Origin of the sequence: Pandoraea thiooxydans, from assembly GCF_001931675.1 — a bacterium.
GTDB classification, from domain to species: domain Bacteria; phylum Pseudomonadota; class Gammaproteobacteria; order Burkholderiales; family Burkholderiaceae; genus Pandoraea; species Pandoraea thiooxydans.
On record NZ_CP014839.1, the window covers coordinates 3,481,724 to 3,539,394 of the forward strand.

Here is a 57,671-nt window from a genome sequence, read left to right on the forward strand (position 1 = left end):
CGTCGAGCATGCGGTTCAGTTCGCCGCGGGACAGCGCCGCGAATCCCGCGAAGCGCCGCTGATCTTTCGCAGCGACGCCAATGCCGCGCGGCTACACCCTTCGCTCGCCCCGGACTAACGCACCGATCCGCTGCGCGCGGTTTCCCGCTTTGTCGAACCGATCCCGCGCGCGGCTGCCGCATTGCCTCGGGCAGCGGCGCGCGGTTGGCTCGCGTCACGCCACAACGGTCCTGGCGAAGCGCTTACATCGCCGCATGGGACTCAAGCAACGCCTGGCTCTTCAGCGCCTTGGCCGCGGTCAGTTTCGAAGTGCCGGACTGATAGCCATTGCGCATCAGCAAAAACGCCATCACGTCGGCGTAATCCTGCGCCTTCAACTTTCCCGGCTGATCGGCCGGCATGTTCGACTGCATGTAATTGAAGATCCCGCTAAGCGTCAGACTGGAGCCCGTGGCAGGCGCGAACGCCGGTCCCTGAAGCGCTGGCCCGACATTGCCCTGTAATTGAGCACCGTGGCATTTGGCGCAGTTCGCAGCATAGACGTCATGCCCGTGCAATGCCTGCGCCTGGGTAAACGACGGCCCCATGATATCCGCCTGCCCCGCGGCCGCGGCCACGCGCAGCAGCGACGGTTTTCGATTGCCAACGAAATGCGCAGAGCGGTCGAGCGCGGCAAAAGCATGCGAGGCAATCACGCGATCAGGGCCGGCATCGCGAGCGTCCGACGCGGTCGATGTTTTGGCGTTGCCGGCGGCGATGCGCCATGTTTCGGTCAACCTGGCGAGCGCGCCAGTGGCCGCCATTTGCTCGAGTCCCGCATCGAAGCGCTTGCGCAGCGCCGCATTGCGCTGGCCGAACATCATCACCAAATCCCAGTGGCCATAATCGGAAGCCACCGCACGCACCTTGAACCGCACCTGCGGATGTTCGTGCTGATAAGCCACGATCGCCGGATACCACGCGATGCCGCGTTGTGCCTTGCCCGATGCGACGGCCGCCACGGTATCTTCCGTGGTGACTTCGAAGTCCAGCAAAGCGCCTTTTTCGCGTACCGCAATGAGTTGTGCCGGGCTGCCGTAGGTCACCGCAAGCCGGCCCACCTTATCGCGCTTGGCCCCGGCATTCTCTCGCCGGAACGCTGCGTAGCCAGTACGCAAATAGGGGCGCGACAACAACACACCATCGTGCACGGCATCGGCAACGTTCGAGCGCGGGAAGCCGGCAACGATATCGCATTTGTTTTTGAGGATCCCGCCCAGCGCACCGAGCGAGATACCGTCGTCATCGCCTTCGCGTATGGCATGGGGCATGGCGACAGCCCGCATGCCGATATGTTGGAGCACCGCGGACACCACCTGCGTATCCAGCGCCACGGACGGACTGCCGGGAAACATGCAAACCCTGACGTCGGCGGCCCGCGCCAGGCTCATGCCGCAGGTAGCCAGTCCCAATGCGAGCGCGCAAGTCATCCGTTTCAATGGAGTTTTCTTCATGACGACACCTTCAGTTATCAACGACATGGCGATGCGCACGCCGCGGGCCGCCGCATGCCGAACGACACAGCGGCCCCGGCGATCAAAGCATCAGCCTTTCTTCAAAGCGAACACATACAGGGTGCCGCCGCGCGGAACATGCTCGGCGATCTTGGCCATCGGTCCGCCCCAGATCGGGTTGGCGCCGCCATAGCCCGCCAATACCGCCACATACTCGGTGCCATCGACTTCGAACACCGACGGTTGCGCGATCACGCCACTGGCCAGTTGCGGGCTCTCCCACAGCACCTTGCCGTTCTTCTGATCAAAGGCATAGAGATGGCCGTTGAGCGAGCCGCTGAACACCAGGCCGCCGGCCGTGCTGGCCACCCCGCCGTTCCACGGCAGCTTGCTCCAATGGCTCCACACTTTCTTGCCGGTATTGACGTCGATGGCCTGCAGTTCGCCATACCCCTTGCTGCCCGGCTCCGGCCGAATTTCGAACCCTTCACCCAGGTATGGCAACCCCTGCATGTATGTCACTGCCTTGCCCGACATCGTCATGCACGCATGCAGCGACGGCACGAATGCCAGGTGCGTGGTGGGATCGTAAGACACCGACCACCAGTTCTTGCCGCCCAGGAAGCTGGGGCACGTCTCGATGGTCGTGCCGACTTTCGGATAATGCTTCTGATTCTGGATCGGCACGCCGGCGGCGGTATATCCGGTCACGGAGGTCGCCTTGACGAACGGCTTCGCGTAAATCAGCTTGCCGTTGGTCCGGTCGATGGCATGGATATAGCCGTTGCGGTCGGCATGAATGATGGCCTCGTAATGCTTGCCCTTATACGTGATGTTCGCCAGCACCGGCGTGTTGACGCCGTCATAATCCCAGGTGTCGTGCGACGTATATTGAAAGTGCCACTTGAGATCGCCATTCGCCGGATCGAGCGCCAGCAGCGAATCCGAATACAGGTTCTTGCCGGGCCGCATATCGGCCAGCCACGGACCGGGATTGCCGACGCCCCAGAACAACGTATTGGTTTTGACGTCGTAGGTGCCGGTCAGCCACGCCGGCGAACCCGCGTGCTGGTACATGCCGTTCGGCCAGGTGTTGCCGCCCTTCTCATTCGGCGCCGGCACGGTCCAGCGCTTCCATTGGATCTCGCCGTTGGCTGGATTCAGGGCCGCGATAAATCCGCGTGCGCCGTACTCGCCGCCGGAGCTGCCCACGATGATCGAGTCTTTCAGGGCCAGCGGCGCGAGCGTAAACGCATAGCCGATTCCCGGTTCGAACAATTGCTTTTCCCACACGACTTTCCCGCTCTGCGCATCGAGCGCCACCACCTGTCCGCTGAGCATCGCCACATAGACGTTCTTGCCGTACAGCGCGACACCGCGGTTCACCACGTCGCAGCAGGCGGTCTTGAATGACAGGCTGGTCAGCTTGGGATCGTAGGTCCACAGCTCCTTGCCCGTTTTGGCGTCGAACGCATAGACGTGATCTTTCGGCGTGGTCACGAACATGTAGTTGCCGTTGACGATCGGCGTTGCCTCGAAGCCTTGTTGCAACTCGGCAGGAAATTTATAACTCCAGACTTGCTGAAGATCCTTGGCCGTGGCCGTATTGATTTGCTTGAGCGGCGAATTGCTCTGGCCCGTGTACGAGCGGTAGTAAGTCAGCCACCCCGGATCGGCCTGGGCCGACGTCAGCCGGTCATAGGTCACGGCGGGATAGTCGGCCGTCTGGGCCGACGCCGCTCCGATCGCCAGGCCGCTGGCCAGCAACACGCCGGCCAACGCCCACTTTGGGTTAATGATTGAAATAAATCGATTCATTGAAGTCTCCTGATTCTGATTTGAATGCAGTACACAGGCTGCGGTGCCGCATCCTATGAAGGCAAATCCCATGCCACCGCGCAATTCGCCGGATGAGCTTGCATTCGCGCACGCGGCGGTCGGTGCCGTGTTCTTTTGTGGAACAAGTCCCTGGGTTCATCTGTTGCAAAACGGATCAAATGGCCAGCTCGAGCGACGCTTAGAAGAACATGATGCCGCCGACCGAAACGCCGTTCAGGCGCGCTGTCTTGCCGCTCGTGTCCTCGGATCGGGTCTGGCCGACTTCGCCCACGAGGGTGATGCTTTTTGTGATCGCGTAATAGGCGCCGAGCGTGAGATTGCTGTTGTAGCGAATCGCATCGGCAGCGCTGGCCAGGCTCCGGCTCACGCCATAGTTCACGCCGAGCTTGAGCTTGTCGGTGGGCTGATAGGATGCTTGCACGAGATAGTTGAACCCGCGCACGTCGCCCTGATCGCCGTCGGACAAGATGCCGAGCCCACGCCCCGTTTGCACGTTGCCGAGCAGGCCGAAGCGTCCGAGCGTGGCCGAGGCCCCGGTTTCGAAAGCGGCTTCAGTAAAATCGCTGGAGGTGGCGTCGGCATAGAATTTCTGCGCTTTGGCTCCCAGCCAGGTTTTCCAGTTGGCCCGCGAATACGACAGTTGGGCCTGAAATTGCGGCATGCTTCCCGCCTTCGAGCCGGTACCGCTGTCGACCGGGCTGACGAGCGCGAACTGCCCCTGCAAGCCATGGACCGTCGGCGACGTGTAGGCGAACTGGCCATAGGTCCCCAAATAGGTATATCCGGAGCCGATATGGCCAAGCGCGACGCGGCCGTTTTGCGTGGCCTGCACCGGTGCGCCCGCCCCCAGCAGCGTCATATCCCCGAGAATGGCGTTCGAGCCGAAGATGCCGTAGTCGCGCCCGAGCTTGAAGGTGCCGATATCCGCATTGCCGATCGTCAAAAAGCCCTGGCGCACGTCGACCGCGCTGTTGGCTGCGATGGCGCTGCCGGTTGCTACCGCCGCCGAGATGCCGATGGTGCCTTGCACGTCGTAGTCGCCCTGATGCGACTTGACCGTCGTGATGAGCGAGTTCGGCAGCAGGCCGTTGCCGATGACCGTGGCGCTGCCGCGCCCGTTGCACCCCAGCGCCCGGCCCGCGAGCGCGGTGCCGGCGACGTTGTCGCCCGAGCATCCGACCGACGTGTAGTAGGCATTGATATTGCCGCCGATGGAAACCGTCCAGTCGCCGGCCTGAATATCGACCGCTTGCGCGTTTTGCACCGCCTGGGCCGCGCAAACCAGGATGGCTGCCTTAACAATCCGTTTCATTATTGTCCCCTCCGTCAAATAATTGATATGCCGAAATTTCGGCCAGAGGGTGTCAGCAATATCCATGCCGCCGGTACACGCCGCGATTGGTCAACAGCGCATGGCAAAGTGTCGCGAGCGGGCAGGGGCCGAGGCCAGAGCACGCACTGAAGCGCCGTCACAAGGCTTCGGCACGCGGATCGGCGATGGCGCGAGAGGTCGCGCCGCAAGTGCCCTGTCTCTCATTTTTATACGCTCGCCCCGCTTTGGCCTGCATGACAACGCACGGTCTGTTTTCTCGCGGCCTGTGCCGCTTCGTTGCGTTTCGTCACACGTTGCGTGTCATTTCAACACACCCATGTTGCCGCCGCGCCTCGACGTGGCATCGTTTTTGCTCTCCCTCGGGTGATCTGAACCTGGACCACGACACGAGAGGAAGACAGGATGAGGCGCTGCATCACTCCACCGAACTGGACACCTATGGCCCTGGCGCTGGGCAGTCTGCTCAGTGCGCTGCCGGTGCCAGCCGCTCGCGCACACAGCGCCGCGCTGACCGATGTGCCGTCGCTGGCTACCACCGTGGTGATCGACACGACGCCGCTGGCCGGCCTGGGGGTCCCGCTGGATCGGATACCGGCGAACGTCCAAGTCATGAGCGGCGCGAAGTTGAGGACTCAGCACCACGCCAGTCTCACCGATTATTTCAGTGACAATCTGACCAGCGTCGAGATCCATTCGAGCCAGGGGAATCCCTATCAACCGGACGTCGATTACCGGGGTTTCACCGCATCGCCGCTGCTCGGCACGCCGCAGGGCTTGTCGGTATTCCAGGATGGCGTGCGCATCAACGAGCCGTTCGGCGACGTGGTCAATTGGGATCTGTTGCCGCAATCGGCCATCAAAAGCGTGCAGCTTATTCCCGGCTCGAACCCGCTGTTCGGGCTCAATACGCTAGGCGGGGCGTTGGCCATTGCCACCCGAAGCGGACGCGACAGTCCAGGCGGCGCGGCCGAGGTCACCGGCGGGTCGTTCGGACGCCGAGGCGTCGAATTCGAGCAAGGCGGACGGCACGGCAAGCTCGATTACTTTCTCACCCTCAACGACGAGCGCGATGGCGGCTGGTCCGATCACAACGCCAGCCGCATCAGGCAGTTATTCGGCAAGCTTGGCTACGCCGATGAAAACAGCTCGATCGCCCTGAGCCTGAGCGCGGCAGATAACGATTTGCAGGGCGCGCAAACCATCCCGCGCTCCTTTCTCGACAATTTTCGGCAAGCCTACACCTACCCCGACCTGAATCTGAATCGCGCGACGTTGTTCAATCTGAGCGGCACGCATTTTTTCAACGACCAGGTTCAGCTGAACGCCAATGCCTATTACCGCTCATATCGCAATCAAAACCTCAGCAGCAACGTCAACGGCGACTATGGCGCCATCGGCCCTCTCAGCGGTCGGCCCGATACCGTCGAAGCCAACAATGCGATTTCGGCCATCGACCAGCAAAGCTATGGCTTCGGCCTGCAATTGACTTTACTCGGCCAACTGGCCGGCATGCCGAATCAGTTCGTGGCGGGCACCAGCGGCGACTTCGCCAACAGCCGCTTCTCGCAATCGAGCCAGGATGCGCAATTCACGCCGGACCGCAACACCGTCGGGATTGGCGACTATGCGTTGCGCACCGACGCAAAAACACATAACGGCGACATTGGCCTATTCATGACCGATACGCTGTCGCTGAGCGACAGGGTGACGCTGACCGCGTCGGCCCGCTACGACCATGCGCAAATCGATATCGCCGATCAGACCGGCCGGCAGCCGCTGCTCGACGGCAACCATTCGTTCTCCCGCCTGAACCCCGCGTTAGGCGTGACTTTCAATCCGACACCCCGCTTGTCGGCGTACGCGGCCTATAACGAGGGCATGCGCTCACCTACCGCCATCGAACTCGCGTGCGCCGACCCGGCCGCGCCCTGCTCGTTGCCGAACGATTTCATCGCGGATCCGGCCCTGCGGCCGGTCATTGCCAAAACCGTGGAACTGGGCTTGCGCGGCAAGCTCGGCGCGGCGTCATCCTGGCACGTCTCGGTCTACCGCACCGCGCTGCTCGACGATATCGCATTCGTCAGCAGCAGCGCCGCCGCCTCATCGGGCTATTTCCAGAATGTCGGGCAAACCCGTCGACAGGGCGTGGAGGCGCAGTTGAGCACGCGCTCCGGATCGGTGGGTGTGACAGCGAGCTATAGCTATATCGCCGCGACCTATCGGACCGCATTTACCGAGCGCAGCCCGAGCAATTCGAGCGCCGACGCAAACGGCAATATCGTTGTTCGACCTGGCGACCGAATGCCCGGCATCCCGGACAGCATATTCAAGCTGCGGCTTGATTACGCCGTAACGCCAAGCTGGCACGCCGGCGCCAACCTGAGCTATCGCAGCGCGATCTTCGCGCGCGGCGACGAAAACAACCGGGACATCAACGGCAAGATTGCGGGTTACGCGGTCGTCGATCTGGACACGACTTTTCGCGCAACCCGCAGCCTGACGCTGTTCGCACGCGTCAACAACTTATTCGACAAGCGCTATGCGAATTTCGGCAGCCTGGGACAAAACTTCTTCAGCGGCCCCGGCCATACCTTCAGCGGCAACGACGTCACGAACGAACAATTCGTCAGTCCGGGCGCGCCGCGCGGCATTTGGGTCGGTCTGCGCTACGCGTGGCGCTAAGCCGGTCGCAGCGCTCACTCGCGGTGGGCCTGCGCAACCTCTCGAAAGCGTTGCTCGAGCGCGCCGAGCGCCTCGTTGAGCAGCTGCAACTGTTCGCTCGACAGCACGGCCAGCGAATCCCGGTAAAACGCCGTGCGGCGCGGCAGCGCCTCGTCGACCACGGCGCGGCCTTGCGGGGTCAGCGTGACATTGGTCAGTCGATTGTCCTGCGCATCGGTGGCGCGGCTGACCCAGCCCTGTGCTTCCATCGCCTTGAGCTGGCGCGTCAGCGACGCCGGGTCGATACGGACTTGCTCGACGAGCAGCTTCTGCGAGCATTGGCCTTGTTCGTACAACGTCAGCAGAATGCGCCAGCGTGGCAACGCGTGACCGACCTGCGCGTCGAAGGCCGCCATCATCGCGCGATAGGTACGCCCCAGTTGCTGCACGGCGTTGAGCTTCTCGTGTTCGGTGGGCATCCTCACTCCCCCATCTGCGGCGACACTTTCGCGCCGCGCGACAAACGAATGGCCGGCACCCTGCGCACCCACCAGAGTGAAATGATCGTCACGACCAGCCCCAGCATCAGGCCGGAGTGAACCGCGGCGACCAGCGACAGCCGGGCTGCCTCGATCAGCGGCTCGCCATTCTTGCCGGCGTGCTGCAGCAGCTCGATGAAACTTTTCTGGGCCTGCGGGTTGACCAGGATCTGCGGGTCGTCGAGCTTGGGCAGCCACTGCATGGCGCCGCTGGCCGCGAGCGACGCGCGCACGCCGCTGAGGTAGCTATGCGTCACCAGCGTGCCCACCAGCGCCGTGCCGAGCATGCCGCCGATCATGCGCAGCGACTGCAGCAGCGCGGTGGCGATCCCGAGATTGGCGCGCCCGGACACCTCCTGCGCGAAGACGGTCAGATTCGGCATCACGAAACCCAGGCCCAGGCCGCCGACCAGCATATAGGCGGCGACCAGGCCGTGCGACGTCCAGCGATGCGTGAGCACAATGCCCACGCACGACAGCGTGAGCAGTGCGTTGCCGATGTAGAGCATCGCATTCGGGTTGGGAAGGCGCGTGACGATACGGCCGTTGATGATACTGCCCACGGTGATGCATACCACCATCGGCGTAATCAGCAGCCCGGCGTCCTTGGGCGACAAGCCGAAGCCGCCCTGCATCAGCAGCGGCGCGTAAAACAGGATCGCGAACAGCGTAAAGCCGGAAAACAGCGACAGCGTGAACAACGCCGATAGACTGGGGTTGCGAAACATCTCGAACGGCAACAGCGGCTGCGCGCAGCGCTGCTCCCAGTGATACAGCGCAACGAATGCAACGATGCTGGCCACCGCCAACAGGGCGACTGTGACACTCAGGCCGTCCTTGGGCAGGAATTCGACCAGCAATTGCAGCCCGCCCAACGCGACGGTAATGAGTATCACGCCGGGCCAATCGAGCCGGATGCCTTCATGCGCAGTCTGGCGCAGGTGAGGCAGGTGCCGCACGACGAACCACAGGCCCAGGATGCCCACAGGCAAGTTGACGTAAAACACCGAACGCCAGCCGTAGTACTCGGTAAGGAACCCGCCCAGCGACGGTCCCACCGCGTTGGCGATGCCGAACGCCGAACTCAGCATGACCTGCCACTGCAGGCGCACGTGAGCATCGGGAAACAAGTCGGGGATGCAGGCGAACGCCGTGCCGACCAGCATGCCGCCGCCGATGCCCTGCAGCGCGCGCGCGAGCACCAGAAACAGCATGCTGTTGGCCATGCCGCACAGCACCGAAGCCAGCGTAAACACCAGAATGGCGGCGACCACGAAAGGCTTGCGCCCGTAATAGTCGCCCAGCCGGCCGAACACCGGCACGGTAATCACGGAAGTCAGCAGGTACGAGGTCGCGACCCACGCATACAGGTCGAAACCCTTGAGCTCGGCAACGACCGTCGGCAAAGCCGTGCCGACCACGGTCTGGTCGAGCGCCACCATCATGGTGACGAAACACACGCCCAGCATGGCCATGACGGACTGGCGAAACGGCAGTACCTGGCCGCTCGAATGCGGGGTAAGAGGGGGGGTGGGGGCCATTCTATAGATCAATCAACAATTGATAAGTCAATCATTCTACGCCTCGCCGGCGAACTTTGCAGCAAACGCTTAAAAGTGCTGTGCGATATGAACAACAACGGCGGCAGCGCTGCCGCGGCGGCGGCTTGCACTACACTGGAGGCAACGCCGCGCCATACCGGCGCGGCATAGTCGCCAATTGAGGAGCCGCCCGATGACATCCTTGATCCTGAATATCGTCGGTCCCGACAAACCGGGGCTGGTCAGCGCCGTTTCCGAACAGGCCGCGGCGTTCGGCGCCAACTGGATGGAAAGCCGCATGATCAACCTGGCCGGGCAATTTGCCGGCATCGTGCATCTGCAAATCGAGCCGACGCAGGCCGATGCGCTGATCGCCGCCCTGCTGGCGCTGGACTCGCCCGAATTGCGCGTGTTCGTCACGCTCGGCGAGACCGCCCCGGCAGCGCCGGCGCGCCTGCTGGCGCTCGATCTGGTAGGCCAGGACCGGCCGGGCATCGTCAAGGAAATTTCGCGCCTGCTGGCCGAGCGCGGTGTCAGCATCGAGGAATTGAATACCGAGTGCGTCAGCGGCCCGCAAGCAGGCGGCACATTGTTTCGCGCCACCGCGCGCCTGCTGGTGCCGGCCGCGCTGGAAACCGATACGCTGCAGCGCGCGCTGGAGAGCCTGGCCGACGACCTGATGGTCGACGTGACGTTCGATCACGCCGCCCCGGACGTTCTCACGGCGAGTTGAGCGGCGGCTCGAAAGTCTCGATTTCGCCCAGCGCCTTCAGGGTCACCGACAGCATCGCCAGATCGGCGGGACCCGCCGCATGCTGGTCGGCCGCCAGGCGTCGGTAGCGCGCCAGCGGCTCTTCGCGCTGGCTGCGCCAGGCCTCGATCAGCACCAGCGCATCGTCGCCCTGCGGCGACAATCGCAACACCGAGCGCGTCAACCCTCGCTTGACCTGCGCCAGCGTCTCGAACAGCGCGGCGCGTGCCAGCATCTGCCAATGCGTGCGGGCCGGCAGCGAGGCAATGCCGTCGTGCAGCCACGCATAACCGAGCAACTGGTCGAGCGCGAAATAAACGCTCGCACTTACCCGCAAACTGCGCCCGCACGCCGCGGCGACCTCGGCGATGTCGAGCGTCGCGACCAGCGCCTCGGTACTGGCCAGCTGCAAAGCCAATGCATCCGGCACGCCCCCCTCGACCAGGGCCGACTGGCGCTGTGCCAGTGCCTGGGCCTCGTCCTCGACCAGCAGGCCGTCGAGCGCCGGTGCCAGGTCGGCGACCGCCGCGCCAAAGTCCTCGATCGCACGCGACGCCTGCGCGCCTCCCGCTTGATGATGCAGGAACCACAGGGTAGCGCGCTCGAGCAACAGGCTGGTATCGGCGAACATTGCCGCCTGCGCCTCGTGACCGACGCGGTCGTCCAGCGCGTCGATCGCCTGCCATACATCGTCCAGGCGAAACACCGCGCGGGCGATCAGGCTCGCGCGCACCACCTGGGCCGGCTCGGCGCCGGTCTCTTCGGTCATACGGTGCACGAAGGTCACGCCGGCGCGATTGACCAGTGCATTGGCCAGCATGGTCGCCAGTATTTCGCGCTGCAGCGGATGACGCGTCATCGCCTGGGCAAAGCGGCTGCGCAGCGGCTGCGGAAAGTACAGCGGCAAGTCCCGGGCCACGAACGGCGCTTCGAGCAAGTCCGATGCAAGCAACAGATCGGACAGCCACATCTTGCTGTAGGCCATCAGCACCGCGCGTTCGGGCGAAGTCAGTCCCTGTCCGCCTGCGCGGCGCCGCTCGATCTCTGCGTCGTCCGGCAGGAACTCGATGGCGCGGTTCAGGCGGCCCTCGCGCTCGAGCATCGCCATCAGGCGCGCCTCGGCGTCGAGCCAGGCGGGGGCGCGATCGCGCGCCAGCGACAGCGCGCGAGTCTGATAGTAGTTGTCACGCAGCACCAGCTCGCCCACTTCGTCGGCCATGCTCGCCAGCAACGCATTGCGCTGCTTGAGCGTCATTTCACCGTCGGCCACCACCAGCCCGAGAAGAATCTTGATGTTGACTTCGTGATCCGAACAATCGACACCGGCCGAATTGTCGATCGCATCGGTATTGATACGGCCGCCGCGCTGCGCGAACTCGATGCGGCCGAATTGCGTGCAGCCCAGATTGCCACCCTCGGCCACCACCTTGCAGCGCAAGTCCGCGCCGTCGACGCGCACCGCGTCGTTGGCGCGATCGCCGACCTGGGCGTGACTCTCGTACGATGCCTTGACGTAAGTGCCGATGCCGCCGTTATAGAACAGATCGACCGGCGCCCTGAGTATCGCGCGCATCAGATCGGCCGGTGCCAGTTCGGCCTCGCTCACCCCCAGCGCCGCACGCACCTGCGGCGACAGCACGATCGATTTGACGGTACGCGCGAACACGCCGCCGCCTGGCGAAATCGCCGCGCGATCGTAATCGTCCCAGCTCGAGCGCGGCAGCTTGAACAGGCGCTCGCGCTCGGCGAAGCTCACCTGCGGGTCGGGCGCGGGGTCGAGGAAGATATGCCGATGGTCGAACGCCGCCACCAGCCGAATATGACGCGAGAGCAGCATCGCATTGCCGAATACGTCGCCGGACATGTCGCCGATGCCCGCCACCGTGAAATCGGTTTGCTGGGTGTCCACGCCCATTTCTCGGAAATGCCGTTTGACGGATTCCCAGGCGCCGCGCGCGGTGATCCCCATTTTCTTGTGGTCGTAGCCGACCGAGCCGCCGGAGGCGAAGGCGTCGTCGAGCCAGAAACCGTATTCGGCGGAAATCGCGTTGGCATAGTCCGAGAAGGTGGCCGTGCCTTTGTCGGCAGCCACCACCAGATACGGGTCATCGGGATCGAAGCGCACCACGTCGGGCGGCGGCACCAGCCGGCCCTCGACCAGATTGTCGGTCAGATCGAGCAGGCCGCGCAGGAACGTCTGGTAGCACGCCACGCCCTCCTTCAGATACGCTTCGCGCTCGGCGGGTGCCTGCTTGACGACGAAGCCCCCCTTCGAGCCGACCGGCACGATCACGGTGTTCTTCACCATCTGCGCCTTGACCAGCCCGAGCACCTCGGTGCGGAAATCCTCGCGCCGGTCGGACCAGCGCAGGCCGCCGCGCGCGACCTTGCCGCCGCGCAGATGCACCCCTTCGACGCGCGGCGAGTACACCCAGATCTCGAACATGGGCTTCGGCTCGGGCAAGCCGGGGACGCGCGCCGGATCGAATTTGAGCGACAAGTACGGTTTGGGAGCATGCTGCGCCGCGCGCTGGAAATCGTTGGTGCGCAACGTCGCTTCGAGCACGCCCAGGAACTGCCGCAGGATACGGTCTTCATCGAGATTGGGCACGTCGTCCAGCGCCGCGGCAATCTGCTGCTGCAGGTCCTGCACGCGGGCCTCCCGCGCGGCGGCGTGGGTCTCGCCCATGGCCGGGTCAAAGCGCGCCTGGAACAGCGAAACCAGCAGCCTGGCAATCGCCGGATTACCGGTCAGGGCCCGCTCCATGTAAGCGTCGCTGAAGGTCGAGCCGATCTGCCGCATGTACCTCGCATAGGCACGCAGGATACGCACTTCCGGCCACTTCAGACCGGCCCGCAGCACCAGGCGGTTCAGGCCGTCGTTCTCTGCGTCGCCCGCCCAGATCCGCGCGAACGCCTCCTCGAACAGCGGCTTGATATGCGTCAGGTCGACCTCGGCGCCGTCCGCGCTTTGCATGCCGAAGTCGTGGATCCAGATTGGCTCGGCGTCGTGAGGCTCGATCCGGTAAGGGCGCTCCTCGTTGACCAGCACCCCCAGGTGCTCGAGCATCGGCAAGCTGCGCGACAGCGCGATCGGGCGCCCGACCTGGTAAATCTTGAAGCGCAACGTGCCGGGCGGCGCCTCGATCGGGCGGTACAAATGCATCGCCAATGCGCCGTCGCGCGCGCCCGCCTGGGACACGATCTGCTCCATCAGCTGGATGTCGTGCACCGCGCCGCGCGCGGCGTAATCCTCCCGAAAGCCCGCCGGGAAGGAGCCGCCATAGCGATGCAGCAGCCGATTGCCCTGCTCCTCGCCACAGCGCTCGAGCAGCGCATCGGCCAATTCGTCCTGCCAGCGCCGCGCGGCCTGCACGATGCGCGCCTCCAAGTCGCGCACGTCGACCTCCGGCACCTGGCCCGGCTCGGTACGCACGGTAATGTGAATGCGGGCGAGCATCGACTCCGAGAGCAGCGGCGTGAATTCGACGCCGCTGCCCTGATACGCCGTTTGCAGCAATTGCTGAATGCGCAGCCGCAGGTCGGTATTGAATTTCTCGCGCGGCACGAACACCAGGCACGAGACGAAGCGGTCGAAGCGGTCGCGCCGCACGAACAGGCGCGTGCGCTGCCGCTCCTGCAAGCGCAGGATGCCCATCGCAATCTCGAACAGCGTGTCGCTATCGATCTGAAACAGCTCGTCGCGCGGATACTGCTCCAGAATCGTCTGCAGCGACTTGGCCAGATGCCCCTTGGGCAAAAAGCCGGCGCGCTGAACGACGGCCGCCACCTTGCGCCTGACCAGCGGAATCTCGCCGGTCGGCTCCATATACGCGCTCGACGTGTAAAGGCCGAGAAAACGCCGCTCGCCGCACACCTTGCCGGCGGCATCGAACAGCTTCACCCCGACGTAATCGAGGTACCCGGGCCGGTGCACGGTCGCTCTGGAATTGGCCTTGGTCAGAAAAATCGGCGAGGCATCTTCGATCACCCTGACTGCTTCGGGCGCCAGCGCGGTGCGCTCGGCCGCGCCGGGCGCGCGCAACGCTTCGCGCAGAATGCCCAGGCCCGGCGACTGATCGGGCTGCAGATAATACGTGCCCTGCTCCGACACCAGTTGATAGTCCCGCTGACCAAGAAAGGTGAAATGATCGTCGATCATCCACGCCAGGAATGCCCGCGCCTCGGCGATTTCCTCGCCCTCGTCCGGTGCGCGGCCCGCCGCGCGCTCGCGTGCGCTCAGCGCCGCGACGGCCTGCTGCGCGGCGCTGCGCATCTGCGGCCAGTCCTCGACCGCCGCACGCACGTCGCCCAGGACCTTGGCGATACCGGCATGCAGCGCCTGCAGGCGCGCAGCCTCGGTACAGCGATCGACCTCGAGGTGAATGTAGGACTCCAGCCGGCCGGCGTCAGCCGGCGCGCCGCCCGAAGCCTCCTCCCGATTGGGCGTGCTGCTTGGCGCCGCGCGCCGGCGCTGGCCGTCGACATCGCGCCAGACACGAAACACCGGGTGGAACGCGGAATGCAGCGCCAGGCCCAGCCGATTGATTTCGGTGGTTACGGAATCCACCAGGAACGGCATATCGTCGTTGACGATCTCGACCACGGTATGTTCGCAATACCAGCCGGATTGCTCGACGTCCGGGTTATAGACGCGGATACGCGCGTTGCCGGACGGAAAGGTCTGCGCCAGTTGCCAGTGCGCCATCGCGGCGCCATAGAGATCCGGCACGGCGCGGCTCATCACGTCGTCCGCGTCGGCCTGGCTGAAATAATGGCGCAAAAAGGCTTCAAACGCGGCCGGCGCCGCGCCGTCGCGCTCACGGGCAAAAGCCGCCGCCTCCTCGAGCCGCTGCGCTACTTTGTCTTCTGATCGTGCTGGTTTCATGCCGGCTCCCGATCTCACGCGTGCCGGACAGTGCGGTGCCATCCGGATCGAATCATGAGCCCCCTGCCCCGTCGATCCTACTCCCCGCATCGTGACGGCGCAATGCGCGCCGCACGCGCCATGCCCATTCGCCGCCGCCGGTTTTCGGATTTGCCTTATGGTCAGGCGACGAACAGCGCCCGACAATGACCCGTCAATTCGCGAAACCTCCTTGGTGGTGCATTGCACAGGATCACCGCCAACTTCGCCCGCAACCGACTTCCCCTCGGTTGCGGGCTTTTTTTTATTCCGGCACTCGGCGCTATACTCCCACGCAGTCACGCGCGCCGATCCGACTGAGCGTCACCACCGTTCCTTGCCTGCGGTCCTTCGGATGCGGCGCGGCGAATCCGCGCCCGCGACGCCCGGATTCAATTCGCCTGGAGTCTGCATGCAAACTATTCGAATCGGCGGCGGCGCCGGTTACTCAGGAGACCGCATTGAACCTGCGATCGAGCTGGCCGAACATGGCCGGCTCGATTACCTGATGTTCGAATGCCTGGCCGAACGCACCATCGCGCTGGCCCAGCAAGCCAAATTGAAAGACCCGGGCCAGGGTTACGATCCGCTGCTGGCCGAGCGCATGCGTGCCGTGCTGCGCCCATGCCATGCCAATCGCGTCAAGATCGTCACCAACATGGGCGCGGCCAATCCGCTGGCAGCCGCCGCGCTGGTGCGGGATATTGCGCGCGAACTCGGTTTGCCGCGCCTGAAGATCGCCGCCATCACCGGCGACGACGTACTGGCCGCACTGCGCGCCGGCAGCTTCGTGCTGCACGACAGCGGCGCGCCCGTGAGTTCGCTGGGCGAGCGCATCGTCTCGGCCAACGCCTACCTCGGCGCCCAGCCGATCGCCGAGGCGCTCCGCGCCGGCGCCGACGTGGTCATCACCGGGCGTGTGGCCGACCCCGCGCTGGCACTGGGCCCGCTGATCCACGCCTTCGGCTGGCCGATGGACGACTGGCGCCTGATGGGGGCCGGCACGCTGGCCGGGCATTTGCTCGAGTGCGCCGGCCAGGTCACCGGCGGATACTTCGCCGATCCCGGCAAGAAGGACGTCGCCGGCCTCGCGCGGCTGGGTTTTCCGATTGCCGAGATCGCGCGCGACGGCACCTTCGAGCTCACCAAGGTCGCGGGCTCGGGCGGCATGGTCACCGAGGCAACCTGCAAGGAGCAACTGCTCTACGAAATTCACGACCCCACCCGCTACCTGACACCGGACGTGGTGGCTGACTTTTCTCGCGTCACCGTGCGTCAGGCCGGCCCCGACCGCGTGGCAATCGCAGGCGGCGGCGGCAGCCCCCGGCCGGACACGCTCAAGGTATCGGTCGGCTACCTCGACAGCTACATCGGCGAAGGCCAGATTTCCTACGCGGGGCCGAACGCCGTCGCACGCGGCAGGCTGGCGCTGGAAATCGTCGCCGAACGTCTCGCGCTGATCGGCGTGCGTCATACGGAAATGCGCGCCGAGCTGATCGGCGTCGATGCGCTGCATGGCGCGGCGCTCTCGCGCAGCGGGGGCGAGCCCTACGAGGTACGCGCCCGCGTGGCCGCTCGCACCGACTCGCTGCGCGATGCGGTACGCATCGGCAATGAGGTCGAGGCCCTGTTGACCTGCGGGCCGGCGGGCGGCGGCGGCGCATTCAAGGCCGCGCGCGAGGTCATCGCGGTACAGTCGACCCTGATTCCGCGCGAGCTCGCCAAGCCTGCGATCGACTTTCTGGAGATGTAATGGATGCCTCCCTCCCTACGGGGATTGAAACTGGGACTGGAGTACGGAGATGAAGAACGTGGCTGTTCTGTGGAGTTGTCTTGCGGCGATCGCAAGGTGGACCCTCGAATGGATACGGCATCAAGGTGCCCAGGGTGTGATAGACCGAGGTCTTCACAAACACCATCGAGGGTCCGACATGAATCGTAAAGCAAGCATGGGAGCTGGGCAAATCATCGGCTTGATCGACGGCCAGCAGGTCTTTGGGGTGGACATTGCCAAGAGCGTTTTCCAGCTACACACGGTGGACATGGACACTGGCGAAATCATTAACCAGCAGATCAAGCGTGCGAAGGTGCTGGAGTATTTCGCAAACCGTCAGTCCTGCTTGATCGGCATTGAGGCGTGCGGTGGTGCGCACTACTGGGCACGCAAGTTCAAGGCGCTGGGTCACAGCGTACGACTCATCCACGCCAAGGCAGTAAGGCCGTTTGTCTGCGGCAACAAGACCGACGCGACGGACGCACGTGCGATCTGGCTGGCTATTCAGCAACCTGGAACGAAGTTCGTGGGCATGAAGACGTTGGAGCAGCAGGCGACGCTGACGCTGCACCGCCAGAGAGAGCTGCTCATGAAGATGAAAATCATGCAGATGAACTCACTGCGAGGCCTGCTCTATGAGTTCGGCACGATCTTCGCCAAGGGAGCGAGGGCCCTGCTCAGTGAGATGGAGACGGCGCTTGAATCGTTGGCCAAGGACATCCCGCAGTACGTAGCTGACAGCCTGCGAGAGCAAACTCAACGGATCAAGCAAACCGAAGCCGACATTAGGGCGATCGAACAGCGGCTGGCGCAGCGCCTGCGTGAGAACGTTGACATGAAGCGCGTGGCCGAGATTCCGGGCGTGGGTCTGCTCACCGCGACGGCAGCGATCGCCACGATGGGCGAGGCTCGCGCCTTTAAGTCCGCCCGCGAATTCTGCGCGTGGCTGGGCTTGGTGCCAAAGCAACGCGGCACAGGGGGCAAGGTCAATCTGCTGGGCATCTCCAAGCGAGGAGACACCTATTTGCGCACGTTGCTGATTCACGGGGCGCGGTCGGTACTCACGAACGCCAAGGAGCCGGGACCATGGCTTGAACAGATCAAGGTGCGGCGCCCAGCGAACGTGGTCATCGTGGCACAAGCCGCGAAGATGGCACGCACGATCTGGGCCATCACCGCCAAGCAGCAAGAGTACCAACGGGGTTACCAGAGCACCAAGCCGCTTGCGGCCTAACTCGGTAACCAATCATCCATCACCTTTAGAAGGATATGGTGAGCCTTTGAAGGCGCACAGGCAGCACGAAGCGAAGTGATGTGAAACAGGTCAGACCGGGACGAGCTAAACCTGAATGTCATTCCGGACTTCAACAGTCCGTTTTGGAGATGAGGTGTTCGTCAGCGGATTACATCGGGGCCAGTGGCCGAGCGGGGCAACCCATCGATCCACACACTAGGCCGGATACAAGGCAGCAGCCGACTTCTTCACAACACGATGCGGGTTACTACCTATCGCCGGGAGGCATCCATACAAGTTATGACATGCGACTGCACGATATCGCTCATGCGCGGGCCGGCGACAAAGGCGACATTTCCTGCATCTCGGTAATCGCCTACCGCGCCGAAGACTACCCGTGGCTGGAGCAGCATCTGAGCGCCGAGCGGGTACGCACCCACCTGGCCGGCCTGGTGGCGGGCAAGGTGGTGCGCTACGCGCTGCCCGGCATCGGCGCCCTGAACTTCGTGCTCGAGCGCGCGCTGGCCGGCGGCGTCACGCGCTCGCTGGCGCTCGATGCGCACGGCAAGTCGTACAGTTTTGCCTTGCTGTCGATCGAACTGCCCGAGCGTGAGAGTGCGTGATGCGTTGCGCGCCGAGCCAAACCCATCGCTGGAGATTGCCATGAAACCATCTATTGTGTTGCCGGACGGCACTGCCGTGCCGGCACTCGGCCAGGGCACCTGGACGCTCGGCGAGCGCTCCGCGCGCCGCGCCACCGAGATCGACGCATTGCGCCTGGGCGTGTCGCTCGGCATGACGCTGATCGACACCGCCGAGATGTACGGCGAGGGCAAGACCGAGGAGCTCGTCGGCGAGGCACTCGACGGACTGCGCGACGAAGTCTTCCTGGTCAGCAAGGTGTATCCGTTCAACGCCAGTCGCAAAGGGGTGATCCAGGCCTGCGAGCGCAGCCTCGAGCGCCTGCGCACCGACCGCATCGACCTGTACTTGCTGCACTGGCGCGGCGAAGAACCGTTGGCGCAAACCGTCGCCGGCTTCGAGGCGTTGCAGCAGGCCGGCAAGATCCGCTACTGGGGCGTGAGCAACTTCGATACCGACGACATGCAAGAACTGTTCGCGACGCCGGGCGGCGCGCGGTGCGCCACCAACCAGGTGCTCTACAACCTGAGCCGGCGCGGGCCGGAATTCGATCTGCTGCCGTGGCAACGCGAACATCGCATGCCCATCATGGCCTATAGCCCGCTCGAACAGTCCCGCCTGCCGGCGCGCGGCGCGCTCGCATCGATTGCCGACGCGCACGGTTGCACGGCCATGCAAGTCGCGCTGGCCTGGGTGCTGTCGCGCCCGGGTGTCATCGCGATCCCCAAGGCGGGCCGACCCGAGCATGTGCGCGAGAACGCGGGCGCAGGCGACATCGTTCTGAGCGCCGAAGAACTGCAGGCGCTCGACCAGGCGTTCGCACCGCCCAAGCGCAAGCGCCCGCTCGAGATGCTGTAGCCAAGGACGCACGGCAATCCAGACGCCTGACTGAACATCGTATTTCGCGGTTGATTTCAGGGCGCTGCGGTACATCACGAAATCGTATTGTGCGATGGATGATGAGCGTCTGGTGCCGAGTGCCGGGTGGTTGTGTCCGTTCTTCCGAGGAAACGAGGCGTCACGCGGGTTACGCTGGACAGGAGCGCCAAGCGCTTTTTCTCTCGCACGTGAAGGCCGTTGAAGCGTTTGATCGCTATGTCGAGTGGCGATACCGCCATGGGCATGGCGTGTCGCTGGATCGCCGCGAGTACCATGGTCTGATGCCGCGCTCAAGGCTCCTCTTGACCCAGACGGGTGGACCGTTCGAGCTGAGTCTGACGCGTCGTGCCAGCCTTGCTGGCGAGCCTAGGGATATTGGGCCGCCGATAGTCTGCAAAGCTACGTCACCGGTCTGTATCGGGCCGCAGGGCCAGGCAGGAGTACAGCAGTCATTCCGGGCGGAGGACGTTCGCAACCCGGTTGGTCGCCAACGGGCATTCGCTCGAAACCGTACAGATTCTATTGGGGCATGCCCACCTCGATCACGTGGCCGCGTATCTGGACGTGTCGGAGCAGGAGCAGCCGATGCGATCGCCGGGATCGGCCTCGGGGAATGAGGTAGGACCGAGCGATGATTTAGGGGTGACACTACGAATGCTCGCAGCCAATAACTGTGGCAAGGATAACCTTGCATCTCGCTGCAATGCGATATACGATATATATATCATGAAATTGGGGTGTGACAATGAGCCGAATCTTGGTTGATCTGCCTGATTCGCAGATCGAGGAGTTGGCGGTGATTGTGGAGTCGGAGCAACGCCCTCGAGCGGCCGTTATCCGTGACGCCATCGAGGCATACATCGCGCAACGCAAACGCACGCTTGGTACCGATGTATTCGGATTGTGGAAGAGCAAAAAGGTCGATGGCCTGACATACCAGCAGGAGCTTCGCTCGGAATGGTAAAAGCGCTGTTTGACACGAATGTTCTCATCGACTACCTCGGCGGTATAAGCGCTGCAAAGAAGGAGTTGGGGCGCTACGAATATCGTGCCATCAGCACGATTACGTGGATGGAAGTTCTTGTTGGTGCTTCCACCGAGGAAGAGAAAGCCATTCGATCGTGGCTCGGCTCATTCGACGTTATTGCAGTTGACAGTGCCATAGCAAATCGCGCGGTTGAAATCCGCAAGGCAAGGCGAGTTCGTCTTCCTGACGCCATCATTTGGGCAACGGCGCAAGTGCATTCGCTGTTGCTCGTTTCGCGCAATACAAAGGATTTTCCGGCTGACGAACCAGGCGTTCGAGTCCCATACAAAGTGTAGGAAACAAGGGAAACATGAAACGGCGAGATCTCTTTGACAGCGCAGGGAATGTGCTCTTGCCGAAAGTGCCCGTTAATATGGACGATGTCGATCCTGATGATCGGGACGAGCTTGCAGGCATGCGTCGCGGTCTGATGTGCGCAACCGAAGCGCTGGAGCTGCGTCGCGGGCCTCGCGCACGGCCTGTTTGACCAAGACGGTTCGGTCATCGTGCATTTCAGCAACCTCGAAAGCGCTACGCGGTTCAAAAACTGCCTGGGCTACTACTTCGATGACGCGGTCCTGACCGGGATGAAGGTGAAGCGCTTGGACCGGGCAGCAAGTTAAGCAACGGAAAACGCGGCGCTGCCGATCATGGAGGTCAGTGCGAGGCCCTTGAAGTCAAAGTAGAAGGGCATCTGGCGCAAGTGCGCCCCGAACGCTAGCCGGTAGCTGGCCGGAGCATGCATCATGACCGACGAGGAAGCGCTTACAACGCTGATCGATAGCGCGCTCAAAACAATCGAAGGCAATCAAGGAATCAAGCGAGCCGCCGAATCCCTGCACCAGCAGTGTGCGTCCGGTCGCTTCAACACCGAGCGCGCAACCGAGGTGTTCAAGATCGCCGTCGACAATGCTGTCTGGGAGATGATCAAGGATCGCCCAGTGCGCTCGTCGATGTACCGCGATTACCGGAAAAGCGGTCTCGGGGTCGTGTATGCGCGGCAGTTGACGGAAGAGTTCAAGGACCACAGCGGTGCGCGGGATCAGCGGCCACCCCGAAGGTTTCTCAGATTTCTTCTCGGTGCCTGAGTGCAGGCTTAACAGGAAAACAGGGTTGCAACCAGGTGCAGTACGTGGCGATGGACATTTGGCGGCCCTACCGCGGCGCCACGCGCGCCGTACTACCGCAGGCGGCCATCGTCATCGACAAGTTCCACGTCGTGCGAATGGCGAATGAAACCGTTGAATCGGCCCGCAAGGCGATCCGCGCCGACCTGACGACCAACCAGCGTCGCGGGCTGATGCACAACCGCTTTGTCCTGCTCAAACGCGAACGCGATAACAACACTGGCACGGCTGATAGAGGAAGACGAAATCCGACTCGTTTCAACCACGAAATACGGATGCTCAAATCGGCATAGGGGGTAGCCAATAGGCTACACCCCTGCCACACCACCCGGCATGCGGGTCCGCACCGGGCGGTTCGAGAAGTTGAGGTCAAGAGAGTCGGGGCACACCCAGGCTGTCGAAATAGGCAATGGTGAGCACACGATTCAGAGCCAGTCCGCTGTTTCGCCACCAGCAACGGCTGTTCGCCGCGACTCGTCGCGCAATTTCGGTGCTGGCCCCTAGCGCGCTCAATTCCCGGTAGATGGTCGGGCCGCGTTTCCACTGTTTGAGCTGAATGGCCCGTAACCGGTGACGAAGCCATTCGTCCAGCGTTAGCCAGACCCTCGGCGTTTGCGCCAACCGGTAATAAGCCCTCCAACCCAATAGGTAGGAGCGCAGTCTTTGCGCTACTTCCAACATGCTGCGCCCGCCACCGCGGCGGGTCAGCTCCCGAATGCGTTGCTTGAACGTTGCAAGTGCTTTGGTGGCCACTTTACGCTTGATCGCGCCACCCGCTGCCACCCAGAAGCTGTAGCCCAGGAATTTGCGACCGAACACACTCGCCACCGCGCTCTTGGTCTCGTTGACCCTCAAACGCAGCCGCCCGTACAGCTTTCGCAGCAGCGCCATCACCCGTTCGCCCGCCCGGCGTGAGCGAACGTACACGTTCGCATCATCCGCGTAGCGAACGAAGCAATGGCCTCGCCGTTCCAATTCCTTATCCACCTCGTCCAGCAGCACGTTTGCCAGCAGCGGCGAGAGCGGTCCGCCTTGCGGCGTACCCTCATAGCGCTCCTGCACCACGCCATGGCTCATCATTCCCGCGTTCAAGTAGGCTCGGATCAGCCCGATTACGCCAGCATCGCCGATACGCTTCTGTAGGCGGTCGATAAGAATGTCGTGATTGACCCGGTCGAAGAACTTTTCCAAGTCCACGTCCACGACCACCCGGCGGCCCGACTGCACGTACGATTGTGCGGCTAACACCGCGTCGTGCGCGCGCCGGCCCGGTCGGAAACCGTAGCTGTGCTCGCTGAATGTGGGATCGAGAATCGGTTGCAGTACTTGCAGCAACGCCTGTTGGATCAGCCGATCCGTCACCGTCGGGATGCCTAGCTCGCGCTCGCCTCCGTCCGGCTTCGGGATCGTCACCCGTCGTACCGGTTTTGGCCGGTACGTCCCCCGCAACAGTTCTTCTCGTATCGCAGGCCACGCCGTCACCAGATGTCGCGCAGTCCGGTCAATGTCCAGACCGTCAACTCCCGGCGCACCCTTATTGGCCCGCACCCGTTTGAACGCCTGCCGCAGGTTCTCTCTTGTCAAGGCCGCATCTAGCAGCGCTGACCCTGTGTTCTTCGCTTCACGCCGCGAGCCGCAGGCTTCGTCACTCACGGCTTCTCGCGCAGCTTCACCGCGCGCCGCCACCGCTCGCCCCGCTTGCGCCGGCATCTGACGCCTGGCCTGTTGCGTCGGCATGTCGTCGAACACTCCTTCTCGTTCGGCCCTTCGCCACTAGCTTCAGTCTCGCCGACCTATCCCGTGACTACTACGGCCTCTGCTGACGCCTCGCTCCGATTCGACACCGTTGCCCTTTCAGGCATGAGGCGAGGACTCCCCAGGTAAGAGCGCACTCCTTCATCGCACAACCGCTGCATTTACGCTGCTTCGCCTTGGTCACGAGAGCTTCGCGGTTTCATGCCCGCTCGCCCTGCTAGGCAGCGCCTTCTATGCAGTTCTTGTTCATCGGCTCGCGATTTACGATCCACGCTTCCTCCCCACACTCGGTCGCCCTCATGCAGTTGCGCTTCGCTTCATTCGCTGTGACCAGCTTGTGGCGGGACTTACACCCGCAGGAGTGCGCCCATGCTGGGCGCACATAAAAAAGACCTTCGCATCACGAAGGTCTAGCGGTGCCGGCAATCGCGCGGGCGGCAAGCGGCACCGGAGGAGCCGTTTTTCAGAACGAGTGGTGAATACCGCTGAGCACGACCGTCTGGTTCGCCCCGGAGGCAGGGCCGATGCCGGTGATGTCGGCAACCGCATTGGCCGAGGCGCGTTCATAGAGAACGCTCGCATAGAACTGCGTGCGTTTGGAAAACGCGTAGACGTCCTGCACGCTGAGTTGGGTCCAGCGCTTGCCTGCGAAATGCGTCGACGACACGCCGGCGCCGAGCGTATCGGCCGGCGTGAGCTGATAGTTGGCGCCGCCGTCGAGCGCGACATAGCTGCTGCGCTGGTGGTTGGCCGAAATCCGCACGTCGGTCGCCAGCGCGTGAAAAGTCCAGCGGCCCCACAGGTACGCGGCGCCGGCGCCGGCGATTTTGACGTTGTCCGCCACGAACAGACTGCCCGGCGCGAGTGCCTGGCCGGCGAACTCGGTCAAGCCCAATCCGCCCGCCAGATTCAGCGGCCGGTCGTTGTAATTTGAGTAGGTCGCCGCCGCCCTGAGCGGGCCGCTCGCATACTTCGCCGCAAGGCTGTAGCCGGCTGTGGTGTTGGCGCCTGCCCGGTTGCTGAAGCTATACATTGCGCCAAGCGTCAAGCCGCCAAGATTCGGACTGCGATATTTGACGGCGTTCGATACCTCGACCGGTACCGTGTTGGCCAGGCCATCGATATTGCCCGGGTGGAACACCGAAAAATTGCCGATGATCTGCGCCGAGGAAAGCCGCCCCAGCCACTCGAAATTCCAGTCGGTCTGACGCCCGAGCGTGAGGGTGCCGAGCCGCGCATCGGCCAGACCGACAAACGCTTCCCGGTTGAACAGCACACCGGCGCTGGCCAGATTGCCGGTGATCGTCGAAAAGCCCGATTCCAGCCTGAACAGCGCCCGACGCCCGCCGCCAAGATCCTCCGAGCCGCGCAGGCCCCAGTGATCGGCCCGATAAGTGCCCTGCTCGGCGATGAACGCCGAGTTGCCGCGCAGGTTGCTGACATACCCGACGCCCGCATCCAGACTGCCATACAGCGTGACATTGCTTTGCGCCAGCGCCAGTGCCGGCAAGGCCAGCCCCGACAACACCAGTGACGACACCATCGTTCGCTTCATTACATGCTCCCCGAAAACAAGGTTTGGATAAGAATCAGAACGCCCGAGATCAATGCGAAACCCAGCACGCACGAGCGCATCACGCGGTCGTCGAGCCGGTGCCGCGCAAAGCGGCTTGCCATCACGCCCACGACCATCGCCGGTATCAACGTGATGGCCTGCAGCGCAAGGTGGGCGGTGACCCGGCCGGAGGCAGACAGCAACCCCAGCGAGATGACTTCTCCCACCGCGAAACACAGCGCAATGGTCGAGCGCAGCGCGGGTCCCGGGTGATACTGGTAGACCAGCGCGAGCGGCGGCCCGCCGATGCCGGTCGCGGTCTCCGTCACCCCGGTGATCAGGCCCGCAGTCATGAAAGCCTTGCGCCCCGGCGTGAAGGCCGGTGCATAAATCGTCGCCAGCGCGGCGAGAATGGTCGCCACGCCGATCAGCAAACTGAGGTCGTGCGCCGAGATGCGCGTGATGATCCAGACGCCGCCGAACGCACCGATGACCCGGCCGGCCGTCACCCAGGTTGCTCCGCCTCGATCGAGTTCGGGATGCTCTCGCCAGCAGACGTAGGCGTTGAGCGGCAGCATCAGAATGAGGACCGTCACCGGCAGCCACTGCGGTGCCAGCAAGCCGATCACCGGTGCCACGATCAACCCGAAACCGACCCCGACCGAGCCTTGTACGAAGGCGGCCACGAGCACCACCAGCGACATCGGCAACAGCAATATCCAGTTCACGGCCGCACCTCCTGCGCCGCCGGCAGCAGCGTCGCCCAATCCGCTGCCGGCGATGCACCGTGGATTTTCTGGATCGGCGCTTGCGCGACCACCGCGCGCGCCGCCTCGGCGGCCTCGGCCATCAGCGCCGCGCCGTCCCAGTCGAGCGGCCATCCCTGCCACAGGCGCAGGTCGCCCGCGACGAACACCGCTTCGATCTGCGAGCGATTGGCCAGCCGCACCAGTTCCCACGACAGATCCCACGACGGCAGCATCTCGGGCACGTCCAGATCGACCAACAGGAAATCGGCGTAGTGCCCCGGCGCGATCCTGCCGACCCTCTCGCCCAGCCCGGCCGCTTGCGCGCTACCGGCCGTGGCCAGCGCCAGCCACAGCGCGCCGCCACCGCACGACGAATCACCCGCCGCTAGACCGTAGCTCAGACGCTGTGCGGCTTCGGCCGCGTCCATCAGGCGAAACGCGTCACTGCGCGTGCCGTCGGTGCCCAGGCCAAGACGGATGCCCAGCGCGCTCATCTGCAGCGCCGGGGCCACCGCATTGCCCTTCCACTGGCTGGCCACCGGGTTGTAGCTGACCGCCGCGCCACTGTCGCGCAGCAAATTCAGCTCGCCTGGCGTCACCAGGCTAGCGTGCGCCAGCAGCGTTTGCGGGCCGAGCGCACCGACCTGCGCGAGCAGCTCGAGCGGGCGCAGGCGGCGCTGCACCAGCGAACGCTCGACCGAAGCCAGGTGCTCGTTGATATGCGTCTGGAACATCGCGCCCGCTTCGCGGCACAGTGCCGCCACCGCATGCAGCGTGCCGTCGGCAGCAGCCTCCGGCACCGAGATCGCCAGCGACGGCCGCACCAGCGCGTCGCTCGCCCAGCGCGCCAGATGCGCATCCGCGGCGGCCATCACGGCATCGCGCGGCCGCTGCGGCTGTCCGTCGGCGAGATCATTGCAAATCAGGCCGAGCACGCAACGCAGGCCCACCTCGTGGCATGCGGCGGCAATCGCGCTCACGCTGCCCGGCGATCGCGTGCCGGCGTCGCAAACCGTCGTGAAGCCGCCCCGCAGTGCTTCCCATGCCGCCAGCTTGCTCGACAGTGCCAGCATCCTTTCATCCAGGCAGTGCTCCATCGGGACCCAGATGCGGCGGTAGATCTCCGAAGGCTCGCCAAATGCCAGCGCCTTGCCGAACGATTGCGTCAGATGGTGGTGCGCATCGACGAAGCCCGGCATCATCAGCCGCCCGGGCAGGCGCCGGGCATGCAGCCCCGGATGCGCGGCGGCGACCTCGGCGGCCGGACCGACGGCATGGAATTTGCCGCCGCTGACGACCACCGCGTGCTCGCGCACGGGCCCGTCGGGCAATAGCAGCCATTCGGGCAACAGCAGCATTTCAGGCGCGCGCAAACTGTCCGGTGCGCCATTCTTGGTTGGTATCGATAAGTGCATGAAAGCGTTCCCGCGTGTGTCGAACTCATTGCGCCGGCCGAGCGCTTGCGCCGGCGGCATCGTGAGGCGTATTGCGATGGATTACGAAGCTTTTTTCGCCTCGCTCGCCAAGGAAGGACTCGCGGCGCGATAACGCCGCAAGTGATGAAACAGGATATTCACCAGAACCGCGGTCATCGCGCCCATGGCCAGGCCGTTGCCCAGCACGACCTGCAGGCTCGAGGGGAATTTCGAATAAAGCCCGGGCACCAGGATCGGCAGCAGCCCCATCGTCAGCGCCGCGGCGAGGATGTACATATTGGCGTGCTCGCGCAGCTCGACGCCGCGCAACAGATTGACCCCCATCACGCCGATGATCGCGAACACGATCAGGGCGGTACCGCCAACCACCGGCGCCGGGATCGCGCTGGCCAGGCGCGCCAGCGGCGCGCACAGGGCGATGATGACGAGGAACACGCCGGCGGCCGCCGTGACGTAGCGCGAGCGCACGCCGGTGGCTTGCACGATGCCGATGTTCTCGCTGCTGGTGATGATCAGCGAGGTGCCGAAGATCCCGCCCAGCAACGACATCAGGGCGTCGCCGCGAATCGTGCGCGGCACCTGGTCGCGTATGTCGATTTCCTTACCGACGACTTCGGCAATCGCCACCGTCTGGCCGGTGGCCTCGGCCATCGAGATCACGCTGAAGATCAGCAGCGGCACGGTCGCGGCCAGATTGAAATGCGGCCAGCCGAACGGCAGCGGCCTGGGCAGGCTGAGCAATGCCCCGTGCGCCACGCCACCCAGCGGCATGACGCCGAGCACCGCACTGAGCACGGCGCCCGCGAGCAAGCCGAGCAACACCGCCAATTGCCCGCCGATGCCGCGCAGAATCTTCGCAAAGCCCACGGTAAAGGCAATCGTCGCGACCGCCAGGCCGATATTCAACGGCTCGGCGAAGCCGGGCGTGCCGACCCGCCCGACGATGATCGAGCCATAGATCTTGATCAGATTGACCGCCACCAGGATCAGCATGGTGCCGATCACCACGCGCGGGAAAAACTTCAGGCAACGGGCAAACACCGGCAGCACCGCGAAATAGAACAGGCTGGTCAGAATGACCGCGCCCGCCGCGGTCGGCAGATCGGTCTGCCGCGCAATCAGCACGAACATGATGACCGGCGCGCCGCCCGGCACCATCACGAACGGCAGGCGCGCGCCGAACTTCCCGACGCCGAACGACTGCAGCAGCGTTCCGAGACCACACACCAGGAAAGTCGCGCCGATCAGGTTGACGATCAGCGTCTCGGGCAAGCCCAGCGCCTTGGCCACCAGGAATACCGATGTGATCGGCGAGGCCGCCACTACCAGCACGTGCTGCAATCCGAGCAGCGCCAGCCGGGTCCAGGGCAGCCGTTCATCGACCGGATCGGCCGTCGTTTTTTCATTTGTCATGCTTGTGTCTCCATGGCGCTCCGGCGCCGGTCTGCATTGCCGCGCCTGGCCGCCCTCAGCGGGTTCGGTGCGTTGCGCTGCCCTCCTGGTCGCGCAACCCCAAAACGATTTGGGATGAAATTAAAAAAATAATCGCCGATCCCAAAACGATTTGGTATGTATACTTGTTCATCAAAACAGCACTGTCAAGATACTTTTGCGATGGTCTATCGAAACCCGGACGCGCATGCGTCGGCATAATTGCCTCCAGCGCCCCGCAAAGGTAAGCTTTGCGCGGTGTGCGGCGAACCGAGACGGCGCGGCTCAGGATTTTCCCTAGCCGCTGGCCTCGGGCCCCTGTCAGAGGTCTGCTCGCCGCCCTCTTTGTCCAACCCTTGCCGATCGATGCCATCCTCCGCCCCCCGCCGCCCGACCATTCTCGACGTTGCCCGCCACGCCGGCGTCTCACCCACGACGGTCTCGCATGCGCTCAATGAGCGCGGCTACGTCGATCCGCAAACCCGCGAGCGGGTCAAGGCTTCGGCGCAGGCGCTCGGCTATCGGCCCAACATGCGCGCGCAGCGCCTGCGCACCGGCGAGGCGCAAACCATCGCGTTGCTCTCGTCGATGCCGTTCGAGGTGGCGGGCGGCGCCTCGCGCCTGGGCTTTCTGATGGAGATCGCGGCGGTGGCCGCTGCCTCCGCACTCACGCGCGGCCTCGCGCTGATCCTGGTGCCGCCGATGCAGGGCAATCAGCTGCCGCTGGAGCGACTCGACATCGACGGGGCGATCGTGATCGAACCCACCGACGATGACCTTAACGTGGCGCACCTGCAAAGCCGACGGCTGCCGGTGGTTTCGATCGGGCGCCAGCCTGCCGACGACCCGGTGCCGTACGTCGACCTGCAATCGGCCGCCACCACGCAGTTGCTGCTCTCCCATCTGTGGGCGCAGGGCGCGCGGCGCATCGCGCTGCTCATCGGCGCGCAGCGACGCAATTCCTATGTCGAGGCCGATCTTGCGTATCGCGCTTTTTGCGAAGCCCATGGCATGAGCCCGCGCATCTCCATGGCCGACGAAGCCGGCGGCGAGCAGGCCGGGCACGATCGTTGCGCGGAATTGCTGCGGCAATACCCGGACATCGACGGGCTGTACGTCACCGTCGATGCGTTCGCCGTGGGCGCGCTCCAGGCGATCGCCGAACACGGCTTGCGGGTGCCCGACGACATCAAGCTCGTCACCCGTTACGACGGCCTGCGCGCGCGCACCAGTACGCCGGCGCTCACGGCGGTCAACCTGCATCTGGACGCGGTCGCCTCGCTCGGCGTGCAGTTGCTGTTCGAACATTTGGGCGGCGACACCCATCTCCGGCACATGACGCCGCCCGCCCCGGAACTGGTCGCGCGCGCTTCGTCGGCCAAAACGCGCAAGCGCTCGCCCGCGCGGTAAACGGAGCGCCCCATGAGTCGAGTCTCGAGCGCGCTCGCGCCCCGTTGCGTCGCCGTGATCGGCGGCGGCCCGGCCGGCCTGATGGCTGCCGAAACGCTTGCCGCGGGCGGCGCGCGCGTCGACCTGTACGACGCGATGCCGTCGGTCGGGCGCAAGTTTCTGATGGCCGGCCGCGGCGGCCTGAACCTCACCCATAGCGAGCCGATGGCGCCGTTTCTGGCGCGCTATGGCACACGGCGCGATGACCTCGCGCCGTGGCTCGCGCGCTTCGACCCGCAGGCGCTGCGCGCCTGGGCGCACGAGCTCGGCGTAGCGACCTTCGTCGGCACCTCCGGGCGGGTTTTTCCGACCGACATGAAAGCCGCGCCGCTGCTGCGCGCGTGGCTGCACCGGCTGCGCGGCGCGCAAGTGCAATTTCACATGCGGCATCGCTGGATCGGCTGGGACACTGACGACAACCCCGGGAGCGCCGCGGACGGCAACGAAGGCGCGATCGCGCTGCGTTTTGCCGTGCCCGAAGGCGAATACACGCGGCATGCCGACGCCGTGGTGCTGGCCGTGGGCGGCGCCAGCTGGCCGCGCCTGGGCTCGGACGGCGCGTGGGTGCCGCGCCTGGCGCAACGCGGCGTGCCCGTGGCACCGCTGCGGCCGGCCAACTGCGGTTTCGACGCCGACTGGAGCGACCACTTCCAGGCCCGCTTCGCCGGCGCCCCGCTCAAGACGGTGGCACTCAGCGTCACCGCGCTCGACGGCAGCGTCGTTGCGCGGCGCGGCGAATGCGTGGCGAGCTCCACCGGTCTCGAAGGCAGCCTGATCTACGCGCTCTCGGCCCCGATCCGCGACCTTATTGCCGCCAATGGCTCGGCCGAGGTCCTGATGGATTTGCTCCCGGATGTCCCGCAGGAGCGCGTCATGCGCGAAGTCTCGCATCCGCGCGGCGCGCGTTCGTGGTCCAGCCATTTGCAAAGCCGGCTCGGCATCGCCGGCGTCAAGGCCGGGCTGCTGCGCGAGTGTCTATCCAGGGATGCATTCGCCGACCCGGCTCGCCTGGCGCGAGGCATCAAGGCATTGCCGATCCGCTTGCTGCGCCCGCGCCCGATCGCCGAGGCCATCAGCAGCGCGGGCGGCGTCGCGCTCGAGGCGCTCGATGCGCACCTGATGATCAAGCACATGCCGGGCGTGTTTTGCGCCGGCGAAATGCTCGACTGGGAAGCGCCGACCGGCGGTTACCTGCTGAGCGCCTGCTTTGCCAGCGGTGTGGTCGCCGGTGAGGGGGTCCTGGCCTATTTGGCCGGCCGCTGACCTTCTATTGCGCCGCCAGGCGCCACAGCGAGGTTATCTCCGCAGCCCGCGCGGCGTGCAGCGGGTCGCTCGCGTCGGCGGCACGCGGGTGGTGCGGCCGGGTGTCGATCTTGCCGAGCACCTTCAGGCCGGCCGCCTCAATGGCCGCCAGCAATTCGTCACGAGTGCGCAGGCCAAGATGCTCGGCCAGATCCGAGAGAATCAGCCAGCCTTCGCCTCCCGGGCTCAGGTGCGCCGCCAGGCCCGCCAGGAAGCCGCGCAGCATGCGGCCGTCAGGGTCGTACACGGCGGACTCCAGCGCTGAACTGGGCCGGGCCGGAAGCCAGGGCGGATTGCAGACGATCAGCGGTGCGCGGCCGGGCGGAAACAGATCGGCCTCGAGCACCGAGACCTGTTGGGTCAAGCCCAACCGCTCGATGTTCTCGCGCGCGCAGGCAAGCGCCCGCGGCTGCTGGTCGGTCGCGATCACGCTGGCCACGCCACGGCGCGCCAGCACGGCGGCCAGCACTCCCGTGCCGGTGCCGATGTCGAACGCCAGCGTGCGCGCCGGCAAAGGTGCCGAGGCGACCAGCTCGACGTACTCGCCGCGAACCGGCGAAAACACCCCGTAATGCGGATGAATTCGCGCATTCAGCGCCGGTATTTCGACCCCCTTCTTGCGCCACTCGTGCGCGCCGATGATGCCTTGCAACTCGCGCAGCGAGGTCACATACGGTTCGGCCGCCGGCCCGTACGCTTGCTCGCAGGCCAGCGCGACGTCGGGCGCGCGGCGCAATGGAATGCGGTGGCCGCTCTCGAACGGGATCAACAGCATGCCCAGGGTACGGGCGCGCTGCGACTGCGCCTGACGCTGCCAGTGAAACGCTTCGGTCAGCGACGACGGCACCTTGGCCGCCTTGCGAGGCTTGTGATCGACCCGACGCGCCAACGCCTGCAAGAGTTGGCGCGCGTTCTGGAAGTCGCCGCGCCACAACAGCGCCGTGCCTTCGCTGGCCAGCCGGAAAGCGGCGTCCGCTGTCATGCGGTCGTCGGCGACCACCACCCGCTTGGGCGGCGGCATGCCGCCCTCGGCGCGCCAGCGGGCCGAACGCGCCTGACCGTCCTCGGTCCAGGCGATCGTCGCGGTGTCAGTCGTGGTCATGATGCACCTCGCGTGCGCCGGGTCAGCGGGTGCCAGCCATGCTGGCGGGAAATCGGGGCAACGAATGGAGTGATGATCGACATCGGGAATTCCAGAAAAGGGGCTGCGGCAGCGAGCGACCGGGAGGAAGCCGGGTACTCCCGCGGCGCACGCGCACAACGGCGCCCACTGTAGAGGCTTTTGCCGCGGCTGTGTATACCTTTGCGCCCGACCCGCCGTGCAGGCATCGTCGCCATGCGCTGCGGCATTCGTGAAAAACGCCCAAGCATGAATGCTTGGGCGCCTGTTGCCGCGATCGGTCGGACTCGGGCTCAGTAGCCCATCGCCGCGCCCGCCGGGTGGCGCTGGTCGGTGCCGCCGGTCAGCATGCCAGTGGCCGGATCGACCACGATCGCTTCGGCCGCGCCCCATGGCCTGTAGGCCTTGAAGTGATATCCCATGGCCTTGAGCTTGTCGATGGTGTCCTGCGAGAACGCATAAGGCTCATACTGAATCACGTCGGGCTGCCATTGGTGATGGAAGCGCGGCGCATCGACCGCCTCCTGCACGTTCATGCCGTAGTCGACCACGTCCGAGAAAACTTCCAGCGCGATCGTGATGATGCGCGACCCGCCCGGGCTGCCGAATACCATGAACAGCTTGCCATCCTTGGTGGCGATGCTCGGCGTCATCGAGCTCAGCGGCCGCTTGCCCGGCGCGATTGCGTTGTTCTCGCCCTGGATCAGGCCATAAAGGTTCGGCACGCCAACCTTCGAGGTGAAGTCGTCCATTTCGTCGTTGAGGAAAAAGCCCGTATTGCCGGCCATCACGTTCGCGCCAAAGTAATTGTTGATGGTGTACGTGGTGGACACCGCATTGCCCTTGTCGTCGACGATTGAGAAGTGGGTGGTATTGGTGCCTTCGTGCGGCGCCACGCCCTGCTTGACCTCGCTCGACGGCGTGGCCTGGTCAGGCTTGATGGCCGCGCGAATCCGCGCCGCATAGTCCTTCGAAATCAGGCGCGCGATCGGCGCTTTCACATAATCGGGATCGCCCAGCAAGGTGTTGCGGTCGACATAGGCGTGACGCATCGCCTCGACCATCACATGGGTGGCGGCGGCCGAGTGAAAGCCCATTTTGGCCAGCGGATACGGCTCGATGATATTCAGGATCTCGCATAGCGTAGTGCCGCCCGAGCTTGGCGGCGGCGCCGAGATCACGTGGTAGCCGTGATAATCACATTCGATGGGCTTGGTTTCTTCGACGAAATAGTTTTCGAAGTCGGCCTTGCTCAGGATGCCGCCGTGCTCGTTGCTCGCCTTGACGATCGCGTCGGCGATCGGCCCCTTATAAAACGCCTTGGCGCCGTCCTTTTCGATCAGGCGCAAGGTGTGCGCCAGATGGGTCTGCACCAGACGATCGCCGACCTGATAAGGCTTGCCGTGCTTGAGGAAGATCGCCGCGATATTCGGCTCTTGCGCAAACAGCTTGCTCGGCCCGCGCAGCGCATCGAGATCGCCCTGTTTGCCGCTGCCGGTCATGATGTCGACGTCGCCGCGCTGCAGAACGAAACCATGTTCGGCCAGCCTGATCGCCGGCGCCATGACCTGTTGGCGGGTCATCGTGCCGTATTCGCGCAGCACCGTATCGAGCCCCATCACCGTACCCGGCACGCCCACCGCGAGGTAGCCGCGCGTGCTGCGCCCCGGCACCACGTTGCCCTTGGCGTCCAGGTACATGTCGCGGGTAGCCTTGAGCGGCGCACGCTCGCGGAAATTGACGAAGATATTACGGCCATCGGCCAGATGCAGGGTCATGAAACCGCCGCCGCCGATATTGCCGCAGCACGGATCGACCACCGCCAGCGTGTATCCCACCGCAACCGCGGCATCGATGGCATTGCCGCCCTCCTTCAGAATTTTCAGGCCGACTTCCGTGGCCAGATGTTGAGTCGTCACCACCATGCCATGCCTGCCATAGGCCGGCGGCGGCGAAACCGCGTGGGCGGCCTGCGCCAGCACCAATGCGGCAAAGACGGCCAAAACCCGGGGCGACAGCTTTACCCGGCAGGACAGACGAATGAGGGATCGCAGGTGTTGCATGAATGACATGGCCTTCTCCTGTTCTTCTTGCGGTAACGTCCAGATGGGTCCCCGATTTCCCCACGACTTGTTTATTGTTGTCGGCGCAGGAAAATCATACACGACCATCCGCAAGTCTTACCGCGGGAAGAAAAGGATCGTTCTGCCAAGTCACCGGGGCGGCGGCCTAACCGATGCCGCCCGCGTCATGGCGCGCACGCCCTCAGGCGTGAGGCAGCAGCACCAGTTTGCTGGAGGCGGCGCGCCCCTGGTCGAGATCGGCGAAGGCGGCGGGCCCTGCCTCCAGCTGGCGCGACTCGACCCAGCTCAGGTCGCCGAAAGCGCCTTCGTAGATCGCCTGTACGGTGGCGCGCATGTCGGCGGTCGAGTAAGTGTACGTCCCCATCAGGGTGATTTCGGCGAGCGTCAATTTGCGCATGTCGATCTCGCTGGCCCAGTCCTGCAAGCCGATGTGCATCACCACGCCACCCGGCTTGACCGCCTGCAGCGCGGCGGCCCGCGTGGGCTTGGCGCCGACCGCATCGATCACATAGTCGTAAGCGCTCTCCTCGGCCGGGGTGTCGAGCGGATTGAAAGCGAGGCAGCCCGCATGCTGCTGCGCCGAGGCGCGGCGCAGCGGATTGACTTCGGCCATCGTGACATGGCGGCAGCCGTACGAGCGCAGCAGCAGCGCCGCCAGCAGCCCGATCGCGCCGCCGCCGATGACCAGCGTACGGGTCTCGGGCAGCGGACGTGCGAACGCGCGCATCGACAGGTTGATCGCATGCAGCGCGGTGGCCGCGGGCTCGGTCACGGCCGCCTTGAGCGCCGGCATGTCCTGCGGAATGTCGATCAGGCTCGCCGCCGGAATCGCCATATATTCGGCAAACGCGCCAGGCCGCGTCATGCCGACCATGGTGCGGTTCGCGCAGAGGTTGTCGCGTCCCTGCACGCAGTACGCGCATACGCCGCACGTGATCAGCGGGTTGGCGCTCACGCGCCGCCCCACCGGCCATGCCGGCACGGCGCTCTCGACGATCGTGCCGGCCAGCTCGTGCCCCAGCACCAGGCCGGGCTGGCGGCGCGGGTCGTGACCGTGATAGGCATGCATGTCGGAGCCGCAAATGCCGACCGCGTCGATTTTCAGGATCACCTCGCCGGCGGCCAACGCCGGATAGGGCCGCTCTTGCACCGCGACTTCGTTCGGCTGCGTGTAGACCAAAGCTTTCATGGGTGTGTTCTCTTTTGCGTCAATCCGATGCAAACAAAGGCTTCATGCGAGGACATCCGCTGCACGTCGGTCATCTCGCCGTGTAGCCGCCGTCGACCATGATCGTCTGACCGGTGATATAGGCCGAAGCGTCGCTGGCCAGGAACAGCGTCACGCCGTACAGGTCTTCGAGCGCACCGTTTCTGCCGATGCAGGTCTGGGCCGCGTGCCGCTGCGACAGCTGCGGGTCGTTGAATACCGGCGCGGTCAGCGCCGTGGGGAAAAAACCCGGGCCGATCGCATTGCAGGTGATGCCATGAGGGGACCACGCCTGAGCGATCGCGCGCGTCAACTGCAGCACGCCTCCCTTGCCGGCGCCATAGGGCGCACTGTCGGCAAAGGCCCGATACGACTGCAGCGAGGCAAGATTGATGATGCGCCCCCAGCCGCGCTCGCGCATCGCCGGCGCCAGCGCCTGCGTCAGGAAAAACGGCGCGCCCAGATGCAGCGCCAGTTGCTGCTGCCAGGCTTGCGGCGTGACTTCGGCAAACGGCTGGCGCAAATTGATGCCGGCCGCGTTGACCAGAATGTCGATGTGCCCGGCGCGTGCCTGCGCGCGCTCGGCTCCTTCCCGGGCGCCGTCGGCCGAAGCCAGATCGGCGCATAGGTAGTCGGCCTTGATGCGCGATTGCCCCAGGCGGTCAGCCGCCGCCGCCAATTCGGTCTCGCGGCGCGCGAGCAGCACCACGCTTGCGCCCGCCAGGCCGAGCGCGGTAGCCATCGCCTCGCCGATGCCGGCGTTGCCGCCGGTGACCAGCGCGGTGCGCCCGCTCAGATCAAACAGTGTCGGTAGGTTCATGTCGTCGGCCTGTGGTTCGGTGGCATCGCCAGGTTACTGCGTCACGGCGTCGCCGAGCGCAAAGCGTTCATCGGGAAAATACTTGGCGAGACGATCGTCGGCGGTGCGCGCATGCGCCTCCATGCCTTCGAGACGGGAAATGCGCGCGGTCACCTGGCCGATCTGGTGGGCAGCCTGCCGGGACATTTTTTGCCAGGTCAGGGTCTTCATGAATTTATGGACCGACAGCCCGCCCGAATAGCGCGCCGCGCCTTTGGTTGGCAGAACATGGTTCGGGCCGCTGGTTTTGTCGCCGAACGCCACGGTGGTCTCCTCGCCGAGGAACAGCGAGCCGTAACAGGTCAGGTTGGCCAGCCACCAGTCGAGATCGGCCGCATGCACTTCGAGATGCTCCGACGCGTAGCGGTCCGACACCTCGGCGACCTCCTCGCGCGTATCGCACAACACCACTTCGCCATAGTCGCGCCAGGCGCTGCCGGCCGCGTCGCGCGCGATCGGCGGCAACGCCGCGATCAGCTCTGGCACGCGACGCATGACGTCTTCGGCCAGGGCGCGCGAGGTCGTGAAGAGCCACGCGGGCGACTCGTGACCATGCTCGGCCTGCCCGACCAGATCGCTCGCGACGATCGCGGCATCGGCCGTATCGTCGGCGATCACCGCGACTTCGGACGGACCGGCGAAGACGTCGATACCCACCTTGCCGAACAATGTGCGCTTGGCCTCGGCAACGAACTTGTTGCCCGGCCCCACCACCACGTCGGCCGGCTTGCCGGTGACAAGTCCATAAGCCATGGTCGCGATGGCCTGCACACCGCCCAGCGTCATGACGATGTCGGCACCAGCCGACTTGAACGCATACAGCACGTACGGGTGAATGCCCTCGCCGCGAAACGGGCTGGAACACGCGATGATGGTCTTGACGCCGGCAGCCTTGGCGGTGGCCACGCTCATGTAGGCCGAAGCAATGTGCGCGTAGCGGCCGGCCGGCGCGTAGCAGCCCACCACGTTGACCGGAACCACACGCTGGCCGGCGGTGACGCCCGGATACAGCTCGACCGAAAATTCCCGCAGCGACTCGCGCTGCGCGACGGCGAAATCGAACACCTGTTTCGCGGCGAAATCGATGTCGGCCCGCACGCTCGCCGGCACCTCCTTGGCGCGGCGCTCGATCTCGGCCGGCGAGACGATCAGATCGCCCGTCCATTTGTCGAGCTTGCTGGCGTATTCGCGAACCGCCGCCTCGCCGCGCGTCTCGATCTCGTGCAGCATTTCGGTCACGACCTTCTGGGCGGTTGCCGTCTCGGTCTCCGGGGTTTTCGTCGCCTTTTTCAGATAGGTCACTGCCATGACAATCTCCTTGCACAAAATGAAAGCGGTTACATCATGAAGTTTTTAGAAGGCCGGCAGGCCGGCCCCCTTTACAGCTCACGGCAGCAGCCTTAATCAGACAATGCTGCGACGGCTCTGTCGCGCTACTGCATCAATTCGTCTGCGAAGCGAACGCAGCCAGCTTCGGGTCGGCCTCGACACGTTTCATGTAGGTATTGGTGATATAGCTGTGCGCGGCCGGCACCGTGCTCAGCGAGCCGGCGGCGTGCATGAACTTGGCAATATCGGTAAACCAGCGATCCATTTCAGACGGCCCTTTGGCGCGGTCCATCGCCTGCAGTTGCTGCTTCAGGTCGAAGGTCGGCCGCGTGTTGAACTCCTGTTCCATCGAGGCTTCCGAGATCGACACGCCGCCCTGCGCGTAGAACTTCTTCATCATCTCCAGCGCCTGCGGCCGATGCGCATTCATCCACGCCCATGCGCGCAGATAGATCGCCAGGAATTTCGCCACGTTCTCCGGATGCTCCTTCGCGTAGTCGCCGCGCACGATCAACGCGCCCGGAACCACCGCGCCGCCGTCCTTGCCGGTGCACAGCACTTTGGCGCCCGCCTTCTCTTCCAGCGTGTAATCGTTGGGCGCCCATACGCCGCCGTAATCCGCATTGCCGGATGACATCGCCGAGATGATCTCGGCCTGCCCCATGTTCTTCAGGGTGACGTCGTCCTTGGACAGGCCGAACTTTTTCAGGCACGCCTGCACGGCATAGTCGCCGGTCGAGTTAGAGGTCAATACGATGGTCTGCCCCTTAAGCAGCTTCGGATCGGCCTTGACCTGCGCGTAGCGCGATTTGCTCACCATCAGCACGTTGGCCTGCGATTCGTCGTTGGTCAGACCGATCGTTTTGATGCCGAAGCGTTGCGAGCCGAGCACGGCCGGCACTGAGCCGGTGCCGCCGACATCCCACGACTTCGAGGCCGACGCTGCCATTTGCGGCACGCCCGCCGGGAAAATCGAGAATTCAGGTTTCAGGCCGAGTTCGGCCCACCAGCCCTTTTCGGTGGCGACATAGAACGGCAAAGCCCAGTAAAGCGCCGGTTGGTAGCTGACCTTGATCGGTGTGAGCTCCGCCGCGAACGCGGATGCGCCGATCGTGCCGATGGCCGCCCATAGTGCTGCTCCCCTGACGAGACTGCGGAAAATGCGTTTCATTGTGTCATCCTCGTATTGTGTGTTGTGGCAAACAAACGATTGATACCCAGCAAGCCATGGACTGGCGGCTCAATGCTCCCGTCCGGCATGCTCCTCGCGCAACGACTTCCAGATGTGCGTTCGCAAATGCACGAACGACTCGAGATCCATCACGTCCTCGATCTTGTTGTATTGGTCCCAGTGGTGGGCCTCGCGTACCGGTTTGATGTCGATGATTTCCTTGACCCGCCCCGGACGGCTGGTCATGATGACCACGCGGTCGGCCAGGTACACCGATTCTTCCACCGCATGGGTGATGAACATGACGGTACGCGGGCTGAGCCGCGCCAGGCGCACCAGCTCCTCCTGCATCACCACGCGGGTCTGCGCATCGAGCGCGCCGAACGGCTCGTCCATCAGCAGCACCCCGGGGTTCAGCGCGTAGGCCCGCGCGATCGCCACACGTTGCTGCATGCCGCCCGAGAGTTGATGCGGATAGGCTGTTTCGCAGCCCGTCAGATTCATCAGGCGCAGATATTTTTCGATGATGTCGCGCCGCTCGCCTTGCGCCAGCCCTTTGCTGCGCAGGCCGAAGTCGATGTTTTCCCACACGGTTTTCCACGGAAACAGCGCGAACTGCTGGAACACCACGGCGCGCTCGGGGCCGGGCCGCTTGACCTCCTTGCCGGCTACCGAGACCGCGCCCGACGAGGGGAATTCGAGTCCGGCGGCCATGCGCAGGCAAGTCGTTTTGCCGCAGCCCGACGGGCCGACCACCGCAACGAATTCCTTATCGTGGATGTCCAGCGAAATGCCATCGAGCGTCAGGAGGTCCTCGCCGTTACGCTGAAACACGCGCGATACATTTTCAAAGACGATGCTGCTCATGTTTTCGTATCCTTGATTTGTATGGGTTTAGCGGTGAGCGCGAGGGCGATTGCGCATCGCCAGCGTCTCGATCTTGCGCAGCACCAGATCGATCGCGCCGCCCACCATGCCGATGGCGATCATGCCGCTCATCACAATGGCGGTATTGATGCTGCTCTGCCCTTTGACCAGCATGTAGCCGATGCCGCTCGAGGCGACGATCAGCTCGGCCCCGACCAGCGACATCCAGCCGAGCCCGGCCGACACTCTCAAGCCCGCGATGATCGACGGCGTGGCCGCCGGCAGCAGCACCTCGAACAGGATCATCCGCGTCGGCACGCCAAGCATGCGGGCGGCCTCGAGCAGGGTGTTGTCGACATATTTGGCGCCGCGATAGGCGTTGACCACGCACGGTGGAAACGCGCCGGTGAAAATGATCAGAATCGGCCCGCCGATGCCCGTGCCGAACCACAGCGCCGCGAACGGCACCCAGGCGATCGGCGCGATGAAACGAATCACCTCGAACAGCGGCGCGACGATGTAGTCGAGCCAGCGGAACCAGCCCATCAGCAAGCCCAGCGGCAAACCAATCACCGCGGCCAGGCCAAAGCCCATCAAATACCGCAACAAGCTCGACCACAGATGCTGCTGCAGTGTGTAGCCGGCGAACGGCTCGTGCAGCAGCTGGATGAATTTTTCCGCCACGGCAAGCGGAGTGGGCAGGAATTGCGGCGGCGCCAGGCCGGTGGCCGCGGCTATCCACCAGGCACCGAAGAAGGTAAGCAGCCCGGCCAGCGACAGGCCCCAATAGCGAGAGTTTGAAGGCCGGCGGGCCCGGCCTGCCGGGTTGGCCGGTCGGGCGCGCGAGGCGCCGGCCGGATTGGCGGCATTCGAGGCCGCAGGATTCTTGTCGTTGCTCAGATCGGCGCTCCTCATGATTTGGCCCTCCACGGCATGGCTCGCCGCTCCAGCCAGCCCAGCGCCCAGGTCATCAGCCAGCCGCACAGCGCGACGGCCAGCATCGCCACCAGAATCATCGAAGGATAGATGTCGAGCGAGCCCTGCGTGAGCACGTGGCCCAGCCCGCGCACCGCGCCGATCAATTCGCCGGCTACCAGCGTGGTCCAGGCGGCCTGCAGCGACAGCCGCAGCCCAGTGAAGATCATCGGCAGCGCGCCGGGAATCATCACTTCCCAGGCAAACCGGCTGCCCCGCACCCCAAGCATCTCGGCGGCTTCGAGCAGTTGCGGCTCGATACTTCGCACACCGGCATAACTGTTGATGACCACCGGCACGAAGGCCGCCATCCAGATCACCATCACCTTGGCCGCGGCGCCCAGGCCAAGCCAGACAATCGCCAACGGGATCCAGGCCAGCGGAGGAATCGGCCGGATCAGCGTGAACACCGGATTGAAATAGGCCTCGGCACGGCGCGAGCAACCCATCCACAGGCCGAGCGGCGCACCGATGATCGTGGCGCTGAAAAATCCCAGCAAAACCAGCTTGACGCTTTGTTCGATATGCTGGTCGAGCCGTCCGCCCGCGTAGCCGGTGGTGCAGATCTGCACGAACGAGTCCCAGGTTTGGGCCGGGGTCGGGAAAGTGATCGGCGTCACCCAGCCGGCCGGGCCGGTGGCGACAAACCAGAGAAGCAACGCGGCGATCAATGTCATAAGGCTGACCCAAGCGCGCTGCGTATTGCCGAATCCTCGCACTGCCTGTCTCCTTGCAACTCGACTGCCGTTGCTATTGATGCGTTAATGTAACCGCTTTCATTCAAGATATTTCATTTGCCGGTGATCTTCAAGTTAGCGTTTACGCTATAAACGGTATTTTGCGCATCCCTCATAATGAAAGCAGTTACATTGCCACTGCCGATCACCCTCAGAGCCAACGCATGATTTCACGTCCCCGTATCCGCGACGTTGCGTCCCGGGCTGGCGTCTCCACCGCGACCGTCTCGCGCGCGCTGTCCAATCCTGCGCTGGTCAAGCCCGACACGCAGATACGCATCCGCGAGGCGATCGCCGCGCTCGGTTACGTGCTCGACGGCTCGGCGCGCGCGCTTGCCTCGGGCCGCGCGCACACCATCGGCGCGATCGTGCCGACCCTCGACAACGCGATCTTCGCGCGCGCCGTGCAGGGACTGCAGACCACGCTATCGAACTCGGGCTATCAATTGCTGATCGCCGCGCACGAATACAATCCGGACACCGAGCAGGCCCTGGTGCGGGCGCTGCTCGAGCGCTCGATCGACGCGCTGCTGCTGGTCGGCACCGATCATTCGCCACAGACGTGGGATTTGATTCGCGGCAGCCGGGTGCCGCTGCTGGTCACCTGGTCGAAGACCGATCTGCAGCCGTCGATCGGCTTCGACAATCATCAGATCGGCCGGCTGGCGGCGCAGCATCTGCTCGCGCTGGGACATCGTCATCTGGGCGTGATATCGGGACATTGCCTGCACAACGATCGTGCCCGCAGCCGCGTCGAAGGTTTTCGCGAAGCGCTCGAGCAGCGCGGCCGGCAACTGCCCGAGAGCCACGTGATTCAACAGCCGTTCGGCTTCGAGGGCGGTCGGGCCGGGCTCAGGGCGCTGCTCGAGCTGCGTCCGCGCCCGACCGGTATCTTCTGCGGCAACGACGTGCTGGCCATGGGGTGCCTGTTCGAAGCCCAGGCGCTGGGCATCGACGTGCCGGGGGAATTGTCGATCGTCGGTTGCGATAACCTGCCGATCTCGTCGCAGCTCACGCCGAGCCTGACCACCATCCACCTGCCGACCCACGAATTGGGCCAGCACGCCGCCGGGCTGCTGCTGCAGTGGCTCGCCAGCGGCCAGATGCCGCCCAACGAGTGCCTGCCGATCGAACTCGTCGCGCGCGGTACCAGCGGCCCGCCGCGCAAGGCGGCGCGCTGACGCGCCTCCAAAAAACAAGGGCCGGAGAAATGCGCTGCCCGAGTGGGGTATGCATTTCTCCGGCCCTCGCTGCACCGGACGATTGGAGTAGCGTTTAGAACGGAATATCGTCGTCCATGTCGTCGAATCCGCCGCCGGCCGGCTTGGATGCGGCCGGTGCCGAGCGCGACGGGGCCGAACGGGCCGGCGCGCCGCCGCCCGACGATTCGCGCGAGTAGCCTCCACCACCACCGCCGCCGCCACCGCCTTCACCGCGGCCGCCCAGCATTTGCATTTGCTCGGCGACGATTTCGGTGGTGTATTGCTTTTGGCCGTCCTTTTCCCACTGGCGGGTGCGGATACGGCCTTCGATATAGACCGGCGAGCCCTTCTTCAGGTATTCGCCGGCGATTTCCGCCAGGCGCCCGAAGAACGCCACGCGGTGCCATTCGGTCGCTTCCTTCATTTCACCGCTACTTTTGTCCTTGTAGCGATCGGTGGTGGCCAGGCGAATGTTGGTGACCGCGTCGCCGCTTGGCATGTAGCGGGTTTCCGGGTCAGCCCCGAGGTTGCCGACCAGAATGACTTTGTTGACTGATGCCATGGACGTTCTCCAGATTTAATGCGGGGGCCGATTCACGCTTTACGCGGCGCCGGCGCTGTCATTGAGCCGGCGATTATAAGCCACAGCAGGGCCATGCCGGCGCAAACGAAGAAGATCGAATGCTGGCCGTGATGCTTGAGCAGCCAGCCGCCCAGCACGCCGCCGCTGGCCAGGCCCAGCGCCTGCGTGGTGTTGTAGATGCCGGTGGCGGCGCCCTTGCGCGCGCCGGGCGCGAGCTTCGAGACGAGCGAGGGTTGCGACGCCTCGAGCACGTTGAAGCCGGCAAAGTAGAAGAACAGCAGCACGGTGAGCACGAACAGGGTCGGCGGCAATTCGGCCATCGCGAACTGCGCGATCAGCACGAGGCCGATGGCGCTGAGCAGAACCGCTTTCATCTTGCCGCGTTTTTCGGCAGCGATCACCGCTGGGATCATGACGATGAACGACGCGAACATCACCGGCAGATAGATCTTCCAGTGCGAGGTGACCGGCATGCCGGCAGCCTCGAGCATGCGGGGCATCACCACGAACAGCGCGGTTTGCGTCGCATGCAGCACGAATACGCCGAAGTTCAGGCGCAGCAGTTCGGGGTTGCGCAGCACCTCGCGAAACGGCGCATGGGTGATTTTCGGGGCGGCCGGCGGATTCGGCACGACCCAGATCACCACGAAGATCGCCACGATCGCGAGGATGCCGATGGCACCGAACAAGCCGCCCATGCCGAGCCAGTGATAGACGGTGGGCGCGGCCACGATGGCCACCGCGAACGACATGCCGATGCTGCCGCCGATCATTGCCATGGCCTTGGTGCGATGCGCCTCCGAGGTCAGGTCGGCCACCAGCGCGATGACCGCCGAGGAAATCGCCCCAGCACCCTGGACCGCACGGCCGACGATGATCCACAGGATGTCGTGCGAGAACGCCGCGATGAAACTGCCGAGTGCGAACACCACCAGTCCGAACACGATGACCGGCTTGCGGCCCAGGCGGTCGGAGAGCCAGCCGTACGGGATGTAGAGCAACGCCTGTGTAAGGCCGTAGATACCGATGGCCAGACCGATCAGGATCGTGTTGTTGCCGCCCGGCACGGTCTTCGCGTAGACGGTGAAGACCGGCATGATCAGGAACAGGCCCAGCATGCGCAGCGCGAAAATGGCGGCCAGCGAGGCGCTGGCGCGCCGCTCGAGGGGAGTCATGCGATTGTCGCCGGCAGCGGGAGTCGCACGGGAAGCGGTGTCAATAGCCATGGATATGAAGAACTACGTTGTACGTGAGAGCGCCCTGGCGGGCATCTTGGCCGGTCCGCTCCGGGAGAGCCGACCCTGAACTTCAAACTTAGGTATATTAGCAGGTTTGTTCGCCCGGTTTTGACCCCCCGCCTGATTGGCCGCCACTGACGGCACGGCACGGGCACAGAGCGACGATCCTCCGGAAGCGCCGATGGAAACCATACGTATTCGTGGGGCTCGCACCCACAACCTGAAGAACATCAATCTCGATTTACCCCGTCATCAACTGATCGTCATCACCGGCCTGTCCGGTTCCGGCAAGTCCTCGCTGGCGTTCGATACGCTCTATGCCGAGGGCCAGCGCCGCTACGTGGAGAGCCTGTCGGCGTACGCCCGGCAGTTCCTGCAACTGATGGAAAAACCCGACGTCGACCTGATCGAAGGCCTGTCGCCGGCAATCTCGATCGAACAGAAGGCGACCTCCCACAACCCGCGCTCGACCGTCGGCACGGTGACTGAGATTCACGACTATCTGCGCTTGCTGTACGCCCGCGTAGGCACGCCGCATTGCCCCGATCACGGCCAGCCGCTCGAATCGCAAAGCGTCTCGCAGATGGTCGATGCGGCGCTCGCGCTGCCGGCCGACACCAAGCTGATGATCCTCGCGCCGGTGGTGGCCAATCGCAAGGGCGAGCACGCCGACCTGTTCGACACGATGCAGGCGCAAGGGTTCGTGCGATTCCGGATTCGCTCGGGCGGCGGCGCCGCTCACGAGGGCGAGGCGAAGATCCATGAGATCGACAACCTGCCCAGGCTGAAAAAGAACGACAAGCATTCGATCGACGTCGTGATCGACCGCGTCAAGGTTCGCGACGACCTCAAGCAGCGCCTGGCCGAATCGTTCGAAACCGCGCTGCGCCTGGCCGACGGCCGCGCCATCGCGGTCGAGATGGACAATGGCAAGGAGCATGTCTTCAGCTCGAAATTCGCCTGTCCGATATGCTCGTACTCGCTGCAGGAACTGGAGCCGCGGCTGTTTTCCTTCAATAATCCGATGGGCGCTTGCCCGAGCTGCGACGGCCTGGGCCAGATGACGTTTTTCGATCCGAAGCGGGTGGTGGCCTTTCCCGGCCTGTCACTCGCCTCGGGCGCGGTCAAGGGCTGGGACCGGCGCAATCAGTTCTATTTCCAGATGCTGCAAAATCTCGCGGCATTCTACGATTTCGACGTCGACACGCCGTTCGAGGAACTCAGCGAAACGGTGCAGAAAACCGTTCTGTACGGCTCGGACAAGCAGACCATTCCCTTCACCTACGTCAACGAACGCGGCCGCACCACCGTACGCGAACATGCTTTCGAGGGCATTATTCCGAGCCTGGAGCGGCGCTACCGCGAGACCGATTCGCTGGCCGTGCGCGAAGAGCTCGCCAAATACCAGAACAACCGCCCCTGCCCCGACTGCGACGGCACCCGGCTGCGCCGCGAGGCGCGTTTCGTCAAGATCGGCGACGGGCCGAAGGCGCGCGCCATTTACGAGATCAACGTGTGGCCGCTGCGCGAGACGCTGGGGTATTTCCACACGCTCACGCTCACCGGCGCCAAGCGCGACATCGCCGACAAGATCATCAAGGAGATCGTCGCGCGGCTCACCTTCCTGAACAACGTCGGGCTCGATTACCTGTCGCTCGAGCGCAGCGCCGATACGCTCTCGGGCGGCGAGGCGCAGCGCATCCGCCTGGCCTCGCAAATCGGCTCGGGCCTGACCGGCGTGATGTACGTGCTCGACGAGCCGTCGATCGGCCTGCATCAGCGCGACAACGACCGCCTGATCGCCACCCTCAAGCACTTGCGCGACCTCGGCAACTCGGTGATCGTGGTCGAGCACGACGAAGACATGATTCGCGCCAGCGATTACGTCGTCGACATGGGTCTGGGCGCAGGCGAGCACGGCGGCAAGGTGATCGCCGAAGGCACGCCTGGCCAGATCGCCGCCCACGATGTGTCACTCACCGGCCAGTATCTGGCGGGCAAGCGCAAGATCGCGCTGCCGGCGCAGCGTCATGCGCCGGGCGAGCATCGGCTGCGCATTTCGGAGGCCAGCGGCAATAATTTGAAGCAGGTCACGCTCGATTTGCCGGTGGGGCTGCTGACCTGCGTGACGGGCGTGTCCGGCTCGGGCAAGTCGACCCTGGTCAACGATACGCTCTATCACGCGGTGGCCCGTCATTTGTACGGCTCGTCGGCCGAACCGGCGCCGTTCGAGGCGATCGACGGGCTGGAGCATTTCGACAAGGTCATCGCGGTCGACCAGTCGCCGATCGGGCGCACGCCGCGCTCGAACCCGGCCACTTACACCGGTCTGTTCACGCCCATCCGCGAACTGTTCGCGGGCGTGCCGGCAGCCAAGGAGCGCGGCTACGACCCCGGCCGCTTCTCGTTCAACGTCAAGGGCGGGCGCTGCGAGGCGTGCCAGGGCGACGGCGTGCTCAAGGTAGAAATGCACTTCCTGCCGGATGTGTACGTTTCGTGCGACGTCTGCCACGGCAAGCGCTATAACCGCGAGACGCTCGAGATTCAATACAAGGGCAAGAATATTCACGAGGTGCTCGACATGACGGTCGAGCAGGCGCATGAGTTTTTCCGGCCGGTGCCGGTGGTCGCGCGCAAGCTCAAGACGCTGCTCGACGTCGGGCTGGGCTATATCCGGCTGGGCCAGTCGGCGACCACCCTCTCGGGCGGCGAGGCGCAGCGCGTCAAGCTCTCGCTCGAACTATCCAAGCGCGACACCGGACGGACCCTGTATATTCTGGACGAACCGACCACCGGGCTGCATTTTCACGATATCGAACTGTTGCTCACGGTCATCCATCGTCTGCGCGATCAGGGCAACACGGTGGTCATCATCGAGCATAATCTGGATGTGATCAAAACGGCCGACTGGGTCATCGACCTGGGGCCGGAGGGCGGCGCCGGCGGCGGGCGGATCATCGCCTACGGCACGCCCGAGGAAGTCGCCGGAAACAAGGCCAGCTTCACCGGCAAGTATCTGGCGCCGTTGCTCGAGCGGGACCGCTAGAGCGCATCTTGGAGTCAAGGCTTTGAATCAGCGCGTCGTCGACATCGCCAGTTGGGTCATCGCAGCGCTGCTGCTGTGGCTGGTGCTGCAAATCCATCTGCTCTCGGCCTTGCTGTCGGGCCTGCTGGTGTACCACCTGGTGCACATGCTGGCGCCGCGCCTGCAGCTGCGCATTTCCAACGAGCGCGCACGGCTCGTCGCGGTGGCCCTGCTGACGATACTGATCGTCAGCCTGCTCACCCTGGCGATTTTCGCCGTCGTGACGTTTTTCCGCAGCGACGCCGGCCACATGGCGCGCCTGATGAGCAAATTCATGGAAATCGTCGATCAGGCGCGCACCCAATTGCCGCTGTGGATCGTCAACCGCTTGCCGGACGACTCGCAGGATATCGGCAACGCCTTGCTCGGCTATTTGCGCGACCACACCCAGGAGGTGCAATTCTTCGGCAAGGAAGCCGTCAACGCGTTCGTGCACATCGTCGTCGGCATGGTGCTCGGCGCGCTGATCACGCTCACCAGCATCCGCCCGCTGGGCGACATGCGGCCGCTCGCCGCGGCCCTGGCGCAGCGCGTTCAACTGTTTGCCGATGCGTTCCGGCGCATCGTGTTCGCACAGGTCAAGATCTCCACGCTCAACACGATTTTCACGGCAATCTTCCTGGTCGGGGCGCTGCCGCTGTTCGGCGTGCAACTGCCGCTGCGCAAAACGATGATTCTCGTGACCTTTATCGTCGGCCTGCTGCCGGTGATCGGCAACCTGATTTCCAACACCGTGATCGTCGTGCTGGCGCTGTCGATGTCGCTGTATGTCGCGCTGGCGGCGTTGATATTCCTGGTCGTCATCCACAAGCTGGAGTACTTCCTCAACGCACGCATCGTCGGCACCGAAATCCGCGCGCGCGCGTGGGAGCTGCTGCTGGCCATGGTCGTCATGGAGGCCGCGTTCGGGTTGCCCGGCCTGGTGGCCGCGCCGATCTATTACGGGTATCTGAAAAGCGAGCTGGCCAGGCGCGGCCTGGTCTGAGCACGGGCCGCGGCGTCTGCCGCCCGGCGCGCCGTCACGCGGCGCGCGCCACGCGCTCGAGCACCGCCAGATAATGGCTCAGCGGGGGCGTCGGCAGCCCGGCACGCTTGGCCTGATCGTCCCAGCGACGCAGGCGCATGGCATCCGCGGCGAACGGCTGCGCCATGAACGCCTGGACCTGCGGCGCGCTGTAGACACCGCCCTGCAACGCCAGGCTGCGCACCGAGTCGGCGGACAGCCGCCCGAAGTATTCGGCATCGATCGCACACAGGCAGCGCTTGGCGTCGACATGCAGCCGGATCGGCTCGAGCACGGCGTCGTCGAACACCGGCCGCAAAAACGGCAATGCGTAATATTGATGGAGATCGTCGATGCCTCGCGCGGTCGGCGTTTCGCCCTGGCGATTGAGCAAATGCCCGAGATCATGCAGCAGGCTGGCTGCCACCAGTGGGTCGCCCGCGCTCTCCTGCTCGGCCAGCTGCGCGCTTTGCAGCGCATGCTCGAGTTGCGTGACCGGCTCGCCGCTGTAGGCCATTGCGCCAAATTCATCGAATAATTTGCGGATGTCCGGGATGCTCAGTGCCATCGGTATTTTCCTCTGTCGGTTGCGGTGGTGCGGCGAACGGCGCCTCGGCGGTGCGTGAAGCCCCCTGCTCGCCCTTGCGCTTGCCGCGCAGGCGGCTCTTGCGCAGTGCGCCGGCATCGTCGAGCACCGGGTAAGCGGTGGAGCAAAACAGCGAATTGAGCCGCTTCAGATCGCTGATGATGTCCAGATGCAGCGAGCTGGTCTCGATGCTCTGCACCGACTGGCCGGCCAGGCGATTCAAATGCGTGTAGGCATACTCCCGTTCCAGATCGCGGAAGCGCTCCTTTGCCATGATCAAGCGCTGTGCGCTTTTCAGATCACCGCTGAGAAACACCGACAGCCCGAGCTGCAGATTGTCGACCAGGCGTCGATGCATGTCGCAGATTTCCTGCAAGCCGGCCTGCGAAAACGACAGCCGGTGAGCAATCTTTTTCTCCTCGACATCGGCGACCGCCCGCTCGATGATGTCGCCGGCATGTTCCAGATTGATGACGAGGGAAATGATGTCGGTCCAGCGGCGGCTGTCCGCTTCGTCGAGCTCTTCGCGCGAGATGCGCGCCAGATACATCTTCACGGCCGTGTAGAGCTGGTCGACGTCGTCGTCCATGCGCCGCGTCTGGCGTGCGCGCTCGACATCGCTGTCAATGATCACGCCCAGCAGGCCATTGAGCATTGCCTCGACCGTGTCGCCCATGCGCAGCGTCTCACGCGCGGCATTGGCCAGTGCCAGCGTGGGTGTAGCCAGCGCTGCTTCGTCGAGGTGGCGTGGCCGCATCGTGCCGTCCTGCTCTGGCCTGTCGGGCAGCACACGCATGCACAGGCGCGCCATGGGGGTGGTGAAAAGCAGGAATATGCTGCAGCGCGCAAGGTTGTACAGCACATGAAAATTCACCACCGTCTGTTGCGGATCAAGCGACACCGCGCCGACCCAGCCGCCGGCCAGATCGATAAAGGGCAGCATGGCCGCGGCGCCGATCAGCTTGAATATCAGGCTCCCGAACACCACCCGCCGTCCGGCCGCATTTTGCGCCGACGAACTCAGCATGGCCAGCATGCCGCTACCCAGATTGGCGCCGATCACCAGACACAGGGCGACCTTCAGCGAGATCACGCCGGACGCCGCCAGCGTGGCGGTCAGCAGCACCGCCGCCAGGCTCGAGTACGACACCATCGCAAATACCGCGCCGACCAGCGTGTCGAGCACGGCGTCGCCGGTGAGCGAGGCGAACAGTACCTTGACACCCGCGGCCTGGGTAATCGGATGGGCCGCCGCGACGATCAGCTGCAGCGCCAGCAGAATCAGCCCGAGACCGATCGCAACCCGCCCCAGTTGTCCGGCGCGCGACTGCTTGCGCGACAGAAACAGCACCACGCCGCAGCAAATAAGCAACGGCGAGAGCCAGGAAAAATCGAAAATCAGGATGCGCGCCATCAGCGCCGTACCGACGTCGGCGCCCAGCATGATCGCCAGGGCCGGCGCCAGCGCGATCAGGCCCTGTGCGCCGAACGATGCGACGATCAGCGCGGTGGCGTTGCTGCTTTGGACCAGGCCGGTGACACCCAGGCCCGCCACGAAGGCGAGATATCGGTTGGCGATGCTTCTGCTCAACACGCGCCGCAAGTCGGCGCCATACACGCGCAGCACGCCGCTGCGCACGATATGGGTGCCCCAGATCAGTAGCGCCACACCCGACAGGAGATTGAGCAACGTCAACATGCCATGCGATCCCGTGTTTCCATAACGGGCGCGCCGAAGGGAGCGCCCATGTCGCCACGATACCCAGCACATGCGCATTGCGCCGATGCGCAAGGCACGGGCGACGGCTCTGTTGACACCGTACACCCATGCCGGCCCGGCCGCAACGCGCTCACGACAACGCCGGCCCCCTCAGGTTGCGGCGCATCAAAGCCCCCACGGCAGCGTGAAGGTCTTTTGATTGGTGAAGCTTTTCATGGCTTCCTGCACGCCTTCCTTGTAGCCGAGACCGGAGTCCTTGATGCCGCCGAACGGAGTCAATTCGATGCGGTAGCCCGGCACTTCCCACACATTGACGGTGCCCACCTCCAACTCGCTGGCAAAGCGCGTAATGTAGTCGAGCCGGTTGGTGCATACGCCGGACGACAAGCCGAACGCCGTGCCGTTGGAGATGTGGATCGCCTCGGCGATATCGCCGAAGGTGATGATCGGCGAGACCGGGCCGAAGGTCTCCTCGCGCACGACCGTCATGGCCGGGTCGACCCGGTCGATCACGGTCGGTGGATACAGCGCACCATCGCGCCGATTGCCTGCCAACAGGCGCGCGCCTTGTGCCACTGCCTCGTTGACGCGGCTCTCGAACAGGCGGGCGGCTTCCTCGTCGATGACCGTGCCCATGTCGACCCCGCCATCGTTCGGATCGCCGTATTTCCAGGCCCGGGTCTTTTCCACCACCAGTTCCGTAAAGCGCGCCGCCACGTCACGCTGCACCAGCATGCGCTTGACGGCGGTGCAGCGCTGCCCCGAGTTCTTGTACGAACCCTGCACGGCGAGATCCGACGCCTTGTCGAGATCGGCGTCTTCCATCACGATCAGCGGATCGTTGCCGCCGAGCTCCAGCACGATGCGCCGGTAACCCGCCTTGGCGGCAATGTATTTGCCGATCTGCACGCCGCCGGTGAAGGTGATCAGATCGACGTTCTCGTTGGTGAGCAGCTCGTCGGCGATCTCGCGCGGATCGCCGGTGACGACCTGCAGCATCTCCGGCGGCAGGCCCGCCTCATACAACACGTCGGCCAGGTAAAAGGCCGACAGCGGCACCTTTTCGGACGGCTTGAGCACCATGCGATTGTTGGTCGCGATCGACGGCGCGACCTTGTGCGCGACCTGGTTCATCGGATGGTTGAACGGCGTGATCGCGCAGATCGCGCCAAGCAGCGGATCGCGCTGCGTGATCACGCGACGCTTCTTGCCGTGCGGCGTGAGATCGCAGGAAAACGCCTGACCATCGTCGCGCAACGCTTCGGTGGCGGCGAAATTCAACACGTCGGCGACCCGCCCGATTTCATAGACGGCGTCCTTCTTGCACAGCCCCGACTCCAGGGTGATCAGGCCGGCCGCCTCCGACGTGCGCTCGCGCAGCAGCGCGGCGGCCCGGTTGAGGATGTTGGCCCGTTCGAAGCGTGTCAGCCTGGAGCGATATTGCCTGGCGATGCCATACGCGCGGCGCACGTCGTCCTGCGTCGCCTTGGGCACCGTGCCGACGAGTTCGTTGGTGTAGGGATTGAATACGTCGATCACCCGCTCGCGCAGGACTTTTTCGCCGCCGATGCGCAGCGCTTCGGCGCGAAATTGCGGATGGATTTTATGCGGCGCGCTCATCGCTTTCTCCAGGCAGAGTCGATAAAAAATCTCGCAGGCATCCTGAATGTATCCGGCTCAAATATGGTTGAGCGCCACATCCAGGATGTCGAAGTTACGCAAACGGGTCTTGCCGGGGATGCCCGCCGTCGGTCGGTTGAACAGCAGCGGCACGGTCTGCTCCGAGATGCCGCCGTGCGAGCGCAATGGCACGCTCAGTCCCGACAGGTCGTGGCGCGCAGCGCTGGTGCCGAGCACCACCGGCTGCTGGCTCACGATCACCAGATCGCCGACGCGATCGGGCGGCAGCTCGAAACGGGCGCACGCCTCGGTGTTGTCGAGCACCAGCTCGATGCCCGGCAGAGCGCTCAATCGCGCACGGATCTCGGCCGCATCCAGCCCGGCCGGCAGGTAAACCGTGGCGTAGGAGCCGAGCGCGCCGTGGTGCACCACGTAGGGGTCGGTAATCGGCAGGATCACCCGTGCGCCGCCCGCGCCCACGCCCTTGCCAAGCCAATCGTCGAGCAGATCCTGCAAATAGATGACATTGGGCTCGCCGGTCGCTGCATCATGCTTGGCGTTCATGCCGTGGTCGGCGGTCAGGCCGATCACCGCGCCGAGCTCGTCCATGCGGCGCAGATATTTGTCCATCATGGCGTAGAACGCGTTGGCGCCCTCGGTGCCCGGCGCGCACTTGTGCTGGACGTAGTCGGTGGTCGACAGGTACATCAGGTCGATCTTGCGCGTCTGCAGCAGGCGCACCCCGGCAGCGAACACGAACTCGGACAGCGCCGCGCTGTAGACGTCGGGCACGGCCATGCCCACCAGTGCCGGCACGTCGTCGATGCCGTTGGCGGCCAGATTCGCCTGATCGGCCTTTTCCGCCGAGAAGCAGATGCCGCGCATATCATGCCCCAGGAGCGCGCGCAGCTTGTCCTTGGCGGTGACCACCGCCACGCTGGCGCCGGCGGCCGCCGCGGCGGCCAGCACCGTGCCCGCGCGCAGGTATTGCGGGTCGTTCATCATGACTTCCTTGCCCTGCCCGCCTTCGGCGCCGCGGTCGAAGAAGTAGTTGCCGCAAATGCCGTGTACCACCGGCGGCGCGCCGCAAACAATCGACAGATTGTTTGGATTGGTGAAACTGGGCACCACGCAATCGCCCTTGAAGGCCGCGCCACCCGCCAGTAATTGCGCGATGTAGGGCGCGACGCCGGCGGCCGCCGCGGCCTCCAGATATTCGTATTGGCAACCGTCGACGCAGATGATCACGGTCGGTTGCCGAGGCAAGCGGTAGCTGCGGCCGTTGACTTCAATCATTCGGGACGCGTTCACGACAATCTCCTTAAAAAGCACGCCAGCAGCGCCGGGCGATCCATTCATGCAGGGTCCTGCGGCTCGCCGGTTCGCTGACCTTGCGCCTGCCGCATGCGCGCACGGCCCCGCTCGACGTGCTCGCGCACTACCTGGCCGGCTCGCTCTGGCTCGCGCGAGGCGATCGCGCTGACGATTTCCCGGTGCTCCCGCTCCGAGGCCGGAGCGGCTTCCGCGCTGGCGGTCAGCGCCTGGTGCCGGAACAGGTTCAACTCCTTGACCAGACCACGATACGTCTCGAGCAGCTTGCGGTTGCCCACCGCCGCGACCATCGCCTCGTGAAAGGACAGATTGAGCCGGTAGTACGCCTCGGCATCGCCGCCGCGGTTGGCCGCATGCATCGCCTCGACGATCTCGCGCAGGCCGTTGAGCTGGTCGATGGTGATGCGCTCGGCCAGCGTGCGCCCGACGTACTCGTCGAGCACCGCGCGCAACTCGTAAATCTCTTCGGCTTCCTGCAGCGAGACGACCCGCACGAAAACGCCGCGGTTTTTCTCGGTACGCAGCAGTCCGGCCTCTTCGAGCGCGCGAAACGCCTCGCGAACCGGCCCGCGCGACACGCCAAGCCGCCCGGCCACCTCGATTTCGTTGAGCTTGGCGCCGGGCATCAGTTCGCCGGCCATGATCTGCCGCTCCAGTTCGTGCTGCACAAGCGTAGTGAGCGACTGGCTTTGCAGCAGCTCGATGGCGTTGGAAGAAGGAGAAACGGTCGTCATAAGGAGCTTGTCAGGCCCGGACATTGGATGCTTGACATTGCACCACGAGCGCGCTTAGATTGTCAACAACATACAATCCACAGTCACCAGAAAGCGAAAATCCGAGACATTTTGCTAGGGAAATCACTAACACAGCAAAGGGAAAATGCTTCTAGAATATTGAAAAACAACATATTTTGATATTTTTTGCATTTTCTTCCAATTTGATTAAAAATTCACAGAAATGACATATTTTGCAAATACGATGGAGGGGCGCAAATTGTTGTCATGGCGTGCAGGGTACGACACAGAACCGGGCCGGGCGATCCATCCGGATCCTTGACCCGAATTTTCGACAGGCAGGACCGGCATCGGCAGCAGATTGCGCACCACGCCAGTTTCTTGGCATTCAGTCATCACTCATCCCCCGGAGGATCGAACATGAAAGCAAAGCTGATCATCGCAGTCGCAAGTGTGCTGGCCGTGGTAGCAAGCCCGGTTCTGGCGCAATCCAATGTGGTCACCATCTACAGCGCCGACGGCTTGCATGACGGCTCGCCCAACTGGTTCCAGACCGAGTTCGATGCTTTCACCAAGGCCACCGGCATCAAGGTGCAATACATCGAGGCGGGCTCCGGCGGTGTGGTCGACCGGCTCGCCATGGAGAAGTCCAACCCGCAGGCCGACGTTTTGGTCACCCTGCCGCCGTTCATGCAAAAAGCCGCCGCCGAAGGCTTGCTGCAGCCGTTCAAGCCGACCGAATGGAACAAGATCCCGGCTACGGACCGCGACCCCAAGGATCGCTTCGTGGTGATGATGGGCAATTATCCGAACTACATCTATAACGCCGCGGTCCTCAAACAGACGCCCAAGACCTACAACGATCTGCTGGCACCGCAATTCAAGGGCAAGATCCAGTATTCCACGCCGGGGCAAGCCGGTGACGGCACCGCCATGCTGCTGCAGGTGTTTCATGCCTATGGCAGCAAGCAGGCCGGGCTGGCCTACATGAAGAAATTGCAGGCCAACAACGTTGGCCCGTCGGCCTCGACCGGCAAGCTGACCGGCCTGGTCAACAAGGGCGAGCTGTATGTTGCCAACGGCGACCTGCAGATGAACGCAGCGCAAAAGGCCGACAATCCGAATATCAAGATTTTCTTCCTGGCCGGTCCGAACGGCCAGCGCACCGCGTTCTCGCTGCCGTACTACATCGGCCTGACCGCCGGCGCGCCGCACTCGGCCAATGGCAAGAAGCTGATCGACTTCCTGCTCTCGGCCAAGGCCCAGCAACAAGCCAGCTCGCTGGCCTACGGCTTCCCGGTGCGCTCCGACGTGCATCCGACCGACGCGCATTTCAAACAGCTGCAGGCGGCGCTCAACGGGGTTGAAATCTGGAACCCGGACTGGACGACCGTGCTGGCCGACCTTAAGCAGGACGTCGCCGCCTACAATCAAGCGATCTCGGGCCAATAACGATGACCGGCACCATGACTGTGGATCAGGCGCAGTCGGTGGCATCACTGACCAGCGGCCTCTCGGGCAGCGTGGAGCGTTGCGGCATCGGTTTCGAGAACGTCTCGGTCGCCTATGGCGGCCAGGTCGTTCTCGACTCGCTCTCGCTGGCCATCAAGCCCGGTGAAATCGTTGCGCTCATCGGCCCCTCCGGCTCCGGCAAGACGACCGCGCTGCGGGCGGTTGCCGGCTTCGTGCGCCCAAGCGCCGGGCGCATCACGATTGGCGACCGCGACGTCACGCGTCTCGCGCCGCATGCCCGCAACATCGGCATGGTGGTGCAGAACTATGCGCTGTTTCCGCATATGCGCGTGGAGGAAAACGTGGCTTTCGGGCTGCACGCGCGCGGCGCCTCGGCCGAGGTCATTCGCGAGATGGTGCCAGAATGCCTGCGCATGGTCGGCATGGCCGCCTATGCAAAGCGTTATCCGCGCGAGCTCTCGGGCGGGCAGCAGCAGCGCGTGGCGATTGCCCGCGCCCTGGCGATCCGCCCGCAAGTGCTGCTGCTCGACGAGCCGCTGTCGGCGCTCGATGCACAGATCCGGCGCGCGATGCTCGATGAGTTGGCCAAGCTGCATCGCAGCCTGCCGAATCTGACGGTGCTCTACGTCACGCACGATCAGAGTGAAGCGCTCACGCTGGCCAATCACATCGGCATCATGCGCGACGGCAAGCTGGTCGCATTCGGTGATGCACAGTCGCTGTACCGTCACCCGCCCAACCGGTTCGCCGCGGAGTTCCTCGGATCGGCCAATCTATTGCCGGTGCAATCGCTCGCCGCGATCGACGGCGATGCCGCGCGCGTGCATTTCTGCGGCAAGCCGCTGCTCGCGCGCAATCACCACGGCCTGCCCGAGGGCAGCGACTGCCTGCTGTGCGTGCGGCCTCACAATTTGCGTCTGCAGGCCGGCACGGACGCCGACAACGCGCTGAGCGGCACCGTCGTCAGCGTGCAATGGCAGGGCGACGTGCGCAACATGGTGCTCGAGATCGAGGGCCATCGGCTGCGCATGGCGTGCCCGCCACACGGCGAGGCGCCGGCGGCGGGCTCGGTGCTCAAGCTCCATTTCAACCCGGCCGACGTAACACTGGTGCCCGAAGGCAGCGCCCATGGCTGAACTCGCGATCCCCGTGCCGCACCGCGCCGTCGAGCGATCGGCCGCGCACTTGTGGGTGGTGCCGCCGCTGCTGGTGCTCGGCGCGCTGTTTTTCTATCCGCTTTTCCTGATCGCGCGCCAGGCGCTGACCGGCGGGCAAGCAACGGTGACGTTGAGTCATTTTGCCGCCGTGCTGGGCTCGCCGATG

The 57,671-nt window shown here is 64.3% G+C and carries 47 protein-coding genes (2 of these 47 running past the window's edge); 20 read left to right on the forward strand and 27 right to left on the reverse strand.

The window, feature by feature from the left end; genetic code table 11:
• Nucleotides 1-118: the 3' end of a pyrroloquinoline quinone biosynthesis protein PqqE gene (gene pqqE, locus PATSB16_RS15930; protein WP_047215052.1), read on the forward strand. The gene continues 1,049 nt to the left of window position 1, outside the view; only the last 118 of its 1,167 coding nucleotides appear in the window; its start codon lies off the left edge, out of view; the stop codon is at nt 116-118.
• 124 nt (nt 119-242) lie between these two features.
• Here pqqE and PATSB16_RS15935 read toward each other — a convergent pair whose 3' ends face one another.
• The 3 genes from PATSB16_RS15935 to PATSB16_RS15945 all read right to left on the reverse strand — a co-directional run bounded on the left by PATSB16_RS15935 (nt 243) and on the right by PATSB16_RS15945 (nt 4,644).
• The gene (locus tag PATSB16_RS15935; protein WP_169834626.1) at nt 243-1,493 is read right to left on the reverse strand and encodes a c-type cytochrome; all 1,251 of its coding nucleotides are present in this window, start codon (nt 1,491-1,493) and stop codon (nt 243-245) included.
• A 90-nt stretch (nt 1,494-1,583) separates the two neighbouring features.
• Complete coding sequence (locus PATSB16_RS15940) at nt 1,584-3,311, reverse strand: methanol/ethanol family PQQ-dependent dehydrogenase (RefSeq protein ID WP_047215054.1); 1,728 nt, start codon at nt 3,309-3,311, stop codon at nt 1,584-1,586.
• Nucleotides 3,312-3,510: 199 nt separating this feature from the next.
• Nucleotides 3,511-4,644, reverse strand: coding sequence for a porin (locus PATSB16_RS15945; protein WP_047215055.1), 1,134 nt, complete (start codon nt 4,642-4,644; stop codon nt 3,511-3,513).
• A gap of 423 nt (nt 4,645-5,067) precedes the next feature.
• Between PATSB16_RS15945 and PATSB16_RS15950 the strand changes: the two genes are divergently transcribed.
• On the forward strand, nt 5,068-7,347 hold the full coding sequence (locus PATSB16_RS15950) for a TonB-dependent receptor (protein ID WP_047215056.1): 2,280 nt from the start codon (nt 5,068-5,070) through the stop codon (nt 7,345-7,347).
• 14 nt (nt 7,348-7,361) lie between these two features.
• Here the strand turns inward: PATSB16_RS15950 and PATSB16_RS15955 are convergent, their stop codons facing one another.
• Together PATSB16_RS15955 and PATSB16_RS15960 are read right to left on the reverse strand one after the other, a co-directional pair.
• Complete coding sequence (locus PATSB16_RS15955) at nt 7,362-7,805, reverse strand: MarR family winged helix-turn-helix transcriptional regulator (RefSeq protein ID WP_047215057.1); 444 nt, start codon at nt 7,803-7,805, stop codon at nt 7,362-7,364.
• A 2-nt stretch (nt 7,806-7,807) separates the two neighbouring features.
• The gene (locus PATSB16_RS15960) at nt 7,808-9,406 is read right to left on the reverse strand and encodes an MDR family MFS transporter (protein ID WP_047215058.1); all 1,599 of its coding nucleotides are present in this window, start codon (nt 9,404-9,406) and stop codon (nt 7,808-7,810) included.
• A gap of 193 nt (nt 9,407-9,599) precedes the next feature.
• On the opposite strand from PATSB16_RS15960, the gene PATSB16_RS15965 reads away from it, so the two are divergent.
• Complete coding sequence (locus PATSB16_RS15965; protein WP_047215059.1) at nt 9,600-10,139, forward strand: glycine cleavage system transcriptional repressor; 540 nt, start codon at nt 9,600-9,602, stop codon at nt 10,137-10,139.
• Here PATSB16_RS15965 and PATSB16_RS15970 read toward each other — a convergent pair.
• Complete coding sequence (locus PATSB16_RS15970; RefSeq protein ID WP_047215060.1) at nt 10,126-15,045, reverse strand: NAD-glutamate dehydrogenase; 4,920 nt, start codon at nt 15,043-15,045, stop codon at nt 10,126-10,128. The two genes, PATSB16_RS15965 and PATSB16_RS15970, sit on opposite strands and share 14 nt — an antisense overlap.
• 430 nt (nt 15,046-15,475) lie before the next feature.
• Between PATSB16_RS15970 and PATSB16_RS15975 the strand changes: the two genes are divergently transcribed.
• From PATSB16_RS15975 to PATSB16_RS16010, 9 genes are all read left to right on the forward strand, one after another.
• Nucleotides 15,476-16,816, forward strand: a complete 1,341-nt coding sequence (locus tag PATSB16_RS15975; RefSeq protein ID WP_047215061.1) for an acyclic terpene utilization AtuA family protein — start codon at nt 15,476-15,478, stop codon at nt 16,814-16,816.
• Nucleotides 16,817-17,012: 196 nt separating this feature from the next.
• Nucleotides 17,013-18,071, forward strand: a complete 1,059-nt coding sequence (locus tag PATSB16_RS15980) for an IS110 family RNA-guided transposase (RefSeq protein WP_047216322.1) — start codon at nt 17,013-17,015, stop codon at nt 18,069-18,071.
• A gap of 305 nt (nt 18,072-18,376) precedes the next feature.
• Nucleotides 18,377-18,694 (forward strand): AtuA-related protein, encoded by a 318-nt coding sequence (locus tag PATSB16_RS15985; RefSeq protein ID WP_047215062.1) that lies wholly within the window; start codon nt 18,377-18,379, stop codon nt 18,692-18,694.
• 40 nt (nt 18,695-18,734) lie between these two features.
• Complete coding sequence (locus tag PATSB16_RS15990; RefSeq protein ID WP_047215063.1) at nt 18,735-19,571, forward strand: aldo/keto reductase; 837 nt, start codon at nt 18,735-18,737, stop codon at nt 19,569-19,571.
• A gap of 501 nt (nt 19,572-20,072) precedes the next feature.
• Complete coding sequence (locus PATSB16_RS21160) at nt 20,073-20,357, forward strand: hypothetical protein (protein WP_072628670.1); 285 nt, start codon at nt 20,073-20,075, stop codon at nt 20,355-20,357.
• Nucleotides 20,338-20,556 (forward strand): ribbon-helix-helix protein, CopG family, encoded by a 219-nt coding sequence (locus tag PATSB16_RS16000; RefSeq protein WP_047215064.1) that lies wholly within the window; start codon nt 20,338-20,340, stop codon nt 20,554-20,556. The genes PATSB16_RS21160 and PATSB16_RS16000 overlap by 20 nt, the downstream gene beginning before the upstream one ends.
• Nucleotides 20,550-20,915 (forward strand): type II toxin-antitoxin system VapC family toxin, encoded by a 366-nt coding sequence (locus PATSB16_RS16005; RefSeq protein WP_047215065.1) that lies wholly within the window; start codon nt 20,550-20,552, stop codon nt 20,913-20,915. The genes PATSB16_RS16000 and PATSB16_RS16005 overlap by 7 nt, the downstream gene beginning before the upstream one ends.
• A 450-nt stretch (nt 20,916-21,365) precedes the next feature.
• Entirely contained in the window at nt 21,366-21,707 is a 342-nt protein-coding gene (locus tag PATSB16_RS21025) for a hypothetical protein (RefSeq protein ID WP_047215066.1), read from the forward strand.
• Nucleotides 21,704-22,039, forward strand: a complete 336-nt coding sequence (locus PATSB16_RS16010; RefSeq protein WP_257786666.1) for a transposase — start codon at nt 21,704-21,706, stop codon at nt 22,037-22,039. Before PATSB16_RS21025 ends, PATSB16_RS16010 begins: the two co-directional genes overlap by 4 nt.
• Before the next feature lie 76 nt (nt 22,040-22,115).
• On the opposite strand, the gene ltrA is transcribed toward PATSB16_RS16010, so the two are convergent.
• The 5 genes from ltrA to PATSB16_RS16040 all read right to left on the reverse strand — a co-directional run bounded on the left by ltrA (nt 22,116) and on the right by PATSB16_RS16040 (nt 28,654).
• Nucleotides 22,116-23,483 (reverse strand): group II intron reverse transcriptase/maturase, encoded by a 1,368-nt coding sequence (ltrA, locus tag PATSB16_RS16015; protein ID WP_047216333.1) that lies wholly within the window; start codon nt 23,481-23,483, stop codon nt 22,116-22,118.
• A gap of 481 nt (nt 23,484-23,964) precedes the next feature.
• Complete coding sequence (locus tag PATSB16_RS16025) at nt 23,965-25,056, reverse strand: porin (protein ID WP_047215068.1); 1,092 nt, start codon at nt 25,054-25,056, stop codon at nt 23,965-23,967.
• On the reverse strand, nt 25,056-25,784 hold the full coding sequence (locus PATSB16_RS16030; RefSeq protein ID WP_237170245.1) for a sulfite exporter TauE/SafE family protein: 729 nt from the start codon (nt 25,782-25,784) through the stop codon (nt 25,056-25,058). The genes PATSB16_RS16025 and PATSB16_RS16030 overlap by 1 nt, the downstream gene beginning before the upstream one ends.
• Entirely contained in the window at nt 25,781-27,220 is a 1,440-nt protein-coding gene (locus tag PATSB16_RS16035; RefSeq protein ID WP_047216664.1) for an amidohydrolase family protein, read from the reverse strand. Before PATSB16_RS16035 ends, PATSB16_RS16030 begins: the two co-directional genes overlap by 4 nt.
• An 81-nt stretch (nt 27,221-27,301) precedes the next feature.
• The gene (locus PATSB16_RS16040) at nt 27,302-28,654 is read right to left on the reverse strand and encodes a uracil-xanthine permease family protein (RefSeq protein ID WP_047215069.1); all 1,353 of its coding nucleotides are present in this window, start codon (nt 28,652-28,654) and stop codon (nt 27,302-27,304) included.
• 384 nt (nt 28,655-29,038) lie between these two features.
• Here PATSB16_RS16040 and PATSB16_RS16045 point away from each other — a divergent pair, with 384 nt between their 5' ends.
• The gene (locus PATSB16_RS16045; RefSeq protein WP_047215070.1) at nt 29,039-30,082 is read left to right on the forward strand and encodes a LacI family DNA-binding transcriptional regulator; all 1,044 of its coding nucleotides are present in this window, start codon (nt 29,039-29,041) and stop codon (nt 30,080-30,082) included.
• Nucleotides 30,083-30,094: 12 nt separating this feature from the next.
• Complete coding sequence (locus tag PATSB16_RS16050; RefSeq protein ID WP_047215071.1) at nt 30,095-31,384, forward strand: TIGR03862 family flavoprotein; 1,290 nt, start codon at nt 30,095-30,097, stop codon at nt 31,382-31,384.
• 4 nt (nt 31,385-31,388) lie between these two features.
• Here the strand turns inward: PATSB16_RS16050 and PATSB16_RS16055 are convergent, their stop codons facing one another.
• The 9 genes from PATSB16_RS16055 to PATSB16_RS16095 all read right to left on the reverse strand — a co-directional run bounded on the left by PATSB16_RS16055 (nt 31,389) and on the right by PATSB16_RS16095 (nt 41,712).
• On the reverse strand, nt 31,389-32,525 hold the full coding sequence (locus PATSB16_RS16055) for a methyltransferase (protein ID WP_047215072.1): 1,137 nt from the start codon (nt 32,523-32,525) through the stop codon (nt 31,389-31,391).
• 311 nt (nt 32,526-32,836) lie between these two features.
• On the reverse strand, nt 32,837-34,606 hold the full coding sequence (gene ggt, locus PATSB16_RS16060; RefSeq protein WP_047216665.1) for a gamma-glutamyltransferase: 1,770 nt from the start codon (nt 34,604-34,606) through the stop codon (nt 32,837-32,839).
• A gap of 202 nt (nt 34,607-34,808) precedes the next feature.
• Nucleotides 34,809-35,816, reverse strand: coding sequence for an alcohol dehydrogenase catalytic domain-containing protein (locus PATSB16_RS16065; protein ID WP_047215073.1), 1,008 nt, complete (start codon nt 35,814-35,816; stop codon nt 34,809-34,811).
• A gap of 70 nt (nt 35,817-35,886) precedes the next feature.
• The gene (locus PATSB16_RS16070; protein ID WP_047215074.1) at nt 35,887-36,654 is read right to left on the reverse strand and encodes an SDR family NAD(P)-dependent oxidoreductase; all 768 of its coding nucleotides are present in this window, start codon (nt 36,652-36,654) and stop codon (nt 35,887-35,889) included.
• 33 nt (nt 36,655-36,687) lie between these two features.
• Complete coding sequence (gene hpsN, locus PATSB16_RS16075) at nt 36,688-38,001, reverse strand: sulfopropanediol 3-dehydrogenase (protein ID WP_047215075.1); 1,314 nt, start codon at nt 37,999-38,001, stop codon at nt 36,688-36,690.
• A 133-nt stretch (nt 38,002-38,134) separates the two neighbouring features.
• A complete protein-coding gene (locus PATSB16_RS16080) occupies nt 38,135-39,193 on the reverse strand; it encodes an ABC transporter substrate-binding protein (protein WP_047215076.1) in 1,059 nt (352 codons plus the stop codon).
• 69 nt (nt 39,194-39,262) lie between these two features.
• Nucleotides 39,263-40,060 (reverse strand): ABC transporter ATP-binding protein, encoded by a 798-nt coding sequence (locus PATSB16_RS16085; RefSeq protein ID WP_047215077.1) that lies wholly within the window; start codon nt 40,058-40,060, stop codon nt 39,263-39,265.
• A gap of 27 nt (nt 40,061-40,087) precedes the next feature.
• On the reverse strand, nt 40,088-40,975 hold the full coding sequence (locus PATSB16_RS16090) for an ABC transporter permease (protein ID WP_083566820.1): 888 nt from the start codon (nt 40,973-40,975) through the stop codon (nt 40,088-40,090).
• The gene (locus tag PATSB16_RS16095; protein WP_047216667.1) at nt 40,972-41,712 is read right to left on the reverse strand and encodes an ABC transporter permease; all 741 of its coding nucleotides are present in this window, start codon (nt 41,710-41,712) and stop codon (nt 40,972-40,974) included. The genes PATSB16_RS16090 and PATSB16_RS16095 overlap by 4 nt, the downstream gene beginning before the upstream one ends.
• Before the next feature lie 224 nt (nt 41,713-41,936).
• On the opposite strand from PATSB16_RS16095, the gene PATSB16_RS16100 reads away from it, so the two are divergent.
• Nucleotides 41,937-42,953, forward strand: a complete 1,017-nt coding sequence (locus PATSB16_RS16100) for a LacI family DNA-binding transcriptional regulator (protein ID WP_047215078.1) — start codon at nt 41,937-41,939, stop codon at nt 42,951-42,953.
• A gap of 94 nt (nt 42,954-43,047) precedes the next feature.
• Here PATSB16_RS16100 and ssb read toward each other — a convergent pair whose 3' ends face one another.
• The gene (ssb, locus tag PATSB16_RS16105) at nt 43,048-43,536 is read right to left on the reverse strand and encodes a single-stranded DNA-binding protein (protein ID WP_047215079.1); all 489 of its coding nucleotides are present in this window, start codon (nt 43,534-43,536) and stop codon (nt 43,048-43,050) included.
• A 32-nt stretch (nt 43,537-43,568) separates the two neighbouring features.
• Nucleotides 43,569-44,732, reverse strand: a complete 1,164-nt coding sequence (locus PATSB16_RS16110) for an MFS transporter (protein ID WP_047215080.1) — start codon at nt 44,730-44,732, stop codon at nt 43,569-43,571.
• Nucleotides 44,733-44,976: 244 nt separating this feature from the next.
• Between PATSB16_RS16110 and uvrA the strand changes: the two genes are divergently transcribed.
• Both uvrA and PATSB16_RS16120 read left to right on the forward strand, forming a co-directional pair.
• The gene (gene uvrA / locus PATSB16_RS16115) at nt 44,977-47,841 is read left to right on the forward strand and encodes an excinuclease ABC subunit UvrA (protein WP_047215081.1); all 2,865 of its coding nucleotides are present in this window, start codon (nt 44,977-44,979) and stop codon (nt 47,839-47,841) included.
• Between the two features lie 22 nt (nt 47,842-47,863).
• Complete coding sequence (locus tag PATSB16_RS16120) at nt 47,864-48,865, forward strand: AI-2E family transporter (RefSeq protein ID WP_047215082.1); 1,002 nt, start codon at nt 47,864-47,866, stop codon at nt 48,863-48,865.
• Between the two features lie 34 nt (nt 48,866-48,899).
• On the opposite strand, the gene PATSB16_RS16125 is transcribed toward PATSB16_RS16120, so the two are convergent.
• From PATSB16_RS16125 to PATSB16_RS16145, 5 genes are all read right to left on the reverse strand, one after another.
• Nucleotides 48,900-49,451, reverse strand: coding sequence for a phosphonate degradation HD-domain oxygenase (locus PATSB16_RS16125; RefSeq protein WP_047215083.1), 552 nt, complete (start codon nt 49,449-49,451; stop codon nt 48,900-48,902).
• Entirely contained in the window at nt 49,411-51,168 is a 1,758-nt protein-coding gene (locus PATSB16_RS16130) for a Na/Pi cotransporter family protein (protein WP_072628671.1), read from the reverse strand. Before PATSB16_RS16130 ends, PATSB16_RS16125 begins: the two co-directional genes overlap by 41 nt.
• 186 nt (nt 51,169-51,354) lie before the next feature.
• Nucleotides 51,355-52,809 (reverse strand): phosphonoacetaldehyde dehydrogenase, encoded by a 1,455-nt coding sequence (gene phnY / locus PATSB16_RS16135; RefSeq protein ID WP_047215084.1) that lies wholly within the window; start codon nt 52,807-52,809, stop codon nt 51,355-51,357.
• A gap of 57 nt (nt 52,810-52,866) precedes the next feature.
• Nucleotides 52,867-54,168 (reverse strand): phosphonoacetate hydrolase, encoded by a 1,302-nt coding sequence (gene phnA, locus PATSB16_RS16140; protein ID WP_047215085.1) that lies wholly within the window; start codon nt 54,166-54,168, stop codon nt 52,867-52,869.
• Entirely contained in the window at nt 54,165-54,875 is a 711-nt protein-coding gene (locus PATSB16_RS16145; RefSeq protein WP_047215086.1) for a phosphonate utilization associated transcriptional regulator, read from the reverse strand. Before PATSB16_RS16145 ends, phnA begins: the two co-directional genes overlap by 4 nt.
• Before the next feature lie 420 nt (nt 54,876-55,295).
• On the opposite strand from PATSB16_RS16145, the gene PATSB16_RS16150 reads away from it, so the two are divergent.
• The 3 genes in view from PATSB16_RS16150 to PATSB16_RS16160 are tightly spaced (at most 14 nt apart) and all read left to right on the forward strand, a layout consistent with a single transcriptional unit that may run on beyond the window.
• Nucleotides 55,296-56,327: a 2-aminoethylphosphonate ABC transporter substrate-binding protein gene (locus PATSB16_RS16150; RefSeq protein ID WP_047215088.1), complete on the forward strand. Its 1,032-nt coding sequence runs from the start codon at nt 55,296-55,298 to the stop codon at nt 56,325-56,327.
• A gap of 14 nt (nt 56,328-56,341) precedes the next feature.
• Nucleotides 56,342-57,484: an ABC transporter ATP-binding protein gene (locus PATSB16_RS16155; protein WP_237170246.1), complete on the forward strand. Its 1,143-nt coding sequence runs from the start codon at nt 56,342-56,344 to the stop codon at nt 57,482-57,484.
• A protein-coding gene (locus PATSB16_RS16160) for a 2-aminoethylphosphonate ABC transporter permease subunit (protein WP_047215089.1) crosses the window boundary here: on the forward strand, nt 57,477-57,671 show its beginning. 684 nt of this gene lie beyond the right edge of the window; the window shows 195 of its 879 coding nt (coding positions 1-195); the start codon lies at nt 57,477-57,479; its stop codon lies beyond the right edge, outside the window. Before PATSB16_RS16155 ends, PATSB16_RS16160 begins: the two co-directional genes overlap by 8 nt.

Coding starts and splice junctions, on each gene's coding strand:
- PATSB16_RS15935 (WP_169834626.1), bottom strand. CDS start 1,493: ATGAAGAAAACTCCATTGAAACGGATGACTTGCGCGCTCGCATTGGGA.
- PATSB16_RS15940 (WP_047215054.1), bottom strand. CDS start 3,311: ATGAATCGATTTATTTCAATCATTAACCCAAAGTGGGCGTTGGCCGGC.
- PATSB16_RS15945 (WP_047215055.1), bottom strand. CDS start 4,644: ATGAAACGGATTGTTAAGGCAGCCATCCTGGTTTGCGCGGCCCAGGCG.
- PATSB16_RS15950 (WP_047215056.1), top strand. CDS start 5,068: ATGAGGCGCTGCATCACTCCACCGAACTGGACACCTATGGCCCTGGCG.
- PATSB16_RS15955 (WP_047215057.1), bottom strand. CDS start 7,805: ATGCCCACCGAACACGAGAAGCTCAACGCCGTGCAGCAACTGGGGCGT.
- PATSB16_RS15960 (WP_047215058.1), bottom strand. CDS start 9,406: ATGGCCCCCACCCCCCCTCTTACCCCGCATTCGAGCGGCCAGGTACTG.
- PATSB16_RS15965 (WP_047215059.1), top strand. CDS start 9,600: ATGACATCCTTGATCCTGAATATCGTCGGTCCCGACAAACCGGGGCTG.
- PATSB16_RS15970 (WP_047215060.1), bottom strand. CDS start 15,045: ATGAAACCAGCACGATCAGAAGACAAAGTAGCGCAGCGGCTCGAGGAG.
- PATSB16_RS15975 (WP_047215061.1), top strand. CDS start 15,476: ATGCAAACTATTCGAATCGGCGGCGGCGCCGGTTACTCAGGAGACCGC.
- PATSB16_RS15980 (WP_047216322.1), top strand. CDS start 17,013: ATGGGAGCTGGGCAAATCATCGGCTTGATCGACGGCCAGCAGGTCTTT.
- PATSB16_RS15985 (WP_047215062.1), top strand. CDS start 18,377: ATGCGACTGCACGATATCGCTCATGCGCGGGCCGGCGACAAAGGCGAC.
- PATSB16_RS15990 (WP_047215063.1), top strand. CDS start 18,735: ATGAAACCATCTATTGTGTTGCCGGACGGCACTGCCGTGCCGGCACTC.
- PATSB16_RS16000 (WP_047215064.1), top strand. CDS start 20,338: ATGAGCCGAATCTTGGTTGATCTGCCTGATTCGCAGATCGAGGAGTTG.
- PATSB16_RS16005 (WP_047215065.1), top strand. CDS start 20,550: ATGGTAAAAGCGCTGTTTGACACGAATGTTCTCATCGACTACCTCGGC.
- PATSB16_RS21025 (WP_047215066.1), top strand. CDS start 21,366: ATGACCGACGAGGAAGCGCTTACAACGCTGATCGATAGCGCGCTCAAA.
- ltrA (WP_047216333.1), bottom strand. CDS start 23,483: ATGCCGACGCAACAGGCCAGGCGTCAGATGCCGGCGCAAGCGGGGCGA.
- PATSB16_RS16025 (WP_047215068.1), bottom strand. CDS start 25,056: ATGAAGCGAACGATGGTGTCGTCACTGGTGTTGTCGGGGCTGGCCTTG.
- PATSB16_RS16035 (WP_047216664.1), bottom strand. CDS start 27,220: ATGCACTTATCGATACCAACCAAGAATGGCGCACCGGACAGTTTGCGC.
- PATSB16_RS16040 (WP_047215069.1), bottom strand. CDS start 28,654: ATGACAAATGAAAAAACGACGGCCGATCCGGTCGATGAACGGCTGCCC.
- PATSB16_RS16045 (WP_047215070.1), top strand. CDS start 29,039: ATGCCATCCTCCGCCCCCCGCCGCCCGACCATTCTCGACGTTGCCCGC.
- PATSB16_RS16050 (WP_047215071.1), top strand. CDS start 30,095: ATGAGTCGAGTCTCGAGCGCGCTCGCGCCCCGTTGCGTCGCCGTGATC.
- PATSB16_RS16055 (WP_047215072.1), bottom strand. CDS start 32,525: ATGACCACGACTGACACCGCGACGATCGCCTGGACCGAGGACGGTCAG.
- ggt (WP_047216665.1), bottom strand. CDS start 34,606: ATGCAACACCTGCGATCCCTCATTCGTCTGTCCTGCCGGGTAAAGCTG.
- PATSB16_RS16065 (WP_047215073.1), bottom strand. CDS start 35,816: ATGAAAGCTTTGGTCTACACGCAGCCGAACGAAGTCGCGGTGCAAGAG.
- PATSB16_RS16070 (WP_047215074.1), bottom strand. CDS start 36,654: ATGAACCTACCGACACTGTTTGATCTGAGCGGGCGCACCGCGCTGGTC.
- hpsN (WP_047215075.1), bottom strand. CDS start 38,001: ATGGCAGTGACCTATCTGAAAAAGGCGACGAAAACCCCGGAGACCGAG.
- PATSB16_RS16080 (WP_047215076.1), bottom strand. CDS start 39,193: ATGAAACGCATTTTCCGCAGTCTCGTCAGGGGAGCAGCACTATGGGCG.
- PATSB16_RS16085 (WP_047215077.1), bottom strand. CDS start 40,060: ATGAGCAGCATCGTCTTTGAAAATGTATCGCGCGTGTTTCAGCGTAAC.
- PATSB16_RS16090 (WP_083566820.1), bottom strand. CDS start 40,975: ATGAGGAGCGCCGATCTGAGCAACGACAAGAATCCTGCGGCCTCGAAT.
- PATSB16_RS16095 (WP_047216667.1), bottom strand. CDS start 41,712: ATGACATTGATCGCCGCGTTGCTTCTCTGGTTTGTCGCCACCGGCCCG.
- PATSB16_RS16100 (WP_047215078.1), top strand. CDS start 41,937: ATGATTTCACGTCCCCGTATCCGCGACGTTGCGTCCCGGGCTGGCGTC.
- ssb (WP_047215079.1), bottom strand. CDS start 43,536: ATGGCATCAGTCAACAAAGTCATTCTGGTCGGCAACCTCGGGGCTGAC.
- PATSB16_RS16110 (WP_047215080.1), bottom strand. CDS start 44,732: ATGACTCCCCTCGAGCGGCGCGCCAGCGCCTCGCTGGCCGCCATTTTC.
- uvrA (WP_047215081.1), top strand. CDS start 44,977: ATGGAAACCATACGTATTCGTGGGGCTCGCACCCACAACCTGAAGAAC.
- PATSB16_RS16125 (WP_047215083.1), bottom strand. CDS start 49,451: ATGGCACTGAGCATCCCGGACATCCGCAAATTATTCGATGAATTTGGC.
- PATSB16_RS16130 (WP_072628671.1), bottom strand. CDS start 51,168: ATGTTGACGTTGCTCAATCTCCTGTCGGGTGTGGCGCTACTGATCTGG.
- phnY (WP_047215084.1), bottom strand. CDS start 52,809: ATGAGCGCGCCGCATAAAATCCATCCGCAATTTCGCGCCGAAGCGCTG.
- phnA (WP_047215085.1), bottom strand. CDS start 54,168: ATGAATGGATCGCCCGGCGCTGCTGGCGTGCTTTTTAAGGAGATTGTC.
- PATSB16_RS16145 (WP_047215086.1), bottom strand. CDS start 54,875: ATGACGACCGTTTCTCCTTCTTCCAACGCCATCGAGCTGCTGCAAAGC.
- PATSB16_RS16150 (WP_047215088.1), top strand. CDS start 55,296: ATGAAAGCAAAGCTGATCATCGCAGTCGCAAGTGTGCTGGCCGTGGTA.
- PATSB16_RS16155 (WP_237170246.1), top strand. CDS start 56,342: ATGACTGTGGATCAGGCGCAGTCGGTGGCATCACTGACCAGCGGCCTC.